The organism is Compostibacter hankyongensis, assembly GCF_039541075.1.
Classification (GTDB): Bacteria; Bacteroidota; Bacteroidia; order Chitinophagales; family Chitinophagaceae; genus Compostibacter; species Compostibacter hankyongensis.
This window is the reverse complement of the sequence record NZ_BAABFN010000002.1, coordinates 288,358-346,028: the sequence shown is the minus strand read 5'-3', so window position 1 is coordinate 346,028 and position 57,671 is coordinate 288,358. Positions and strand designations below refer to the sequence as shown.

The window sequence follows — 57,671 nt, the reverse complement described above, 5'->3', positions numbered from 1 at the left end:
CTATATTCGGAGCATCTGGAAAAAACGCAGCAGCAGGTGGAAGCGGCGGGAGGCCGGATACTGAAGCCCATCTACTCCTTCCCCGGCGGACGGCGCTTTCATTTTGCCGATCCGGACGGCAACGAGCTGGCAGTATGGAGCGAGTAGGAGGAAAGCAACCGCCGGATCCGCCGCCGGTTCCCGGCTACTTAACCGGCTGTTCCTTTTTGTGGATCTCCGAGGTGAAATGAAATGTTATCTCGGGATGATTCTGCCGTTCGGTGTTGAGAAACCATTCGGATTGAGCCAGGTAGACGAGGTGACCGTCCTTGTCCTCCACGACGTTGGCTTGCTTGAACCGGGTAAATGTGTCGATGCTCTGGGCGTCTCCCGTGATCCAGCAGGCTTTGTAGAAAGGCAGGGTATTGAAGACGCAGGCTGCTCCGTACTCGTGCAGCAGCCGGTACTGGATGACCTCGAACTGAAGATCGCCCACGCAGCCGATGATCTTCCGGTTCCCGCCGTGCTGGGTAAAAAGCTGGGCCACCCCTTCGTCGGTAAGCTGTCGAATCCCCTTTTCCAACTGCTTGGTTTTCATCGGGTCTTTGTTGATCAGCTCTTTAAAAAGTTCAGGTGAAAAGCTGGGAATACCGGTAAAGTAAAAGTCTTCTCCCTCGGTAAGCGTATCGCCGATCTTGAAATTCCCGGTGTCGAAAAGTCCGATCACATCGCCGGGATAGGCATCGTCTACCACGTTTTTTTCCCGGGCCAGGAAGCTGTAGGGATTGCTGAAGCGGACGTCTTTGTCCAGCCGCACATGGTGGTAAAAGGTATTTCTTTCGAAGCGGCCGGAACAGATCCGCAGAAAGGCGATCCGGTCGCGGTGCCGCGGGTCCAGGTTGGCATGGATCTTAAAGACGAAGCCGCTGAAACGGTCTTCGCCGGGCTCCACCGTACGGACGCTGGTGGGCCGGGCCTGGGGGCGGGGAGCTATCTCCACGAAGGTATCCAGGAGATCCTTCACCCCGAAATTATTGAGCGCGCTGCCAAAAAATACCGGCGCCATTTCCCCCTTCCGGTAAGGTCCTTCGCCAAAGGGATCATACACCCCTTCCAGCAATTCCACGTCGCTTCTCAGCTGGGCGGCATCACTTTCATTAAATAATGCATCAATCCGCTTATCTGCTATGGTTTCCAGCATGATAAGGTCTTCATCAGAGGCCTTTTGATTGGGATTGAAAAGGAGTACGCTTTTATTGAAAAGGTTATAAACCCCTTTAAAATCCCGGCCCATGTTCACCGGCCAGCTGAGGGGCTGTACGCTGATCCTCAGCTTGGCCTCCAGCTCGTCGAGCAGGTCAAAGGGATTTTTTCCGTCACGGTCCATCTTGTTGACAAAGATAATGACGGGGGTATCGCGCATCCGGCATACCTCCATGAGCCTTTCGGTCTGCTCTTCCACACCTTTTACCGCATCTACCACCAGCACTACGCTGTCCACGGCGGTGAGGGTGCGATAGGTATCCTCGGCAAAATCCTTATGGCCCGGAGTATCCAGCAGGTTGATGAGCGTATCCCGGTACTCAAAGGTCATCACCGAAGTGGCCACGGATATACCGCGCTGCCGCTCTATCTCCATGAAGTCGGAGGTGGCGTGCTTCTTGATCTTATTGGATTTCACCGCTCCGGCCGTCTGGATGGCCCCCCCGAAGAGCAGGAATTTCTCGGTGAGGGTAGTCTTCCCCGCATCCGGATGGGAGATGATGGCAAAGGTGCGGCGACGGCTGATTTCGTTAGCGTACTTCACTTGGGTATGGCGGTTAAATGCTTCGGCGCAGACCGCGGCGGCAGGGCCGGCGGTTGCGGCTGAAAATTGCCGCAAAGGTAGTCTAAAAATCAACTTTTTCCCGTAGGTTTGTCGCATGTTTACCACATTAAAGATATTGTGGAATAGTCTGCTGATCGCCCTGCAGGAGCTGAAAGGCAACAAGCTGCGTACCTTTCTTTCGCTGCTGGGGGTCACCATCGGCATTTTCTGCATCATTTCCGTGCTTACGCTTACCAAGAGCCTGGAGCGGAACATACGCGATCAGATGTCGTCCCTGGGAAGCAATGTGGTATACGTAGGGAAATGGCCCTGGGCCGGCGGAGGAGGAGAATGGTGGAAATACTGGAACCGCCCTTCGGCCAAATTCACCGAGTTCAAAGCTGTACAGCAGCGGCTGACCAATGCCGGCGCCTGCGCCTATGAGTACAAGTCGGGCGGGAAAACCGTGGAATACGGCAACGACTATATGAGCGGCGTTACCATGGAGGCCATTACCTATGATTTTGCCGACATCCAACAGCTGAAGATCGCCAGCGGGCGCTTTTTCACCCAGAACGAGACCAACGGCAACGGGCAGGTGCTGATCGTGGGCGCCAATATCTGGGACGGGCTCTTCGGCACACCGGAGCAGACCATCGGCAAAACGGTGAGCTTTGAAGGAAGGAAATTTACGATCGTGGGCGCCATGCAGCGGTACGGCGATAACATGGTCGGTGCCTTCGACTACGACAACAGCGTGCTGGTGCCCTACCTGGCCGCCCGTCAGATCGTGGATGACCGCGGTCCGTGGGTCGATCCCGCCATTATGGTAAAGGCCAATCAGAACGTGAGCGTGGGCGCGCTGAAAGACGAGCTCAGGGGTGTGCTGCGGTCGGTACGGAAGCTCCGGCCCACGGAAGACGACAACTTCGCGCTGAACGAGCTGAGCATGGTCAACGATGGCATGAACCAGATGTTCGGTAGCCTGAACCTCGGGGGCGGGGCCATCGGCATACTGGCCCTGATCGTAGGCGCCTTCGGCATCGCCAATATCATGTTCGTCACCGTAAAGGAGCGCACCAATATCATCGGCCTGAAAAAAGCCATCGGCGCCAAAAGGAATGTGATCATGGCCGAATTTTTACTGGAGTCCATCCTGCTCTGCCTGATCGGGGGCGCGATGGGGATGGGGCTGGTATACCTGATCACCAAGCTGATCACTTCATCCGTAAGCTTTAATATATATATGAGCGCGGGCATCGTGGCTGCCGGCATTGCCACCTCGGTGATCACCGGTATCCTTGCCGGCTTTATACCGGCCTATTCGGCTGCCCGGCTCGATCCGGTGGTTGCCATCCGGAGCTGATCCTGTTTTTCCATGACGAATATACTTGCCATTGAGTCTTCCTGTGATGAAACGAGCGCTGCGGTATTGCAGGACGGGAAGATACTGTCCAACTTCATTGCCAACCAGCAGGTACACGAGCAATATGGCGGGGTGGTACCCGAGCTGGCCTCGCGCGCGCATCTGCAGAACATCGTGCCCGTCGTGGACGCTGCCCTCAGGAAGGCGGGCCTGACCAAGGCCGAGCTGGATGCCATTGCCTTCACCCAGTCGCCCGGCCTGATCGGCTCGCTGCTGGTGGGCTGCAGCTTCGCCAAGGCCATGGCGCTGGCGCTGGATATCCCGCTTATTGCCGTACATCATATGCAGGCGCATGTGCTGGCCAACTTTATCGAGGAGCCCCGCCCGGCATTTCCTTTTCTTTGTCTTACCGTTTCGGGCGGTCATACCCAGATCGTGCTGTGCGAAGATTTCCTGAAGATGACGGTTATCGGGGAAACGCAGGACGATGCGGCAGGCGAGGCTTTCGACAAAACGGCCAAGCTGCTGGGGCTGCCTTATCCCGGCGGGCCGCTGATCGACCGCTATGCCCGGGAGGGCGATCCTGAACGGTTTTCCTTTCCCGAACCCCGGATCCCAGGCCTCAACTTCAGCTTCAGCGGGTTAAAGACAGCCATCCTGTACTTTATCCGGGACGAGACCGCGAAAGATCCGGATTTTGTCGCCAAGAATCTTCCCGACATCTGCGCCTCGGTGCAGCACCGCATCATCACCATCCTCATGAACAAGCTGGTAAAGGCGGCACAGCAAACCGGCGTAACCCATGTAGGGATCGCCGGGGGGGTAAGCGCCAACAGCGGGTTGCGGGCCGCGCTGGAAACCTATAGCAAGCGATATGGCTGGCAGCATTATATCCCGAAATTCGAATACTGCACGGACAATGCGGCCATGATCGCCATCACCGCCTATCATAAATTCAAAGCCGGGCAGTTCAGCCCCCTCAGCGTGAGCGCCGGCGCCCGGGCAACCTGGTCATGAGCAATACCTATTTCCAGTTCAAGCAATTCCGCATAGGGCAGGAGCATTGTGCGATGAAGGTCTGTACGGACGCCTGTATCCAGGGAGCCTATACTGCCGCCGCCCTGCAAAAGGCAACCCTGCCGGTGGGTCGCGCGCTGGATATCGGTACCGGCACCGGCCTGCTGAGTCTGATGCTGGCCCAGCAGCTTCCCGGCGCGATTTTCGATGCCATCGAGCTGGATGAAGCTGCCAGCCGGCAGGCGCAGGAAAATGCCCGGCATTCTCCCTGGCCCGACAGGATTAACGTCCGGCACGGGGACGCCCGTACGTTTTTATACCCGCAGCCTTACGACCTGATCATCTGCAATCCGCCCTTTTACGGGCAGGATCTGAAAAGCGGGGATGAGCGCATCAACCGGGCCCGGCATGCGGTGGAGCTGGACTTTTCCGGATTGCTGGCCATAGCGGACCGCTGGCTGAAAAAAGAAGGCCTCCTGGGGATCATGTTGCCCGGCCACCGTTTTGCCGCATTCGCCACCCTTGCAGCCGGCCGGGGACTTTTCCCGGAAAGGCTGCTGCAGGTAAGACAGACGCCCCGGCATGATTTCTTCCGCAGCATAGCGCTTTTTTCCTGCCAGCCGCGGGAAAACCTTATGGAAGAGCTGACCATCATGAACGGGAATGCCTATACGCCGGAGTGCGCGGCGTTGCTGCAGCCTTACTACCTCTATTTATGAAAGGCCCGCATAAGCGGACAGGTACCGGAAAGCAGGCGTCAGCCTGCCGGCTTTTACGAGGGTACCCTGCCGGATCATTTTACCTTCTCCCTGCAGCAGGTCGTCAAACACGTACTTGATCAGCTGTTCGCCAAAATAACGCGAAGCGTCGCGCGGCAGCTCGTTGGGCAGGTTGCCCACACACATCATATCCACGGTGCCCGGGAGAAAGGGAGCGGTCTTTTGCCGGGTAAAGCGATCGACACCATATACCGGATCTGCAAGCATTGCGTCGCCAAGATTACAGGGAACAGATCCTTCCCGGTCGTTGGTAACATCGGCGATGACTTTTATGCGGAAGCCGGTCTGCTGCATATCTTCCCAGGTAAAAAGAGGAGCCATACGCCCCTCCCAATAGATGCCGTTGACCAGGATATCTGCCGCTGTAGTAAAAGGAAGAAAATGGCAAGTATATCGATCCGGATGACGGTGAAAATCCTCCCGGCTGTATAGCCCGTCCGTGCGTCTGTAAAGCTTTTCCCCTTTCAGCTGCGTATATACGGGATAATTATAGTCCGATATCAGAAACTCTTCCGGCGGCACATCCTTGATGCCCAGCATGCCCATTACTTCGAGCGCGCCGGCGGCCACACGGCCCGATCCGGTCAGCACGATCTTCAGCGGGGGTAGCTTCATCCCGAAATAGGTCTCGGAGAGCGCTCGCAGGTCGTGACACTGCCGGGCCGGCTGCAGGACATAAGCCCCTGTTTTTTTTCCGTAGGCCAGCAGCCCGTTATGCGCACCGACCACGCCGGCAAAAAATCCAAACCCGAGTATACGGTGCCCGTCGTCATGCACCAGACATTCGTAGTCGATGAGCGTGATCTTTTTGGCCAGCAGCGCCTGCATCAGCGCCCGGTTCTGCGGCTGCTGCTTCCGGGTATGGGAAAAGAAAAGATAGGTTTTGCCGGGAACAAGCTGTTCCGCCGGCACCTCCTTGATGCCGATCAGGATATCGCAGTCCGTAATATCTTCCTGCAGCGAGATCCCCGCCTGCCGGTATTCCCCATCGCGGTAGCAGCGGGAAGGAGAGGGCTGTACCGTCAGCCGTACCCGCGGGTAGTGCTGTTGTATCCAGGCACATTGCCGCGGGGTAAAAGCTACCCGGTTATCTTCGGGGATTTTTCCCTCCCGGATCAATGCTATCTTGACAGGATGGTTCATTACTGCAAATATACGGGTAGCGCGGGGAAGAGCGGCCGATACCGTCCAGGCAAGCCATATACGCAACAGGTACACGCTATTGGAATTACGGAAAGAATGGGTATTTTTGCGACCCGTCCGCAGGGCCATGATCCCGGAAACCGGTCATACATTTGAACCGCATCCGGATCGCCCGCGGCTCCGGAAAATCCCGATTTTGCCCGGATGGCGGAACTGGTAGACGCGCCAGACTCAAAATCTGGTTCCCGCAAGGGAGTGGGGGTTCGATTCCCCCTCCGGGCACTTTGATTATCAGTAGCCATGAAGACGGTACGAAAATTCAGTTCTGCGGTCTGATGCAGCTGAGCGTTGAGCAGCAAACAGACCTGTTTGACCGCCTGATTATCGCCCAAGCCCCAACGAAGATCTCACCCCCCTTTTCCCGATCGAACATTTAAGCACCCTGTAGTGAATATCTATGGAAACCAGAAAATCCTCAAAAAATTTGGCGGATTCAAGATATTAATCGTAATATTGCAATAAATGAGTGAACAATGGGCGCGACCAAAACAGATCTATTTACCAAGAAACAAAATGAGCTGGCAAAAATGGCCAAGGCTATTGCGCATCCTGCCCGCATCGCTATCCTGCAGCAGCTCATCAAAACCAATGCCTGCATCTGTGGTAATCTGGTTAATGAGCTGGGATTGGCACAGCCTACTATCTCCCAGCATCTTAAGGAGCTAAAGCTGGCAGGTATCATTCAGGGAACGGTGGAAGGAACAAGCGTTTGCTATTGCATCGACCCGAAGGTCTGGCAAAAATACCAGCAGTTTTTCAACGATTTCTTTGTAGCAGTAAATGAACTTGCTGAAGGGGGGTGCTGTTGATTTTTTTTATTTTATATAATCGTATTATTGCAATGAATAAATGAAGCAATTAAAATGGATAATATTAAATACAAAGTTCTTTTCGTGTGCGTACACAACAGCGCCCGGAGCCAGATGGCCGAAGCCTTTTTAAACGAAATGGGTAAAGAACAATTTGAAGCGGATAGCGCCGGGATAGCGCCGGGCGTGCTCAATCTCAACGTCGTCGCAGCAATGGCAGAGACAGGAATAGACATCAGTGACAAACAGACAAAAGCTGCCTTTGACCTGATAGAACAGGGCAAACACTACGACGCCGTAATAACAGTATGCGATACAGCAAGCGCGGAAAAATGTCCCGTCTTCCCCGGCAAAATCAAACGCATAGCCTGGTCGTTCCCCGACCCTTCCGCCTTTGGCGGTACGAACGAACAGATAATGGAGCAAACCCGGCAGGTTCGGGACGCCATACGGCAAAAAGTAGCGGATTTCATACAGGAAACCGATACAGTACAATTTTGGAAATAATACTATCCCATCATCTCAAATTGATATAATCATGAATAACGAACAGGAGTTAAAAGAGCTGGTAAAACAAAAATACGGGGAAATTGCCGCCCAGGATAAAGACACAAACCAGGCATCCTGCTGCGGGTCGGGCTGTTGCTCTACAGAGGTTTACAATATAATGAGCGAAGATTACAGCAAACTGGAAGGTTATAACCCTGACGCCGACCTGGGTTTAGGCTGCGGCTTACCGACGCAATTTGCTCAAATTAAAGCGGGAGACACCGTCATTGACCTGGGTTCCGGTGCAGGAAACGATTGCTTTGTCGCCCGCAGGGAAACGGGCGAATCCGGCAAGGTAATCGGTATAGATTTTACCCCCCAAATGATTGAAAAGGCCAGGGCTAATGTAGAAAAGCTGGGCTATAACAACGTGGAGTTCAGGCAGGGAGATATAGAAAGCATGCCCGTGGCCGGCAATATGGCGGATGTCGTAGTAAGCAACTGCGTGCTGAACCTTGTTCCCAATAAGGACACAGTATTCAGTGAAATATACCGGGTGCTGAAGCCGGGTGGTCATTTCAGCATATCGGACATCGTACTGGAAGGCGAGTTGCCGGCCGCATTAAGACAGGCAGCCGAAATGTACGCGGGATGTGTAGCCGGAGCCATTCAAAAAGAGGAATATCTCGGGTTGATAGCAAAAAACGGATTTTCAAATATCACCCTTCAAAAGGAAAAGGCTGTCGAAATACCCGACGATATACTGGCTGCTTATCTGTCTGCGGAACAGATTAATCAATTTAAAGCTACGGGAGGCGGTATTCAAAGCATCACCGTGTATGCAGAAAAAGCGGGAAAAGCAGCCTGCTGCGGCCCGGATTGCTGTCATTAATTTCTGATTTTTCCTGTCTGCAACCCGGCGCTTGAGCTTGGGAATATAGCTTTTGGCCGGTTTACGCCGCAGGTATAGCTTTTAAAACCGAATAGCTTACGGGAAAGCGATCCTGTATGCCACAATCCGGATCAAACACCTTATTTTAGCCGCGGCGCTATGAAACAGACCTCTTTACATAACAAAGCACTTACGGTTAAAAATAAGATCGCTGCGGAGCAGCATATCAAAGTTGAGAAATTCCGCCAGGGAACCCGTGTGACGGAGCCGCATAAGCATAAAAACTATTTTGAGATCGTTTACCTGGCAGAAGGCAGCGGACAGCATACCATTGATACCCGCGAATATGACATTAAGCCGCCTGTCGTTTTTTTTATCAGGAAGGAACAGGTTCACCATTGGAAGATTCTCAGTGAACCGGATGGATATGTAATGATATTGAAAAAATCGTTTATCGACAGGAGCCTCGACGGCGAGCTAAAACTGCTACTGATCAAGATAAGCGTCCATAACTGCCTGTACCTTAGTGACAGTGCAACCATTACTCAATTATTCGGATTGCTCGCCGAGGAATATAAAACGGGCCATGAAAACGCTTTCCCCATTACCGAAGGCCTCCTGAAAGCGTTGCTGGCAAAGATATTGGAGACCGCCAAGCCTGCCGGCAATGACAAGCCAGCCAAGTCTGACCTGTACCAGCAGTTTCATGAATTATTAAGCCGCGACAAGATCATAAAAAACAAAGTAGCGCATTACGCCGGCCTGCTGAGCACTACACCCCAGAACCTGAATGCCGCCTGCCGGAAAGCAGTTAACCAGCCGGCCGCGCAGGTGCTTTCGGATTTCATTGTCAGCGAAGCCAAAAGGCTGCTATTATATACCGACAGCACCGTCTCTGAAATTTCATTTCATCTGGCTTTTAAAGACCCTTCCCATTTTGTAAAGTACTTTAAGCGGTTTACGGGGGTCACCCCTCAGTCTTTCCGGTCTGTGATATAAAAGACCGGGGGAATTTGATTGAGCTTTCTGAGCCAAAAAAAGAAGCCTGACAAAAACCGGTTCATCTGCAAGGTTTCCGGAAGGGGATTATTTTCAATATTACCATAAAAAGTACTGTTTATACCAAACTTTATACCGGCCAGTAATTTTCTTTGCAGGAAAATTTTCGGTATATGAGCCGGACAACAGGCCGTCGGGGACGTTACATCTTTTTCATTTCTTTTTTATTGATCATTCCATCTGCGTTACTGGCCCAGCATGCCGGTGTTCGCGGCCTGGTCAGGGATAAGCTGACCGGCTTGCCCATGCGTTATGTAAGCATTGCGCTATACAGGACAGGGGATTCAAGCCTGGTAAACGGGACGATCACCGATTCAACCGGTAAATTTGAGCTCGGCAGATTAAAGGCGGGCGACTTTTATCTGACGGTCCAGTTTGTAGGGTACCGGCAAAAGACCATTCCTTCCTTCGTGCTTTCGGAAAGCCGCAATACAGACCTTGGCGATATTACAATTATCCCCGACCAGAGAATGCTCGACGAGCTAAAGGTATCCGGAAAAAAGGTAGAAAATTATAATAAGATCGATAAGCAGGTATATGAAGCCGGTCAGTTTGAGGCTGCAAAAGGCGGCTCGGCGCTGGATGTGCTGAAAAACCTGCCGTCGGTCTCTGTAAACGGGGAAGGCCGGATCATGATGAGGGGCTCCACCGGTTTTCTGGTATTGATCAACGGCAAGCCGGTATTAACGGATGCGCAATCGGCATTGAGCCAGCTTCCCGCAAACGCCGTTGCCGATATTGAGCTGATCACGGCGCCATCCGCCAAATATGATCCCGATGGCAAATCGGGCATTATCAACATCATCACAAAAAAAGGCGCTGCCGATGGCCTTACTTTTGTTGCGAACGTTCAGGGCGGATTACCCAGCACTACGGATTACGGGAACTTAAAAAAACCTGTCCGCTTCGGAGGGGATGCGGCCTTCAATTACAAGAAAGGGAAATGGAATATCGCCGCCGGGGCCGATTATACCAGAAATGACGTGGAAGGCTACCGGGTAGGGGATGTATACACCATTAACAGTACAAAAGGTTACACCACTCACTTTCCCTCTGAGGGCGAAAGGAGCTTTGACAAATATAACTATGCCGGGAGGGTATCCATAGGTTTCACTCCTGATGCCGGCAACGCTTTCTCGCTGGGTTTTTCCACCAGTAAGAAGTTCCAGGCCCGCTTGGCAGATATTTTCTATAAAAATACCAAAACCCGTACCGGCGCCGATACACCTTTTCAAAAAAGCCCTTACTACAATTCCAACCTGCAAACGAAAGAAGGTACTTTTACCTTAGGCAGTCTGGACTATACGCATACTTTTACAAACAGATCAACACTATCCGCTTCTGTGCTGTATGAATGGGATAACCTCTACGGAGATACCAAAAACAGGAACCTGAAGAATGCAAAGCCGGGCGCGGACACCATACAATATGTTTTTAATCCTTATAAGAAGCCGATCCACGGCTACAGGGCCAAACTGGATTATGCGCTCCCTATCGGTAAAGGGAAGCTGGAAAGCGGTTATCAGTTCAGATACGACACCGAAGACGGCGAGTTCGGCTACCAGGTCACGCCGGCGCCCGTGCCTCCCGATCCGGAAAGATTTGCCGGCACGGTACAGTCAAAGAACCAGATCAATGCCGCCTATAGCCAATACAGCGGACAAGCGGGACAGCTGGAATATGTCGGGGGGCTGCGTTATGAATATGCCGCCAGGACGGTCCGGCTATCCTACGACCCGGCTCCTCATCATTTGTATCTATCGAATTTGTTTCCTTCCGCCAGCCTGCTCTATACATTGGGCCGGGGCTGGAAAGCCAAGGCCGGCTATAGCAGAAGGATACAACGCACCGATAATTACCAGCTGAACCCCATCCCGGAGCGGGAACATTCGGAAACGCTGGAACAGGGTGATCCGGACCTGCTGCCGGAATTTGTGGACCTGTGGGAGGCCGGTATCATCAAGAGTTTCAGTCTGGGATCCTTTTTTGCAACGCTATACCACCAGGATATAAAGAATCCCATCCAGCGGGTCAACAGCGTCTATGCCGATACCATCCTGAACCGGGTCTATACCAATGCGGAAAGAGCGCGTTTAACCGGGATCGAGTTGGAAACAGATATTCGGATCACAAAATGGTGGGATCTTTATGCAGGTGCGAATATCTATCAGTATAAGATCAGGGGAGATCTTAAGATACTGGATGAAACATTCGATGTGAAGAATTCGGATTGGGTTTACGCTGTCAATGCCAACACCAATTTCCAATTAGGCCCCACCTGGAGCATCCAGGGAAATGTAAACTATCTGTCTACGCGCCCTACCGCTCAAGGAAAAGATTCCAGGTTCCTGAGCCCGAATACATCGGTAAAAAAGACCTTTATGGATGGCAAGATCGCCGTAATGCTGCAGTGGCAAAATATGGACATGGGCTTTCTCGGCTCCAACGAACAGCGCATTACCACGAGCGGCCCCGATTTTTATACCACCACCAACTATATTTATGAAACCGACGTTTTCATGATCAATATCAGCTTTAACCTGAATAAGCTGGGCAGCAAGGTGCAGCTTCCCAAAAGTGAATTCGGAGAAAAGGAATTTTAAACACGACGGTAGACGGATTACCCAAAATACAAGATACAAAAGGGATTAGCACATCAATTTACGAAAACTCGAAGGGGTCATCTTTTTAATACGGAAGAATTGCTTGTTGAAATTGGCAAGCGTATTGAATCCGCTCTCATAACAGATATCGAGAACGGTACGCTTTGTGTCCGCCAGCAGCTTACAGGCATGCCCTATCCGGACCTCATTCAGAAAATTAATGTATGTCTTCTTGGTGCTTTTCTTAAAATAATTGCAAAATGCAGGGACGCTCATGTGGGCTATCCGTGCTATTTCCTCCAGCGTAGTGGGCTTTGCAAAAGATTCTATCGTATACTGGAAAACCTTTTCGATACGCTCTTTATCCCTGTGATTATATTGTTTTACTTCCTGGGTGGACAACGGTACAAATTCCCGCGTCTGCGCCATGATCTGCAGACACTGGCATAATTTCACGATTCTGTCCATACCGGATGCACCCTCAAGATCGTGTATCAGCCGCCCCATCAGCAGCTTACTTTGCCCCGTTATCTGCAATCCCTGTATGGAAGTTTCGAATAATTTTCTGATATCCCTGTTTTCCGGCAGGTCCATAAAGCCCTCTCCCCAGAAATCTTCCCTGAACTGAACCACCACAGCGCCGGTGACGAGTTTCTTATGTCTTTTCTGGAAAGTATGGGGCAGGTTGGCGCCCAGAAAAAACACATCCCCGGTTTTAAACTCGCCTATATAATTGCCGATAAAAGCCATTCCGGCCCCTTCCATGAAAAAAATAAGCTCGTACTCGATATGCTGGTGCCAGGATACTTCAAAATCAGGCGTACGGTAGGTACGGGCCACAAATGAAATTTCTTCCGTAAGGGGGAGCTTCTGCACGAAAGGCTTCATCTTACTATATTTATTTTTTTACCGTCCTAAATATAGCTTCTTTATTAAAATAGTTTATGTTTTCAATAAAAAAGTAGTAGACAACGGCTCCTCCGGGAAGGTAGATTTGCAAAAGATAACCAATCCTCTCCGTTATGTACAAGAACTTGACTCATCTCATCCGGCATATCGCCAGAACATCTTTGCTGCTTATCCTTATCCTTTACGAGGAACCGGCTTCTGCACAGCAGGGGCGACATATCCGCGGAACAGTAACCGCCGCTGACGGAGCAACGCCGCTTACCGGCGTAACGGTGGTGATACAGGGTACGCAGACCGGGGCTACCACGGGCGCGGACGGTACGTATGCTATCAGCGGGCACGTGGGAGATACATTGGTCTTCAGTTATGTAGGTTATGCTCCCCGGAAAGTGGCCGTCGGCGCCCTGTCCGGGGTGAATGTGGCGCTGAAAGAAGCGGAGACCTCGCTGAACCAGCTGGTGGTAATGGCCTACGGCACGCAGAAAAGGGCCACAGTGACCGGAGCAATCGCCACTATAGGCGGGGATGAGATCAAGACCATCTCCACGCCCGACCTGGTCACCGGGCTCGCAGGAAAGCTGCCGGGATTGCGGGTGACTCAACGAAACAGCGAGCCCGGCTCATACGGTACTTCTTTCGATATTCGCGGCTTCGGCGCCCCGTTGGTGGTCATAGATGGTATCGTAGCGTCCGGAAATGACTTCGTCAGACTTGACCCAAATGATATCGCGGACATTACCGTGCTCAAGGATGCATCAGCCGCAGTGTACGGCATCAAGGCTGCGAACGGCGTCGTTCTGGTCACTACGAAAAAGGGAGGCACCGGAAAGCCGCAGATCACCTATTCCGGCTCTTATGAATTTCAACAAGTGACCAATATACCCGAGGTGGGCAACGCCTACCAGTTCGCCGTGCTGACCACGGAGAACGAGATAAACGGCGGAAGGGCGCCAGGTGAGACGACCTTCTCAAAGGAAGATATTCAGAAGTTCAAAGACGGCACCTATCCGAGCACGGATTGGTACGGTGCGGTAGCCCGTGATTATGCGCCGCTGCAGCACCACAATCTAAGCGTTACGGGGGGCAATGAGCATATCCGTTATTTCACCGCTCTAAGCATGCTGAATGAAAAAGGCTTATGGAAAAGCGGCGACCTCAATTATAAGAAATACGGCGTTCGTGCGAGCGTCACAGGCAAGATAACAGAAGACCTCGAAGCTCAGATCAACATGAATGGCATGCTGGAAGAAAAAAACGAACCCGGTGAAACGGCATGGAATATATTCAAGTTTGTATGGATGAATATACCCACCTACGGTATATACGCCAACGATAATCCCGCTTATCTCCAGGACATGACCTATCCCTGGAACCCGGTAGCCATGTCTACCGCCAGCATAGGCGGATATACCCGGACAAAGACCAAAACATTTGACGGCAGCTTTGTCCTGGACTATACGGTGCCCTTTCTCAAAGGCTTAAAAGCAAAGGCCGTTTACGGCTTCTATAGCCAGGATTACTACCAGCGGGCATGGAGGAAGGCCTATTCGACCTACGACTATGATAAGTCTACCGATACTTATATACCGAAAGGCACCCAGAACAGTCCCTCCAATCTCACCGAAAACTACACGCCCTACCAGCGGAGCTCCCTTACGGGCCAGCTGACCTATGAACGGCAGTTCCTCAAAAAACATGATATAAAGGCGTCCCTGGTTTTCGAAGAAAGACATGAAAAGAACGATAACATGTGGGCCAAAAAGGAATTCTCCATCGATGTGGATCAGTTCTTTGCCGGAAACGCCCAGAACTCCCAGGTGAATTCGGGGGGATTGATCGAGAACGACAATCAGAATGTGATCGGGAAATTCAATTATGACTACCTGTCGAGATACCTTCTCGAGTTCGGCTTCAATTACGGCGGATCGTCCAAATTCCCTGCCGGAAAAAGATGGGGATTCTTCCCTTATGTTTCGGCCGGATGGCGTCTATCGGAAGAGCCGTTCTTTAAGAGCGCCCTGCCCCTTATCACCAACCTGAAGATCAGGGGATCATGGGGGCAGATGGGAGACGACAATGCCTCTACCTTCCAGTTCCTGACCGGATATGATTATCCGGGCGGCAATTATATTTTCGAGGATAAAGTCATTTCCGGACTGGGCTTCCGCGGCATGCCGAATCCCTATATTACCTGGTACACGGTCACCACCAAGGACCTGGGGATAGACCTGGAAATAAACAGTGGCCTGATCACGGCTCAGTTTGACATCTTCCGGAGAGACCGGTCCGGGCTGCTGGGCACCCGGCTGCTCACCATTCCCGGCACCGTGGGCGCATCCCTTCCTCAGGAAAACCTCAACGCCGACATGAGACGGGGATTCGAGCTGGTACTGGGGCATGCCAGACGCAAAGGAACTTTTCAGTATAATATCTCCGGCAATGTGACCTATACACGGGGAAAGCTCACGTCAATTGAAAGGGCCCCCGACGGGAACTCCTACCTGAACTGGCGGAACAATCCGCTCAACCGCTGGGATAATATCAACTGGGGATACGATTATATCGGGCAGTTCCGGTCTTACGACGATATCTATTCCTCTCCGATACAGGACGGCAAAGGCAATACCACCCTCAGACCCGGCGATCTGAAATACAAGGATGTGAACAAAGACGGCATCATTGACGACCAGGACGTCGTGCCGATCGGGCGTTCCTATATCCCGGATATCAACTTCGGGCTGAACATCGCCATGACCTTCCGCGGCTTTGACCTGAGCATCTTTTTCCAGGGAGCGGCGAACTACAATTATGAATATATTGAGCAGCTAAGGGCCCCTTTGCCCTGGGGGCGCAACAGCCTCACCCAGTTCATGGACAGGTGGCATCATGAGGACATTTTCGATGCCGGGAGCCCCTGGATACCCGGGAAGTTTCCCGCCACCAATTACCCACCCTCAGACGGCCTGAACTCCCAGTTCTGGCGGCCGTCAGCCTCTTATGCAAGGCTTAAAAGCGTGGAGCTGGGCTATACTTTTTCCCCAGGTATGCTAAAAAGGGCGCATATCCAGCATATCAGGGTCTATCTCAGCGGATTCAATCTCTATACGCTGACCAAGCTGAAATACATAGACCCCGAACATGACCCGGGTACCTACAATTACCTGTATCCTATCACCCGGAACTACGACATCGGGGTAAGCATCACGCTCTAAATCGAAGATGACTATGAAAAATATATCAGGTTCCCTGATCGCAATATTGCTGGTCATTGGGATATGCTCCTGTAACGATAAAAGACTGGATATCCCGCCACTGAATATCCTCACCGCCGACCAGGTATTCAAGAGCGAATCGGCCGTTACCGCTTATATGGCCAGCCTGTACAACGCGCTGCCCATGGAGGACTTCAACTTCTATCCGGTCAGCAATGCGTTATCCAATAATACGGATGAAGCCATCACCAGCTTCGGGGACGAACGCAACGGTATAGGCGACGGCACCTGGACGCCGTGGTGGGGATACAATAATATCAGGAATGTAAACGATCTCCTGGCCAAGCTGCCCGGCTCGGCTGTAAGCGACCCTGTCCGGAAATCCCTGACGGGAGAAGCTTACTTCATACGGGCCTATTATTATTTCGCGATGGTAAAACGTTACGGCGGGGTACCGATCATCAGGGAAGTGCAGCAGTTTACCGGCAACAACCTGGCTGACCTTCAGGTAAAGCGGGATAAGGAACAGGACGTATATGATTTCATTGCCAGCGATCTGGACAGCGCAGCGCTTTTGCTGGATGAGGTCAATACAAAAGGCAGGGTTACAAAATATGCGGCCCTCACGCTGAAGTCGCGCGCAATGCTGTACGCCGCTTCTTCTGCAGCATACGGACAGGTGATGCTGGGCGGCGTGCTGGGTATTCCCCCTCAGGAAGCCGGTAAATACTGGCAGGAGGCGTACGACGCCGCAAAAGCGGTGATGGCATCCGGTAAATTTACGCTGTACAACAAAAACTCCGACAAAACGGCCAATTTTTCCGCCCTCTTTCTCGACGAAGATAACCCGGAGATCATCCTTGCCCGGTATTTTTCCTACCCGGATAAAACACACGGTTATGACTGCTGGTATCTTCCGTTCGGCGTAAGGGGGCCCGATGGATACAGCTCCCGGATGTGCCCTACGCTGGAATCCGTAGAACAGTTTGAGTATATCGACGGCTCACCGGGAAAGCTCAGGCTCACCGACGATGCAGGCAAGCCGGTCTACTATTCCGATCCGGCCGATCTGTTCAGGGACAAAGACCCCCGCTGCCTGGCCACGGTTATCGTACCTTTCAGCAGCTGGCAGGGATCGGTCATCGACGTACAGGCAGGTATTTACGACCAAGGCGTCAAATGGGAAGCGGGAGATTACAGCGCAATGTATAACGTGCATACGCATAAACCGGACAATGCAAACGGCACGCTGCATATCGCCGGCCTCAGCGGACTGGGAGGAAATGAAAAGACACAGACCGGTTTTTATATCCGGAAATACCTCGACCCGTCACTGGACCGGTCGAGGGCTACCTATTCGGGATCGGACCAGGAGTGGATCGACCTCCGCTACGGGGAAGTGCTGCTGAATTATGCAGAAGCCGCAATTGAGCTGGGCAGAACTGCGGATGCCGAAACCGCCGTAAACGAGATCCGTGAACGGGCCGGTATCCGCTTACTGGATGCTGCAGAAGTAACCCTGGAGAGGGTGAGACATGAGCGGCTGGTAGAGCTGGCCTTTGAGAACCAGCGCTGGTGGGATTACCGCAGATGGCACCTGTCCGACCGCCTGTTCAACAACACCCGGTTTCACCAGCTGAAACCGTATTATGATGTAGAGCAAAAAGCTTACCGGTTCGAAACAGGTATTGCAGGCCGGTTCCCGAAGACGTTCGAACCGCGTGTCTACCACGAGCGGATCGATCCTGCCGAGCTCGCAAAGAATCCGAACCTGATCCAGAACCCCAACTACTGACATGCCAAGCCATAAAGCCATGATATCGAGATTCACCTGGATGGCTATAGCGGCGGTTTCCGCCCTTGCATCCTGCTCAAAAATTGACAATTATCCCGCTCCCGACGGGGGCATCTACGGGAAGCTCACGGATAAGATTACGCACGAAGGCCTTCAGACGGAGCAGCCGGGCGGATTCACCATAAAATTGTTCGAAAAAGGGGGGAGCCTCAATTCACCGATCTCATTTTCTGGAAAGCCGGACGGGACCTATGAAAACGCCCATATCTTCAAAAATGACTATAAGGTGCTCCCCACGGAAGGCGCTTTTTTCACTATAGATACTGTAGATGCTCAGGTTGGGAGTCATACCGAGCTCAATTTTGAAGTTGACCCGTTCCTGGCCGTTACAGACGTCACGGTGACGCCCGCTTCGGGAAAGGTGACGACGGCTTATAAAATTGTCCGCGACCGGGCGTCTGACAAGATCGTCGAAAGGAAGACCCTGGTCTCTAAGGCCCCTACGGTGAACAATGTAGTATTCGATCTTAAGGCGGAGACCGAGCTGTCCGGCATACCCGACGAAACGATCCTGGCAGGGCAGCATACCGATACGGTCAGCGGATTGATTTCGGGAGATACCTATTATGTCAGAATAGCCGTTCGTACCGACAATGCGTTAAAGAAGTATAATTACAGTAAAATTTTCAAGATAGCGATACCCTGACCGCATACCGGAAACAGGTACCATGCACAACCGACGGAATGAAAAACAGTATAAACAAAAAGGTATGAGCATAAAAATGAGCGCAATGCCCGGGATATGCCTGCTCCTGGCTATGCTGGCCCCGGCGGCTTACGGCAAAACCCTGCATGTCTCGGTCAAAGGCAATGATGCCAACCCCGGTACGCCGGAGCTGCCGCTGCGGACCATACAGCACGCGGCGGAGCTGGCCCGCGCCGGCGATACGGTCATGGTGCACGAAGGAATTTACCGGGAGTACGTCAACCCTCCGAGGGGAGGAGCGTCTGATGCGAAACGTATCGTTTATGAAGCGGCTCCCGGGGAAAAGGCGGTCATCAAAGGCTCGGAGTTGATCAAGGGCTGGACAAGGGTGAAAAACGAGGTATGGCGGGTGAAAATACCGAATTCATTTTTTGGTGGTTTTAACCCGTATAAAGACCTTATCCACGGCGACTGGTTCGACCGGAGGGGCCGGGATCATCATTCCGGTGCGGTGTACCTTAACGGCGATTGGCTGACGGAAGCCGCCGCTCTCGATGAAGTGCTGGCCCCCGGCGGGAAAAGCGATTCGCTATGGTTCGGCAGGGTAGATGGCGACAGCACCACAATATGGGCTCGGTTCGGCGGGGCAGACCCCAACAGACAGACGGTTGAGATCAATGTGCGCCGCACCGTATTCTATCCCGAAAAGACGGGGATCGATTATATCACGGTCCGCGGCTTCACCCTCGAAGATGCGGCTACGCCCTGGGCGCCGCCTACCGCACAGCAGATCGGCCTCATCGGGCCCAACTGGAGCAAAGGATGGGTCATCGAGGATAATGTAGTCCGGTATTCGATGTGCTCGGGAATCTCTCTCGGCAAATACGGCGACAGGTGGGATAACACTTCGGCCAATTCGGCGGGAGGATATGTAGAGACCGTACAACGTGCGCTCAAGGACGGATGGACCCCGGAGCAGGTCGGCCATCATGTGGTAAAAAACAATCTGATTGCTCATTGCGAACAGGCGGGCATCGTCGGCAGCCTGGGCGCCATATTCAGCACCGTTTCGGGAAATACGATACACGACATCTGCAGCAGGCGCTGGCTTGCCGGAGCAGAGCAGGCGGGTATAAAATTCCATGCGGCGGTGGATGTAAGCATTACGGGGAACCATATCTACCGGACCTGCCTGGGTATCTGGCTGGATTGGATGGCGCAGGGCACCTATGTTTCCGGGAACCTGCTGAACGACAATGGCGGGGATATGTTTGTAGAGGTGGATCACGGCCCTTTTACGGTAGTGAACAACCTGTTTCTCTCCCGGGCGACCGTCACCATCCGGTCCCAGGGAGGCGCTTACCTGCATAATCTGTTCGCCGGCGCCGTCCGTGTAATGTCCTATGACGCAAGACAGACTCCGTTTCTCAAGCGCCATTCTACCGGTATAGCAGGTTTTCACGACAATCCGCTGGGCGACAACTGCTTTTATAACAACATCTTTTCCGGCCATACCGATCTGCGTATATACGATACGGTAGCATTGTCTTCGAAGATGGACGGGAATGTTTTTCTGCATGGCGCCCGGCCTTCGGATAAGGAAGCCCGTCCGGTGGTCGGGCAGAATTTTGATCCCGGGATCAGGTTGATTAAGAGCCAGGAAGGCTTTGCGCTGCAGGCCAGGTTCGATAAAGGCTGGATGAGCGGTCAAAAACGGAAGCTGGTCACTGCCGCACTCCTGGGGAAAACAGTCATCTCGGGTCTTCCCTATGAGGCGCCGGACGGGCAGCCGATCCGGATCGACACCGATTACTATGGCAAGCCAAGGAATAAGGACAATCCCGCGCCCGGGCCATTTGAAGATTTCAGAGCCGGGGAAAATTTATTCGACGTTTACCGGAAGAAGTAAAATTGAACGACAAGGGAAATATGGACCAGGGACAAGTCATACAACGACAATTTTCGCCTGTGCACACCGCAGGAACCGAGGCACATTCTTCCGGAGCAGGTGGCGGATATGTGCTCAGGATATCGGTGGTGGCGGCGCTGGGCGGGTTGCTGTTCGGGTACGATACGGCTATTATTTCAGGAGCCATCCCCTTTATCAGGCCATACTTCCACCTGGATGAATACAGCCTGGGATGGGCAGTGAGCTCCATCCTCATCGGCTGCGGCGCAGGCGCCGCTGCCGCAGGGATAGCGGCGGACCGTTTCGGGCGGCGTATTACGCTCATGTTGTGCGCACTGTTGTTTGCGCTGTCCGGGATCGGCGCCGGATTATCCACCGGTCTTTCGTTGTTCATTGTATTTCGTATGGCAGGCGGCATCGGCGTGGGAGCAGCCGCGATCGTATCCCCGCTTTATATAGCCGAAACAGCGCCGCCGGACAGAAGAGGGCGGCTGGTGGCATTATATCAGCTGGCTATTGTAGCCGGCATTTTATTGGCCTACCTCTCTAATTTCATACTTGCCGGTATAGGAGACAGCAGCTGGCGTTGGATGTTCGCCTCCCAGGCGCTGCCCTCCGTGCTGTTCGGGCTGATGCTGCTGCTTGTCCCGGAGACGCCCCGCTGGCTGGTAAAAAAAGGGCGGCTGGTGGAAGCCCGCCGTATCCTTTCCAAAACCATGGATCCTGCCTCATGCGAAAGTACACTCGGGGCCATACAGGACAGCTTCCGGAACGAGGGACGCGCCGTATGGTCAGAGCTGTGCTCTAAAAAATATCTTCCGGTAGTAACCCTGGGTATTTTTATAGCCGTTTTCCAGCAGATAACCGGGATCAACGTGGTGCTTTATTATGCGCCGGTCCTCTTTAAGGATACCGGCATGGACGATTCGGCCTCCTTGTTGCAAACAGTAGGTATAGGACTGGTAAATGTAGCCGCTACCGTGATCTCCATTACGCTGGTGGACCGCATCGGCAGGAAGCTGCTGCTGAAGACGGGAAGCGGACTGATGGGGCTATCCCTGGCTGCCATGGCCCTTTGTTTCCGCTACCATTATTTTCAGCATTATGTGATCCTGTGCGCTATGTTGGTATATGTAGGCGCATTCGGCGCCACCTGGGGAGCGGTGGCATGGGTGTATTTATCGGAGATCTTCCCTAACCGGATCCGCGGGCTGGCCATGTCTGTCGCCACGCTCGCTTTATGGCTTGCCGATTTTATCGTCACCTATACTTTTCCGGTCATGCAGGCCCGGGCAGGAAATGCATTGACATTCTCCGCTTATGCCGTTTTTTGCGGCGCAGCGCTTATTTACGTGCTGGTCAAAATACCCGAGACCAGGGGAAAATCCCTGGAAGAAATGGAAACGCTATTTCTCAAATAAAAACAGACGGATCATGAATCTACAGGACGCGCAGATAACCGGCGGGAAAATAACGGATGCACACATTGACTTTTACCGTGAATACGGCTACCTGGTGGCAAAGGACCTCATATCCCGGGAAGAGATTGCCGAGCTGAAACGGGAAACAGTGGAGATATTCAGAGGAAAACGCGGGAAACTGGAGGGGATTGTGGAGGTAACCGATGGTGAGACGGACGAAGAGGTCCTGAAGAAATACGTAGCCATCCATTTCCCCCATAAGATATCACCGGTCATACACCGGTATCTGTCGCACAAAGGCATAACAGGGATATTGACAAAAATCATCAGTCCCAACGTGAAATGTATGCAGTCCATGCTTTTTGTAAAAGGCCCCGGTAAGTCGGGGCAGGCCTGGCACCAGGACGAGTATTATATCCCTACCCGCGACCGATCGCTTACGGGAGCCTGGATTGCCATTGACGATGCCACCGTTGAGAACGGCGGTCTCTGGATCATACCCGGCTCTAACAGGGAAGGGTATATACGCAGGCGCGAGCCCAATGACAACAGGGAATATGCAGATGTGGATACGGTAAATGTTTCGGATTATACACCTGAGAAGATGATCCCTGTAGAAGTCGGCAGCGGCACCGTGGTTTTCTTTAACGGCTATACCTTTCATAGCTCCTTAAAGAACAAAAGCACAGACAACTTCCGGATGGCCCTCGTCAATCACTACATGAGCGCGGAATCCATGTTGCCCTGGGACCAGGACGGAAAGCTTCCTCCTACGGAGGATTTAAGAGATATCGTAATGGTGGCGGGAGATGATCCTTATTCATATAAGGGAACCCTGGATATGAATAAGCCTTACCTGCGGCCGGATGTGCTGAAAATAAAAACCTCTTAGCGGATGTCTTTCGTGACCAACCTCTGCTACACTTCCCGTGCTCCGGACAAACGGATGATATTTTTGCCGATAGCGGTTTTTTCCGGATCCGAGCGGGTCAGGCGCAGCGCCGTATGAAAATGCTGCAGGGCCTTTTCGTTATCGATCTCTTCATACAGGTGTCCCAGCAGCAGATGATACAGGTGATGATCTTTCAGGTCCAGCTGCGCAGCCGCCACGAGGGCCTCTTCTTTCCCGTTTGCCCTGGAAAGAGCGTAGGTGCGGTTGAGGGCGGCTATCGGCGAATATTCCATCTGCAAGAGCTGGTTATATAATTGGAGGATGTTTTCCCATTTTTCGGGCGTATCGTCTTTATGCGTATGCCAATAGGCAATGGCCGCCTCCAGGTGATACCGGGACAACCGGCTGCCCTGCGAGGCCAGGTTCAGATAGTATTCGCCCTTCTTGATGAGCTCATGATCCCACAGCGTGATGTCCTGGTCCTCATACAAAATGATCTCTCCGTCCCGGTCGGTTCTTGCCTCGAAACGAGAAGCATGAAAGCACATCAGGGCAAGGAGGGCGCTGACAGCGGGGTTTCCGGTATGCTTATTTTGCAGGAGCAGCAGCGTCAGCCGCATCGCTTCGGCACAAAGGTCCTTGCGGAGGAGGGTGTTCCGAGAAGCCGAATAATAGCCTTCATTAAACAGCAGGTACAGGGTGGTCAGCACGGTGTCCAGCCTGCTACTGACTTCAGGCTGCGTAGGCTGGGCTATCTTCACGTTTTCGGCCCGCAGTTTCTCCTTCGCCCGCTTCAGCCGTTTGTAGACGGTTTCCTTATGGGTCAGAAAGGCGTCGGCGATCTCTTCCGCACCAAAGCCGCAAAGCAGGTTTAAGGCCAGGGCGATCTGCGCCTCGGTGGAAACGGAAGGATGGCAAACGGCAAACATCATGGCCAGCTGGCTGTCTTCGATGTTCCGGTCAGACAGGTCGATGGAAATATCCTCCGATAAGGGAGCATCGTTTTTTATATCTACCGCGATCTTCTGCGCAAACAGCTTATCGCGTCTCAGATGATCCCTCGTCTTGTTTTTGGCCACCGTGTACAGCCATGCTGCAGGATTGGCGGGCAGTCCTTTCATGCCCCACAGCTCAGCCGCTGTCAGAAAGGTATCGCTGACGATATCCTCCGCGGTCTCGATATGCTCGATGCCAAAAAGAGAACAGAGTACCGAAACGATCTTCCGGTACTCCGTTCTGAAAAGATGCGGTAAAAGCTCATTTTCTTCCATGCGTTCCTGTAAATACCATCATAAATAACAAAGGTATTTACTTTTTACAGGACGCCGATCTCTCTCACCTCCACGTTGCCGCCAAGGGTGAGCGCAGGGCAGTCTTTGGCCAGCTCGGCGGCTTCCTCGAGGGTATCGGCTTTTACCAGCGTATAGCCGCCGATGGATTCCTTGATGTCTGCATAAGGACCGTCGGTAACCACCTTACCGGGTCTTACCACCTTCCCGTCGGGTACCAGCCGGTTTCCGCGATCGACCAGCTTGTTCTGGGCGGCTATACCGCCGACCCAGTCCATCCACCGTTTGGTGAGCGCCTGCATTTCCTCTGGGGAGCCTTTGGGGATGTTGGCGTTGTCGTTCCTGAATATGAACAGAAATTCTTTCATGTCATTCGGTTTTTAATGTTTATCAAATGTAGTTTTTTTGACGTATTCATCAGGCAAACTGCCCTACCTCGTAGCCGCCCGGCACCGTGCGGAAAGCGATGTTGATGCGGTTATAGGTATTGATGGCCGTTATGCCCAGGGTGAGATCGATCAGCTCCTCTTCGGAGAACTGCTTTTTTGCCTCAAGATACACCTCATCCGGCACATCGCAGCGGTTTACCGCTTCGGCCCAGGCCAGCGCGGCCCGTTCCCGGTCTGTGTAATACGGCGTATCGCGCCAGGCGCTCAGGCCATAGAGCCGTTGTTCGGATTCACCCCTTGCCCGCAGATCCTTGGAGTGCATATCCAGACAGAAGGCGCAGCCGTTGATCTGCGATATCCTGAAATGAACCAGGTCCAGCAGATCCTCCCCAAGGGGAGACTTCCGCAGATAGCCGCCGATGCCGTAGAGGGTTTCCATCGCCTTTTTTCCTTTTTCAAGGACATTGATTCTCTGTTCCATTTTTGTGTACATTTTAGTGATTTAAATGTAATGTCATATCCATGACGATCGGCAGGGACAAAAATGGACAGAAATCAGAAAAATATTTTTGAACCCGGGGAAGACGGGTCGCCGCTCACATAATTTCCTGTAGCTGTTTCTTTATTTCCAGTAAATTACAGCTGCCATTGAAAAGCCCCCGTAAAGCTTATAACAGGATAGAGGGACTCATCCGGCAGCTATCTTCACCCGTTTAAACGGTTGTCAAAAACCAGTATTATGAAAGCATGCCTGCTTCCCCTTCTTTGCCTGCTGATCGCGGCAGGCGCCTGTCGCCATCCTTCCACCGGCGAACAAAGCGGCTCCGGTACGCCAAAGGGCAGTACAGGTCCTGTAAGCGATAGCGACCGGTTGGTATTCCGCCTCGAAAAAGTGGCCGATGGCCTGGATGGGCCTGTGGCGTTGGAAAACGCACATGACGGCTCCGGAAGGTTATTTGTCGGGGAACAGGCCGGCAGGATCCGGATCATCCGTAACAGGAAAGTGCTGAATACACCCTTCCTCGACATACGGGCATCGCTGGTAAAAATGGAAAACAAATACATGGACGTAGGGTTGCTGGGCTTTGCGTTCCATCCCGATTTCAGGCACAACGGCCGTTTTTTCGTCCACTACAGCGCCCCCTCCGGAAAGAAAGGCTTTGACAATAAGTCCATAGTGGCTGAATTTCATGTATCAGCCGGCGATCCGGACAAAGCCGAGCCCGTGGGAAGGATCATCCTTGAAGTAGATCAGCCCGAAGAAAATCATAACGGGGGGAACATCGTGTTCGGCCCCGACGGATACCTTTATATGGGATTCGGAGACGGCGGCGGACAGGGAGACAAGCACGGTCCAACCGGCAACGGACAGAACCTCAACCAGCTCCTCGGGAAGATCATACGGATCGACGTGGATCATGGATACCCTTACCGGGTGCCGGATGACAATCCCTTTTTAGGAAAAAAAGCCCGCCCGGAGATATGGGCTTATGGCATGCGCATGCCCTGGCGTATTTCCTTTGATACAAAAACAGGGGAACTCTTTTGCGGGGATGTGGGCCAGGATACCTACGAGGAAGTGGATATCATCCGCAAAGGTGGTAATTACGGCTGGCACGCTATGGAAGGGTTTCATATCTACGATACGGCTTCTTATAAAAAGGGAAGCCGTTTCCTCCTGCCGATCGCCGAATATAAACATACCGTGGGCGTCAGCATTACGGGCGGGTACGTTTACCGCGGCAGCCGTTACCCTGCCATGCAGGGCAAATATATCTTTGCCGATTGGGCCTTTAAAGTGTTTTACCTGGAAAAAAAGGATAACCGCTGGGTCATGCATAACTGCCGGTTTGAAGGAAAGCCCGACAATGTCTTTCCCTTCCGCATCAACAGTTTTGGCGAGGATGAGGGCGGTGAAATCTATATGGTTACCCAGAACGAGGTAGGGGCCTTAAGTCCTACCGGGGTGATCTACCGGGTTACCGCAACAGCGCAGCGTTAGACCCGGCCGAGTTTTCTCAACAATTCTTTTAACTCCGGCTTACAACTGCCGCATTGTGTGCCGGCGCCGGTCTGCCGGCCCAGGGCTTCTATGCTTTTACACCCGTTGCGGATGGCGGCCGCGAGGTTATCCTCGCCGACCTGCCGGCAGCTGCAGATCAGCCGGCCCTGCACGGGGGGACGGGCATTCCCCGGCCGGAGCAGCTGCTCCCGTTTGTCGGCCAGCTCCGTTCCCTGCTCCACCAGCTCGCGGTATTCTTTTATCCCTTCCTGGTCTCCGATAAACAGCACACCCGACAGCCGGTCGCCCCGGATCACGCACTTTTTGTAGCTGCGCCGGCGGCGGTCCAGGAAAACCACTTCCTCGCCGTCTTCTTCCGGTCGCAGGCAGACGTTCCCGATAACGGTAACGGGCATATCCGCTATCTGCCAGCTATAAGCGGGCACTGCACCGTCGTAGGCGGCCGACAGATTGCCGTGCATACAGCGCGCCAGGCATTCGGCCTGTCGTTCCGCGACAGCCGGCAGATAAGGAAAAACGCCTTCGTACTCGGTACCTTCCCCGAGGGCATAGATATCCGGATCGCTGGTTTGTAAAAAGGGATTGATGCGGATACCGGTTTGGGTATCCAGCCCGGTTTGCTGCGCAAGACCGGTATCGGGCTCATCGCCGGAGAATCCGGCCAGTGCATGGCAGCGAAGCACGGCGCCGCTCTGCAGGGTAAGCAGCCGCTCGTTGCCGTCGCACCGGAATGCGAGAACGTGTTCGCCATAATGCAGGCGGATACCCAGCTCCGTCAATACGTCTTCGAGCAGAGAAGCGGCGATGTCGTCCAGCAGATCGCCAAGTAGCGTTTTTTTCTTTACCAGGATGTGCACCTCCAGGCCTTTTTGCCGCAGGATGGCGGCAAACTCCAGCAAGGCGGGATTACCGCCGGTAAAGACCACGGTGTTACCGGGACGGAGCTGCCGCAGCAGCGCATCCGCATGTGTTTTATACTGGAGAAAAAAAACGGGCTCCCCGGGGCGGGCAGCATCAAAGGGCAGCTTGCAGCCTGCCGCAAGTATCAAGGTGTCGTAAGACAGACAGTTACCGGCATCATCGGTAACGGTTTTATTTTTCCGGTCCACCGACCGCAGGGCACGGTTGCGGACCAACGATATTTCCGGCAGCTCTTCCAGACCTTCCTGCGGGGACTGCGGCCAATCCTGCCGGCCCTGCAGATACGCGGCCACGCGGGAAGGATCGGGGCAGGCCGCTTCCGCAGGACAGAACCAGGTTATCGTGTCTCCGGTGTTGAGCCGGCGGTATTTTTCCAGGAAGGCGGCCGCCCCGCTGCCGCTGCCGGCCAGGATGATGTGCTGCGGCGGCTTTTGATAAAGCGCTACCTCCACAGCCGAAAACTTAAAGTCGGGTTCTTTGGATACAGGGTCCACCAGGTTAGGGGTGAGGTTGTTGGCCCGGGCAAGGCTGCTGCCCGCCAGCTTGCCCCAATGCATGGGCAGGAAAACAACGCCTTTTTTTATACGGTCGGTCAGCTGCGCCGTCACCTGCACGCAGCCCCGGGCATTTGAAACCACAACGGGATCGCCGTCCCTGATATTCCTTTTTGCAGCATCAGCGGGATGCATCTCAAGAAAGGGGTGGGGAATGTGCTGCTTTAGCTTGTTTACCTTTCCGCTGCGGGTCATGGTATGCCACTGGTCCCTGATCCGGCCCGTGGTGAGCACCAGGGGGCAGGCTTCCGTAACCGGCTCGGAAAGATTTTCGTCGGGAACGGCATGGATCCTTGCTTTTCCTCCGGGATGATAAAACCGGTAATCAGTAAACAGCCGCGGCGTGCCCGGGTCTGCCTCTCCGGGTACGGGCCATTGAAAGCTGCTTTTTTTTAACCGCTCATGACTCAGTCCGCTGATGTCGATACGCGTATCACGGGTCAGACCTGCATGCTCGCTGTAGATATCCGCAACGCTGTCATAGGAAAAATGTTTTTCCCATCCCATGGCCTGCGCAAAGCGCAGGAGTATCTCCGTATCGGGGAGGGCCTCGCCGGGCGGGTCCGCCACGCGGGAAAGATAGCTGATCCGCCGTTCGGAATTGGTCATGGTGCCTTCTTTTTCCAGCCAGGTAGCCGCCGGCAGCACGAGATGGGCATGACTGACGGTATCTGCGCGGGACGACATATCCTGCACTACCACAAAAGCGGCTTCCTGCATAGCGGCCTCCGCCAGGCTGAGGTCCGGGATGCTGACCATCGGATTGGTGCCGATGATCCAGATGGCTTTCATCCTGCCCGCTTTCAGGGCGGTGAACATCTCGGTGGCGGTCAGCCCGGGTGTTCCCGGCAGGGAAGACACGCCCCAATAACGGGCAACCTCCTGCCGGTGCGCGGGATTGCTCATGTCGCGATGAGCCGGCAGCAGCGTGGCCATCCCCCCGGCTTCCCTTCCACCCATGGCATTGGGCTGGCCGGTAAGCGAGAAGGGGCCGGAGCCAGGTTTCCCTATTTTACCGGTAATGAGCGAAAGATTGATCAGGGCAAGATTCTTTCCGACGCCTACCACGCTTTGATTGAGGCCCATGGCCCAGAGGGAGATAAAGCCCCCGGAGAAGCCGATATACTTTACAGCCTTGTAGATATCGGTGAATCTGATGCCGCAGATGGCCGCCGCTTCCTGCAGGCTCCGCTGCATGACGTGCTCCTTCAGCTCCGCAAATCCTTCGGTATGCTCCCGGATAAACGGCTCGTCCACAAAGCCGTTTTCGATCAGCCCACGGGCCAGGGCGTGGTATAAGACGATATCGGTGCCCGGCATGATCTGCAGGTGCAGATCGGCGACGGCAGCGGTTTGTGTACGTCGCGGATCCACCACGATGAGCTTGACGGCGTGGTTCTTTTCCTTATGCGCTTCTATTCTCCGGAAAAGGATAGGATGACACCAGGCGGGGTTAGCGCCAGCAATCAGGAAGGTGTCCGCCAGCTCGATATCTTCATAGCATCCCGGTACGCTGTCTTCTCCCAGCGCCATCTTATAAGCGGATACGGCACTGCTCATGCAAAGCCGGGAATTGGTATCGATATTGTTGCTGCCGATAAACCCTTTTACCAGCTTGTTGACCAGATAATACTCTTCGGTAAGACACTGCCCGGACACATAAAAGCCTACCGCGTCCGGTCCGTGTTCCGCGATGATCTCCCGGAATGTCCCGGCGGCGGTATGCATGGCCTGCTCCCAGCTGATGCGGGAAAAGGGCGCTGCCCGGTCATTCCGGTACTGCGGATAGAGCAGCCGGTCGCTCCGGTCCATGGCGGTATAATGCAGGTTCATTCCTTTGGAGCAGAGCATTCCCCTGTTCACGGGATAAGCGGGATCGCCCTCCACGGAAAGCTTTCCGCTCTTATCCCTGTGCACCCGTATGCCGCAACCTACCCCGCAGTAACAGCAGGTGGTACGGTAGCTACCTTCTTCTCCGGATACCGCCTTCATATCGCTCTTTTAAAAAATAACCGCGCTTGTCTGTCAAAACCAGTGATGCCAGGGATAAAAGGCCACTTCCTCCTGCTGCTCCAGCGTTTCCCGGCCGGCAGGATGCAGGGCCAGGCCGTCCGCATGGGCCGCAGCGATGCCGTCCCCGCTTCCATTATAAGCTACCGGATGAACCCGGGTATGTTTATCCACCCCGTGCAGGACAACGGGAAAATATTCGTCAAATGCCGTCCGCTTCCTGCGGGGTATGTTCATCGGAAAATAATACGGCCGCAGCGGGGGCATGCCCAGACAGCTGCGGATAAAAGGCTCAATGAACACCTTAAAAGCCGTCTGCACAGCCACCGGGTTGCCGGGCAGTGCAAAGACGATGTTCTTAGCCGGAGTAACACCTACCCACAGGGGATTGCCGGGCTTTATCCTGACCCGGTGGAAAAGCGGCTGTATGTCCAGCGCTTCCAGCACGCCCGGCACATAATCTGCCGCTCCCCGGGAGACGCCGCCGCTGATGATCAGGATATCGGCTTGCATTCCTTTCCGGAAAGCCCGCTTTAAAGCTGCGGGATCATCGGGTACCGGATCGTGTACGGGGGTATGGATGGCATAGGACTGCAGCAGGCCGCGCAGGGCATAGCTGTTTGAATCCCGGATATGATGGGGCGGCCCGTTTTTTCTCACCGGCTGCACTTCGTTGCCTGTAGAATAGATCGCCACGGAAGGAAGCCGGGATACGGCAACGCCTGTATGTCCCGTCATGGCCAGCGCCGCCTGCCGGGGAGCGGTGATGCTGGTGCCCTTCAGCAACAGGACGTCCTGTGCCCGGATATCCTCGCCCCGGAATGCGATGTTTTGTCCGCCGCGGACAGGGGCGACAGAAAAGGTCACCCGGCTGCCGGCCGACGCCGCATCTTCCACCCTGACCACGGTATCGGCATCCGCAGGCACGGGTGCTCCGGTGGTGATACCTATGCATTCGCCCGGCTGCAGACGAGGCTCAAAGTGGTCGCCTGCACGGAGCTCGTATACCAATTTCAGGCTGTTGCTGTCTTTCAGGTCGCCGGACCGCAGGGCATAACCATCCATAGCGGAGCGGTTGAAGGGCGGATAGTCCCGGTCGGCCAGGATATCTTCAGCCAGCACCCTGTACAGGGTATGCTCCAGGGGGATGATCGCTGTGCCCGGGTACCTGCTGTGCTGCAGGATGAGGTTAAGCGCTTCACGGATCGTATGCATAAAAGTTTTTTTAATGACCGCCGCCTTTCAGCATTTTACGGGCATGAAATACCGCAGGTAATACGGCCCGGAGCGATTCGCGTGCGCCGGCCGAGCTGCCGGGCAGGGTTATCACAAGCGTTTGTCCGATCGAGCCGGCCACCGCTCTGGACATCATGGCCATAGGGGTGCGCTGCTGTCCGTAATGCCGCATGGCTTCCGTAATACCGTCCGCATCTCTTTCCAGCATCTCCTTTACCGCATCCACCGTATGATCGCGGGGTCCGAGCCCCGTACCGCCCGTGGTAAAGACAAAGGCGATATCCTGCTCCACCCAGGCAGCGATCTGCTGCCGGATCAGCATCTTATCGTCCGGTACGATTTTATAGGCGGCCACTTCGGCTCCGGCATCCGCCAGTAACGCAGAGATGATCTTACCGGACTTATCTTCCCGTTTTCCCGCAGCGGTGGAATCGGAACATACCAGTATGGCGCAGCGCGGGGAACCACCCTGTTCCGCTCGCGCCGGGTTTTCCAGCAGCCGTATCCTGCCGATCTCCAGCTGCCCGTCCATCACCCTCAGCGCGTCGTACAGCACCAGCGCCGCAATGCTGACCGCTGTCAGCACCTCCGTTTCCGGGCCACGGCGGCCGATGCTTTTTCCCGAAGCCCGGATGGACAGTATGCCGGCGCCGTTCTTTACTTCTTCCTCGAACCCGATCTCCAGGGCATCCAGCCCGGCAGGATGGCAATCCGGGATAAGCCGGTCGGCGTTCTTCGCCGCCAGCAGGGCCGCCGAACGGGCCATGCCCAGGAGATTGTCTTTCAGCAGGATTCCCTCCTTCATCTGCCGGATCGTTGACGTTGAGCAACGCAGCTCCCCGGAAGCAGCTGCGCTCCGTAAGGACTCGGTTTCGGCACTGATGTCGCGCATCTTTTTTGTTTTATCCTTTATGCTCAAGGGCGGTTTCATCCACCGGGACTGTATCTTTCAGCAACAAATCCCCACGGGCTGCCGGGCTTTCCGCAGCCAATGCAAGGACCGCAACGGATCGGTCCAGGCCGGTTTGCGGGGCCTTTCCGAAACGGGTCAGCAGGATGATGAGGGACACCGCCAGGATAATCATGCCTATGCAGGTAAAGGCCTGTGCATAGGAGATACTTTCCGAGCGGAAGAGAAAGCCGAACAGCATGCCGCCGCAGTTGCCCCCTGCGCCCACGATGCCGCTGACCAGGCCCATATTTTCCTCGCGGATAAACGGAACGATACCATAGGTAGCTCCGTTGGCCATTTTGAGAAAAAGGGCAAAAGACAACATCAAGATAACAGCCGTTACCAGCGTGCCGGCATGGGCAAACAGGATCAGTCCTGTTCCTTCGAGCAACAGCATACCCCCCAACAGGCGGCCTTTCCCTTTCATGCCGGAGCGGGCGCCGGCCTTATCCGAGGCCACGCCTCCCAGCGCCCGGGCAAACAGGTTCATGGCGCCGAAAGCCCCGGCCCAGAAACCGGCAGCCGACTGGGTAAGACCAAAAGTATCTACAAAATGAAGGGCGGCTACATTATCGAAGGTGATCTCCATACCAAAGCACATGGCATAAGCAAGGGTCAGCGCCCAGAGCCGCCAGTCGCGCAGCACGGACCAGTCTGTACGGTGCTTCCCGCCTGTTTTGTGACGAGGAGGATAATTCCCTTCCGGCGTATCTTTTGTATACCGGTAATACAGCCAGGCCACGATCCACATCATCACTGCCGGAAGGATCATGGCATAACGCCAGGCTTCCGGCCGGGTATAACCCATCCCGACGATGGCGGCAAAGATCAACGGCATCACCATATTGGTAACGCCTCCGCCCAGGTTGCCCCAGCCTCCGGTGATGGCATTGGCCCGGCCCTTTATGCCGGGGGCAAACATCAGCGAGGTATGAAACTGTGTGATCACAAACGACGCTCCGATGATGCCGATGGCGCCGCGGAAAAGCAGGAAGGAAGTATAATCGCGGGCCAGCCCGACGAGGCATACCGGCAGGGAACCCAGCAGCAGCAGACGTATGGCCGTCCTTCTCGGGCCCCATTTATCACAGAGCTGCCCGATGAGCAGCCGGGCAAGGATGGTAGTAGACACCGACACGATCACCAGCGTACCGACCTGGTTTTTGGTAAGATGCATTTCCTCCCGTATGGAAGGCATCAGCGGAGCAAGACCGAACCAGCCGAAAAAACAAACAAAAAACATCAGCCATGTGATATGGAACGTACGCATCTGAACCCCTTTCAGGCTGAAGATGTTGAGCTTACCGAGCGGTCTGTCATGGGTAATCATAGCGGTATTTTTTTCGTATCCGGTTATATAATCACAAACGATTTATCCCTAAAAGCGGTAACCTATTCCAACTCCCGTTTTCCATTTCCCGTTGGAAGCAGCTGTCTTCGCATTATAATAAAGCGGAAGCTGCAGTGCAAAATGGCGACAGGAAAAAGTAAGCCCTGCGCCTAAGGTAGGGGTGACGGAAGCATTCTTCGGCTGATCTTTCGCCACTTCATCTTCTTTGATCCGCAGCGACGGCAGCATGCCCAGCATAAAAGCCACCGACTTTACGGTCAGGCGCATGCCGGGACCGGTACAGTTGACAAAAGCGCCTTTATCCACGTAGCCTGCGATGAGGGCGCCGTCAAACACTACCGGTTTTATTTTTGCCGTACCCGCATCATTCTCTGCCGGGGGCCCGGTCTGGGCAGACAGCCGGGCACTGATCAGAAAACATACTGTCAGGGCCAGGAAGAAAACAACGCCGTATCGCTTTATATAAGAAGTGTTCATGCTATAGCTTTTTCAAGTGATGGATTGATATTTCAGCTTTCGCTTCTACGGCCTAAAAAGATATTCACTCCACGCCGATATGTACATAGCCGTCCTCGATCTTTACAGGATAGGTTTTGATCCGGTATAAGCCGGGATCGGAAAGGCAATCGCCCGTTTGGAGGGAAAACGATTTTTTGTGAAAGGGGCAGGCCACCTTCGGCTCTCCCGAAGCGTCGCCGGTGAGTCCCCGGGACAGGCTCATCTGTTGTCTGTGGGGGCAAAGGTTTTGCGTGGCGAACCATTGCTGCCGGCCGGTAAAATAAAAAACGGCGATCTGATCCTGTCCGTACCGGATACAGGCGCCTCCGTTTGCAGGTACATCCTCTACGCGGCAGGCTTTGAACCAGCCGGCGCTCTTTCCGGCCGGCTTCTTCTCAAGCGTTGTTTTTTTTCTCATAAACAGGGTTTTTACTTTTCCCGCCCGGCGTTATTTTCCGGCATACAGACAGAAAATAGCGTGCGGGCATCTCTTGCCGGCCAGGGGCTCAGACCCATGCGGCCGGAAACTTTTGCTTACGTTCTTCTTTAAATTCCACGGTAGGATCGGGTTCATCCGAGTTCACAAAATGAGTGAACTGTCTGCGCAGCTCAGGATTCTCCACCACGGCCTTCCATTCGCAGTAGTAGTGGTCCAGCGTCTGCTGCATCTCTTCTTCCAGCGTTCCGCAGATAGCCAGCTCGTCGTATACAACCACTTTCTTCAGATACTCGATCCCGCCTTCCAGCTTGTTCAGCCAGGTGGCGGTACGGGTCAGCGGCTCCGCCGTTTTGATATAGTACATCAGCAGGCGGTCGATATAGCGCACCACGGTTTCCTTATCGATATCGGTGGCCAGCAGCACCGCATGCTGCGGCTTGGCGCCGCCGTTGCCGCAGACAAAAAGGTTCCATCCCTTCTCGGTGGCGATGACGCCGATATCCTTGGACTGCGCTTCGGCGCATTCCCGTACACAGCCGGATACCGCCATCTTGATCTTATGCGGGGAGCGCAGGCCCTTGTAACGCTCTTCCAGCTCGATGGCAAACCCTACCGAATCATGCAATCCGTAGCGGCACCAGGTGGACCCTACGCAGCTTTTTACCGTGCGGACGGACTTGCCATAGGCATGCCCGCTTTCGAAGCCGGCCGCGGTCAGCTCCTCCCATATTTCGGGGAGCTGATGGACATGCGCGCCGAACATATCGATACGCTGTCCACCGGTGATCTTGCAGTAGAGATTGTATTTCTTGGCGATCTGCCCGATCATGATCAGCTTATCCGGTGTGATCTCCCCGCCGGGCACGCGGGGCACCACGGAATAGGTACCGCCTTTCTGGATGTTGGCCAGGTACCTGTCATTGGTATCCTGTATAGTGGCCTGCTTGATGACCAGATCGTTCCATGCGCTGGCCAGTATCGAAGCGATCACCGGCTTGCAGGTTTCACAGCCGCTGCCCGACCCAAAAGCTTCGAGGGCTTCGTCAAAGGTCTTGATCGCCTTTATCTTGACCAGGTCAAACAGCTCCTGCCGGCTGTAGGAGAAATGCTCGCATACCGTGGATCTTACTGTTTTGCCCTGGGCTTTCAGCGATTCCTGGATCAGGTCTTTTACCATAGGGATGCAGCCGCCGCAGCCGGTACCGGCCCGGGTGCACTTTTTCATCCCTTCCACGTCAGTGACGCCCTGGCTGGCCACGGCTCCGCAGATAACGCCTTTGGACACGCTTTCGCAGGAGCAGACCAGCGCCGTATCCGGCAGGGCCAGCACCCCGGCCTGCTTGTTTCCGCCGCCGCCTTCAAAAAGGATGCTTTCGAGATCCCGGGGAAGGGAAAGCTCGTTGAGATAGGTCTGCAGCAGCATGTTGTAAGACCGCGTATCGCCGACAAGAATACCCCCCAGCAGCTTTTTACCGTCTTCTGAAACGTTGATGCGTTTGTACACTTCCCGCATCCGGTCTTCGAAGATGACAGGGCTGTGCGCCGTATTCATGCCGAAGGGGTCGCCGAAGCTGGCCACGTCAATGCCGATCAGCTTCAGCTTGGTGGACATGTCGAAGGGACTGAACGATTTATCCGCACCCGTCAGTCGCGAGGCGGCCACCTCCGCCATCTCATAACCCGGGGCCACCAGTCCGTAGATCATACCTTCATAGAGGGCGCATTCTCCGATGGCATAAATACAGGGATCGGAGGTCTGCATCTGTTCGTTGACCAGGATGCCGCCGCGGGGACCGGTTTTCAGTCCGCACTGCCGGGCCAGCTGATCACGGGGACGGATACCTGCGGATACCACCACCATGTCGGTTTCCAGCTGGGTATTGTCCGCAAATTCTATCCATTCCACCTTTTCCTTTCCGCGGATCGCGGAAGTTTCTTTCTTCAGGTGGATGCGGATACCCAGGTGCTCCAGCTTGGATTGCAGGAAAAAGGCTCCCGTTTCGTCCAGCTGCCGGGGCATCAGCCGCGGCGAATGCTCGACGACATGGGTTTCCAGGTCGAGGTCCAGCATGGCTTTGGCGGCTTCCAGTCCCAGCAGCCCTCCGCCGATCACAGCGGCTTTTTTGGCTTTGAAAGCATAGGCGGTGATGAGCTCCAGATCTTCGAGGGTACGGTATACAAAAACCCCGAAGTGATCCGAACCGACGATGGGAGGAACAAAGGGAGAGGAGCCGGTGGCAAAGATTAGGTAATCATAGGAACAGGAGATACCCGAGGAAGATGTTACAATTTTTTTAAATTTATCTATTTCCACCACCGGGTCATCGAGATGCAAGCGGATATGCTGTGCTTCGTACCAGCCGGCTTCGGAGAGATAAAGCGCTTCCACGGACTTTCCGGCAAAGTACTCGCTGAGGTGCACGCGGTCGTATGCACGATGCGGCTCTTCTCCGAATACGGTGATTTCAAATTCGTTATGGCGATCTTTTTCTTTTAATTTTTCACAAAATTTATGACCGACCATACCATTGCCGATGACCACCAGCTTTTTACGGTAACTTCCCGGGGCAGTATTCACAATCATAAGTTATAATTATTTATAATGAATACAAAATTCATGTTTTTCACTCAAAAATCACTTAATTTTTAAAATTATATCACAATATTAAAAACAATATTCAATATTACTGTCAAAATTCATTAAAATAACAAACATTTAATTTGTAATAATGTAATTAAAAACCCTTTCTCCTTTCCGTCAAAATCGTCTATCATACTTATCTGTAAAGGATTGACCTTCTTATGATCTGAAAAAACGACAGAAAAGACTAAAAATGACAATACAAATTATATTTATATTTAACTCGTATTGCTCCTTAGGAAAGATGCCCGCGGAAAAAATAAAAACGCCTATTTTACATTACCTTATTTTCAACCCGCCCCCATGAAGAGAAGCACCCTGCTTATTTGCTTAAGATCCCGCATCGGGTCCGGGATAAAACTCCCTCTTATGAAGAAAAGTCTCCTGCTTGCTTGCTCTTTTTTTCTGCTCCGCCATGCCACCGCGCAGCAGCCGCAACCACAGGGCGATCTGAAGGAGCTGCTGGCCGGACCCTCCTCTCCCGATCAGCACGCCGCATGGCTGGCCGGCATGAAGGAGTGGAGAGCTGCGGAAAAAGATAACCTGCACTATGATCCCTCCGCCTACGAAAACAAAGCTTTTGCCTGGGTGCAAAGAACCTTTATCTATGCCCAGATGATGGCGCACGATCGCTATTTCTATGATCCCGCGGCCCGCCGGTACACGGTTGACCGTTATCTCGACGACCTGAAAAAACGGTATGGGGGCATCGACGCCGTACTCATCTGGCCCACCTATCCCAATATCGGCATCGACAACCGCAACCAGTACGACCTGGTGGCAGATATGCCCGGGGGCAAAACCGCCGTAAGGCAGATGATCCGCGATTTCAGAAAACGCGGCGTAAGGGTTTTCTTTCCCATCATGTACTGGGACCACGGTACCCGGAAGATCGGCCTGTCCATGCCCGTTGCCCTTATCCGGGAGATGAAAGACCTCGGCGCAGACGGCATGAACGGCGATACCATGCACGGCATACCGGAGGCCTTCCGGCACGCCTGGGACAGCCTCGGCTACCCCGTGGCCTTTCAGCCGGAGCTCAACCTGCAGGAGCTGAAGATGATCAGCTGGAACCAGCTTAGCTGGGGCTACTACTGGCCTTATACCTATACGCCGGGAGTGAGCCTTTACAAATGGTTTGAGCCCCGCCACCAGATAAACGTCACCAACCGCTGGGCTACCGACAAAACCGACGACCTGCAATATGCCTTTTTCAACGGCGTCGGCTACAACGCCTGGGAGAATATCTGGGGCATCTGGAACCAGGTTCCCGACCGCTATGCCGAGGCCATCCGCCGTATCGGCATGCTCTACCGCGCCTTTCCCGGCATATGGAGCAGCGCCGATTGGGAGCCGCATATTCCGGTCCTGCAAAAAGGCATCTTTGCCTCCGCCTTTCCCGCAGGAGACCGTACTGTCTATACCCTGGTGAACCGCGACAGCCTTTCCAGGCAAGGCGGGCAACTGCAGCTGCCTTATGAGAAAGACCGGCTGTACTTCGATCTGTGGAACGGCACTTCCCTTACCCCCCAAAGAAAGGACGACCGGATCGTGCTCAGCTTTCCCGTGGAAGGCCACGGCTTCGGCGCTGTGCTGTCCATCCGGACCGGCGGCGCCGATGCTGCGTTAAACCGGCTTTTGACCGCCATACACGCCCGGGCGCAGCAACCGCTGCACCGCTTGCCGGATACCTGGAAACCGCTGCCCCAGCAGATCGTGAAGATGAAGAAGACCGCAGCTCCTGCCGGCACACCCGAAGGCATGATCCGCATACCTGCCGCACAGCAATACCGCTTCAGCTCGAAAGGCATCATGATAGAAGGCAATGAGCTGCCGGAAGCCGTGGGCATCCAGCATCCCTGGGAAACGCACCCTGCCCGCTCACAAACCCATACATTGTCCGTCCCTTCTTTTTATATAGACAAATACCCGGTAACCAATAAACAGTTCAAAGCCTTTATGAACGCTACCGGCTATCACCCGGCGGATGATCATAATTTCCTTAAAGACTGGAAAAACGGCACCTATCCCGCAGGCTGGGCGGACAAGCCCGTCACCTGGGTCTCCCTGGACGACGCCCGCGCCTACGCCGCCTGGGCCGGCAAACGGCTGCCCCACGAATGGGAGTGGCAGTATGCGGCGCAGGGCACCGACAACCGGCGGTATCCCTGGGGTAACGTCAAAGACACTACGCGGATACCGCCCCCGGCTCACGGTCGCGATATGCGTCCCCCGACGGCAGTGGATGCTTATCCTGCAGGCGCCAGTCCCTTCGGCGTCATGGACATGACCGGCAATGTCTGGCAATGGACCGATGAATATACCGACGAACACACCCGGGCCGCCGTACTGAAAGGAGGCGGCTATTACCGCTCCGCCGGGTCCAACTGGTATTTCCCAACCGCGTCAGCGCTGAGCCAATACGGCAAGTATCTGCTTATGGCGCCGTCCATAGACCGTTCCGGCTGCATCGGCTTCCGTTGTGTAATGGACGAATAGCGCCCGGACGGTTTTCCCGAAATCCCTTATTTTTAATCACAAAAGAGCGTCAGATGGATAAACAGCGGTTGCAGTTCAATAAAAATGAGGATACCATGCGTCTCAGCATCCGGGGAATGGAGCAGAAGCTGCAGGAGATCGCATGGGGCGGAGGCCGGAAAAACATGGAGAAGATAAAAAAACAGCAAAAGCTGCCGCCGCGGGAACGCATCCAGTACCTGCTGGATAAAAATCTGCCCTTTACCGAGATCGGCGCTTTTGCCGGCTACGGGATGTATGAAGAAGAAGGCGGCTGTCCCGCCGGCGGCACCATCGCCGGCATCGGCTATGTCAGCGGGCGGCAATGTGTGATCATTGCCAATGATATGACGGTCAAGGCCGGGGCCTGGTTTCCCATCACCGGCAAAAAAAACCTGCGTATGCAGGAGATCGCCATGGAAAACCGGTTGCCCGTCATCTACCTGGTAGACAGCGCGGGCGTATACCTGCCCCTGCAGGATGAAATATTTCCGGACAAGGAACATTTCGGGAGGATCTTTTACAACAACGCGCGCATGAGCGCTATGGGCATCACCCAGATTGCGGCGGTCATGGGCAGCTGCGTGGCCGGAGGCGCTTACCTGCCCGTCATGAGCGATGAAACGCTGATGGTGGAAGGCAACGGCTCCATCTTTCTCGCCGGTCCGTATCTGGTAAAGGCCGCTATCGGAGAAAACGTAGATGCGGAAACGTTAGGAGGTGCGGAAACGCACAGCGCCATATCCGGCACCGCCGACTACCGGTTTAAAACGGAAAAGGCCTGCCTGGACCATGTCCGTAAACTGATCGCGAAGCTGGGCGAACCCGAGCAGGCGGGCTTTAACCGGGTCAGTCCCCGTCCGCCCAAAAAGAAGCCGTCGGATATCTATGGCATCCTCCCCGAAGATATCTCCCGGCCTTACGATATGCAGGAGATCATCGACCGGCTGACCGACAGCTCGGAGTTCGAGCCTTTCAAGGCCGAATACGGCGGCACCCTGCTCTGCGGGTATGCGCGGATCGACGGCTGGGCTGTGGGCATCGTTGCCAACCAGCGCAGGACCGTAAAAAGCGGGAAAGGGGAATTACAGCTGGGCGGCGTTATTTATAACGACAGCGCCGACAAAGCCGCCCGTTTTATCATGAACTGCAACCAGAAAAAAATACCCCTGGTATTTCTGCAGGATGTCACCGGCTTCATGGTAGGCTCCCGCTCCGAGCATGCCGGCATCATCCGCGACGGGGCCAAGATGGTCAATGCCGTAGCCAATTCCGTAGTGCCCAAGATCACCATCATCATCGGCAATTCCTACGGAGCCGGCAACTATGCCATGTGCGGTAAGGCATACGATCCACGCTTTATCTATGCCTGGCCTTCCGCAAAGATCGCCGTAATGGGCGGGGAGCAGGCAGCAAAAACCCTTCTGCAGATCCAGGTGGCCGCGCTGCAAAAAGAGGGGGAAACAATCAGCGAAGCGGAGGAAAACAGGTTGCTGCATACCATCACCGAACGCTACCGGCAGCAGACCACGCCCTACTATGCCGCGGCGCGGCTCTGGGTGGATGCCATCATCGACCCGCTCGATACCCGGCGCGTCATCTCCGAAGGTCTCACCGCCGCCAACCATGCCCCCGTGACCGCAACGTTCAACCCCGGCGTCATTCAGGTTTAAGGTTCAAAGTCTAAGGCTCCATTCCAGACGATCAAACTTTAGATTTTAAACCTGAAATTTTTGATTTTAAATTTCGAGAAACCGAAAACTGCAAACCAAAAACCAGAACCCTCAAACCCGAAATCGGAAATCGGAAATCACCGAACAATGACCAACCAACTCACCATATACACCGATGGCGCCTCCCGCGGCAACCCCGGACCCGGCGGATACGGCGCCATCCTGATGTGGGGCGGACACCGCAAGGAGCTATCGGCGGGATACCGCCGCACCACCAACAACCGCATGGAACTCATGGCCGTGATCGCAGCGCTCGAGGCCCTGACCAAAACCGGTCTTCATATCCTGGTCTATACCGACAGCAACTATGTGGCCAAAGCCGTAGAGGAAGGCTGGGTATTCAACTGGGTAAAAAAAGACTTCAAGGACAAAAAAAACAAGGATCTCTGGCTGCGATTCCTGACGCTTTACAAACAACATCATATTCGTTTCCGCTGGGTGAAGGGACATGCCGACAATCCCCTCAACAACCGCTGTGATCAGCTGGCCACCGCTGCGGCGGACAGCGGGCCGCTGCTGACCGACGAAGGATATGAACGGGAAGCCGCAGGAGCGGCTCAGTAAGCGATGATCACGCGCCGATCCCGTATCGAATAGTGTCCGGCCCCGATCAGGCGGTCGAGCACGGCCTCGAGCCGTTCGTGGCTGAACGTACCGTTAAAGGGGGGAGGCGCCCCGGGTGTCTTTTTTACCTCGATCTCCACCCCGTACCAGTCTTCCAGCCGTTTTATGCCCTCTCCGAAAGGGGTGGCGGAAAACACAAGCGCACCCTTTCTCCAGCTCAGCAGCTCCGTGGTATCATACGTCTCTTTTTCCATCAGGTCGATATCCCGGTTGATCAGGATCATATCGCCGCCCTCCAGCAGCTCGGCCTCATCAAACTCCGAGGGATATCCCTTCTGCACCTTCAGCTTACCCCGCAGCAGCTCAAGACGCTGTCCCGCATCTTCGCGGTGCGCCGCTATGCGGAAAGCGGTGCCCAGCACCGTGACTACAAGCATTCCGGTACGGACGATAAACGGCTTGCGTTCTTCCGCTGCCACCTCAAAAAAAGCATCCCCGTCGAGCTCCACTACCCGGCGCTCTGCATTGAAATCCGCAGGGATCATCAGCCGGCTATCCGAATTGAGGATCACACGGGTGCTGTCCGGCAGCCACACCGTCTTCCTTTCCCCGAACCGGCTGCTCAAACGGGTATAGGACTTATCCCATTCGTCTGAAAGCTCATCTTTGTGAGAAACGAGCATACGGACGCCATAGAAACCTGCGATCAAAATAAACAAAGTGACAATGGTGATGACGAGCGGCTTGCGCATGATGCGGAAAGGATCGGTGAATAAATACAATAAAAATAGTAATTCTTTTAAGAAAGCTGCTGCGCCCCGCCGCAACCGCGGATAAAATAATACCGGGAATGGGTAAATGAACAGAAAAGCAATCTCCGGAAACGTTTATTTTTACCTGGAATTCCATTATTTTAACCATCCTTTATTGCCCTGAGCTATATCCGCAACGACATGGGCAACAAGGCAGCCGTGGTCAACCCAGAGGAAGTCAGACAGGTCAGGGCCTTGGCCGGCAAAAAAACCGGCAGCTGGACCATCGCCCAACTTGAAAAATAAAAATGCCAACCGGCAATACACCCAGAAGCCGGCCCTAAAAATGAAAAGCAAGCTTATCCATACCGGTCTGTTCATCCTGCTTATCGTCAGCAGCGTATGCAGCGCGGCTGCCCAGTCCGTCTATGTGGCGCCGGATGGGAATGATAAAAACCCGGGAACAAAGACGCAACCCCTGGCTACCCTGCAGGCTGCCTGCGACCGGGCGCGGGATATCCGAGGTCAAAAGCCGGCAGCCGGCTCCATAGAGATCCTCGTTGCCCCCGGCACCTATTTCCTGAAAAAACCGCTCCTGATCACGGCTGCGCATTCGGGGACCGCCGCTTCCCCGCTGCTGATAAAAGGAGAAGGACCGGAGCCGTCTGTCATCTCGGGAGGAGTAACGCTGCCCCCTTTTGAGCAAGTCTCCGAAAAGCTCTGGAAGATCCATATCCCCGACCTGTCTCTCTATGGCGGAACCATTCAACAGCTGTTTGTAAACGGCAAAAGAGCCGTACGGGCAAGAACGCCCAATGAAGGAGCGTACTTCAAAACCGGGGCCGTTTCCGAAACCCCGGACCAAGCCGGGAGCGGGACGGCGACACAGCGTATAGATCTCACCCCCGAACAATCCAAAGCGCTGGAAGGGGTAAACGCGGCCGGACTGAAAAATACCATCCTATCCGTCTACCATGCCTGGGATATGACGCGTAAATATATTCAGCGGTATGCTCCGCAGGATACGGCCTTGTTCATCACGGGACATCCGATGCATCCCTGGAACAAGCTGGATAATAATTCGCAGTTTATTTTCGAAAACGCAAAGGCCTTCCTGGATGCGCCCGGGGAATGGTTCCTGGATCCTGCCGGCACCCTGTATTATATCCCGAGGGCAGGAGAGAAGATGAGCGACAGCAGGGCCACCGTTCCCATCCTGGAAACGCTGCTGGTCATCCGCGGCGATGAAAAAAGAAAAGCGGAGCATATCCGTTTTGAAAACCTGTCTTTCCGTTTTACCCGTTACGTCATGGACCGGAACGGAAATGAGCCGGCCCAGGCGGCATCGCCAACCGGCGCCACGGTCATCGCGGATTATGCCTCAGACATCCGGCTCGACCGCTGTGAGATCGCCCATACAGGCAACAATGCCATCTGGTTCAGAACGGCCTGCAGGGACAGCCGGATAACCCATTGTTATCTTCACGAGCTGGGCATCGGAGGGGTGAAGATTGGGGAGATCAAGCTATCGAAAGCGCCGGAACGGCTTACCCGGAACATCACGGTAGACAATAACATCATCCGTTCCGGAGGATATGAGTTTCCCACCGGCGTGGGCGTGCTCATTTTTAACGCCGGCGATAACACGATCTCGCATAATGAAATCGCCGATTTTCGCTATTCCGGCATATCGGTAGGCTGGGTATGGGGCTACACCTACAGCCCCTCCAAACGGAACAGGATCGTCTATAATCATATCCATCACCTGGGCTGGGGGCTGCTCAGCGATATGGGCGGTGTATATACCCTCGGGCCTTCGGAAGGCACCACCGTCAGCAACAATGTGATCCATCATGTATATGCCTATGGATACGGCGGCTGGGGATTGTATACGGATGAAGGATCCACCGGCGTTGTCATGGAGAATAATCTGGTCTACCAATGTAAAAGCTCCGCCTTCCATCAGCATTACGGAAAGGACAACATCATCCGGAATAATATTTTCGCCCTGAATATCCGGGCTCAGCTGGAGGCTACCCGTGTGGAGGATCACCGGTCTTTTTCCTTTACCAACAATATTGTTTATTTTAACCAGGGTGTGCTGATCGGAAAACCGGGATGGATAAAAGCGCATTTTTTTGCAAACCACAACTGTTACTGGGATACGCGGACCCGGGATATCCTTTTCGGGCAACAGCATTTTGCAGCCTGGCAGGATTCCACGGGAAAGGACCGGCAATCGGTCATCGCGGATCCGGAATTCGCAAATCCGGCGGAGTATGATTTTCATATCAGGGACCGCGCCCTGATTTCAAAGATCGGCTTTAAACCTTTCGACTATACGCAGGCCGGCGTATACGGAGATGCTTCCTGGAAAAAGCTGGCCCTGTTCGACAGACAATCGGCGGAAAAGTTTGACGAGATGATCCGGACCCGCGAACGGGAGCAAAGATCCGGCGCCCCCTAATACCCTCAACTCTTAATTTATCCTTTTACCCTTTACCTTTTACCCTTTGCCCTTTACCTTTTACCTTTTACCCTTTGCCCTTTACCCTTTGCCCTTTGCCCTTTGCCCTTTACCTTTTACCTTTTACCTTTTACCCTTTGCCTTTTACCTTTTGCCTTTTGCCTTTTACCGCTGAACGACCAACAACCCAAAACATGTCTTATCAAAAACGATTGCTGCTGGCGCTTTTACCGCTGTTTCTGCTATCCGTCGCTCCGGGGCCGGGACCTGCGCAGCAGAACAGCTATACCCTCTGGTACCGGCAGCCCGCAAAAAGCTGGAATGAGGCCTTACCCATCGGGAACGGACGCCTGGGAGCGATGATCTTTGGCATACCCGCGCAGGAAAAGCTGCAGCTGAATGAAGAAACGGTATGGGCCGGCGGTCCCAACAACAACGTGAACGCCGCTACAAAAAACGTCATACCCGAGCTGAGGAAGCTGCTTTTTGAAAAAAAATATGTGGAAGCGCAAAAGCTGGCAAATGAAAAAATGAGAAGCAGCACCAATGACGGGATGCCTTATCAGCCCGTCGGAGACCTGCTGATCACCTTCCCCGGCCATGCACATTTCAGCGACTACACCCGGACGCTGGATATCTCGAAGGCCGTGGCCACCGTGACTTACACCGCAGGAGGCGTACATTATAAAAGGGAAATTTTTTCTTCTTTCCCCGACCAGGTCATCGCGGTGCGCCTGACGGCCGATAAACCCGGCAGCATCACCTGCAGCGTAGGCATGGACAGCCCGCAGCGGCACCGGATACGCCGCGAGGGTAATGAGCTCGTGCTTTCCGGAACCTCCGGCGACCATGAAGGCGAGCAGGGAAAAGTGCAGTTTGATACCCGGGTAAAGGTCGTTGCCGCGGGAGGCGCCGCGTCGGTGACCGATAGCGTCATATTGCTGAAAGCCGTGGATACCGCTACCGTTTACCTGTCAGTCGGCACCAACTTCAAAAGCTATAACGACCTCGGCGGCAATGCCGCGCAAAAGGCGTCCGCTTATCTGGATGCCGCCTTAGAGAAGGATTATGACCGGCTCCTCCGTGATCATATGGCAGCCTACAACCGGTACTTCGGCCGGGTAAAGCTGGACCTGGGCGCTACCGCCGCGATGAACAACCCGACGGACAAAAGGATCGAAGATTTTTCTCGCGGAGACGATCCCCAGCTGGCGGCGCTGTATTTCCAGTTTGGCCGGTACCTGCTGATATGCAGCTCACAGCCAGGCGGCCAGCCGCCTACCCTTCAGGGCATCTGGAATAACAAGGTGGATCCGCCCTGGGACAGCAAGTATACGATCAACATCAACACCGAAATGAACTACTGGCCCGCAGAAGTCACCCAGCTTCCCGAGCTGACCGAACCGCTGACCCATATGCTGGAAGAGCTGTCTGTCACCGGGCAGCAGAGCGCCCGCACGCTGTACGGGGCCAGGGGCTGGATGGCGCATCACAACACCGATATATGGCGCATCACAGGACAGGTGGACCGGGCCTTTTCCGGTCTCTGGCCTTCCGGCGGCGCCTGGCTCTGCCAGCGTCTCTGGCAGCATTACCTGTTTACCGGGGACCGGGCTTACCTGCAGAAAATCTATCCCGTATTAAAAGGTGCAGCGGTCTATTTCGCCGATGCGCTGCAGGAAGAACCGGAGCACCACTGGCTGGTGGTAACGCCCTCTATTTCCCCCGAACATGAATACCTGAAGAAAGACGGGGTATCCGTTTCCGTTACGGCAGGCTGCACTATGGATAATCAGCTGGTCGCCGACCTCTTCTCGGAAGTCATTACGGCGTCTGCACTTTTAAACCGCGATACACGACTCGCCGATACGCTCCGGCAGAAAAAAGACCGGCTGCCGCCCATGCAGATCGGGCAGTACAGCCAGCTGCAGGAATGGCTGTATGACTGGGATAATCCCGACGACAAGCACCGGCATGTTTCGCATCTCTATGGCTTGTATCCCTCCGCCCAGATATCCCCGTACCGGACGCCCCGGCTTTTTGAAGCGGCAAAAAACTCGCTCGTCTACCGCGGGGATGTTTCCACCGGCTGGTCCATGGGCTGGAAGATCAATCTCTGGGCGCGGCTGCTGGACGGCAATCATGCCTACAAGCTGATCCGCGATCAGCTGAGCCCGGCGCTGGGAGCCGGCGGAAAAGAACAAGGCGGCACCTATCCCAATATGTTTGACGCCCATCCTCCCTTCCAGATCGACGGCAACTTCGGCTATACCGCCGGGGTGGCGGAGATGCTGCTGCAAAGCCAGGACGGCGCGCTGCATATCCTTCCCGCCCTGCCGGACGCCTGGGCGAACGGCAGCGTAGAGGGGCTGATGGCAAGAGGAGGGTTCAAAACCGATATCGCCTGGAAAAACGGCAAGATCAGCCGCCTGACGATCCATTCCGCACTGGGTGGCAACTGCAGGATCAGGACCTATCAGCCGCTGCAGGGCATAGCGGGTCTCAGGCTCCGTTCCGCAAAAGGAAAAAATCCCAATCCTTTTTACCGGACGCCGGAGGTGAAAGCCCCGCTGGCTTCCGCCAAAGCCCGGCTGCAAGCGCCGCAGCTGCGGAAGACCTATGTCTATGACTTTGATACGAAACCGGGCAGGCAGTATGTGCTCACCGGTCTCTAAATCGCATATAAAAACAGATCATGCACAGGCATGCTGATCGCATGCCGCCGGAATACATCGATCTTATCTTAAAAACAACGTCGATATGAAACGTTTTTTGTGGGGAGCTATCTTTCTTCTGCTGACAGGCGGACAAACCCGTGCACAATCAAACGCGCCGGCTCCTTTCGGACCGCTTCCCTCGGCCCGGCAGCTGCAGTGGCAGCAAATGGGCTACTACATGTTTGTCCACTTCAACATGAACACCTTTACCGGCAAAGAATGGGGAGAAGGCAGCGAATCGCCGGAGCTGTTCAATCCCACTGCCCTGGATTGCCGGCAATGGGCGCGCATTGCCAAGGCCGCCGGCATGAAAGGTATCATCCTCACGGCCAAGCACCACGACGGCTTTTGCCTCTGGCCCTCAAAATATACCGAACACTCCGTAAAAAATTCGCCCTGGAAAAACGGCAGGGGAGATGTGCTGCGGGAGCTGCGGAAAGCCTGTGACGAATACGGTCTTAAAATGGGCATTTATCTTTCGCCCTGGGATCGTAACAATGCCGCTTACGGCCGGCCTGAATACCTGGCCTATTTCCGCAACCAGCTGCGCGAAGTGCTCACGCAGTACGGCGACATCTTCGAAGTATGGTTCGACGGGGCCAACGGCGGCACCGGCTATTACGGCGGGGCCAATGAAAAAAGAGAGATCGACCGGCGGACCTATTATCACTGGGACAGCACCTGGAACCTGGTGCGCAAGCTGCAGCCCGGCGCGGTGATGTTCAGCGACGGGGGACCGGATATCCGTTGGGTAGGCAACGAAAAAGGATTCGCCGGCGAGACCGACTGGTCAATACTCCGGCGGGACGAGGTTTACCCGGGCTGGCCCAATGCAAAAGAGCTGACCACCGGGCATGAAAACGGCACCCACTGGGTGCCTGCCGAAGCAGACGTCTCCATCCGGCCCGGATGGTATTATCATGCTGAAGAAGACGGCAAGGTAAAAACCCTGGACCAGCTGCTGGATATCTATTACCAGTCCGTCGGCAGAAACGCCGCCATGCTGCTGAACGTACCGGCCGACCGGCGGGGTCTGATTGCCGCGCCGGATTCCGCACGGCTGATGGAGCTGGCGGCACGCCTGAAAAAGGACTTCGCGCGCGACCTGGCCGCAGGGCGGAAGGTTACCGCCAGCGAAGTGCGGCTAAATGATCCCCGGTTCTCGGGCAGCAAGGTCAATGACGGCAACCCCGATACCTACTGGACCACCAATGATTTTACCCGTACCGGTTCGCTGACGGTGGACCTGGGCAGAACAGAAAGCATAAACCGGCTGCTGGTCCAGGAGTATATCCGTCTCGGACAGCGCGTACAGGCCTTCAGGGTAGAAGCCTGGAAGGACGGGGCCTGGAAGACCATCGCCGAAGAAACGACAATCGGCTACAAACGGATATTACGGTTCCCGGCGGTGAGCACCAACCGTATCCGCTTTTCCGTTACAAAATCAAAGGCCTGTCCGGTCATTTCCAACCTGTCGCTTTATGATGCACCGGAGGATTAGCCCTCCCTTCTTCCTTCCTTTACCGGATTTATCCGGCCGTCCGCCGGAAAGCCTTTTTCCGTCAGGGCTGCTGAAAATACTTTTGTCAAAAAGATATTTTTATGCAACCCGTACAGACTTATACCCGTAAAGATCACGCCCTGGCGATCTGGACCGTCTTCATGACGCTTGTAGCAGGATTGATACTGCTGCTTTCCTCTAACTTTATCGGAGGCGTATATACAGCGGTAGGAGGCTTTTTGAAATAAGCCTCTGTGAAAGCAGCTCTGCTCAGTAATATTTATGCTTCGTAAGCCAGATATTCCGTACGATCAGGGTAAGGTATAGCTTGGTATAGCTTTCATTGATCAACCCCGAACCCATCGTACCTTTTTGCCCTACTTCGAGGCCTACGCCGAGACTGAGATTGCCCGGCCGGTTATACAGGCCGGCGCCCAGCGAAAGACTAAGGTCACTGATCTGCTTCTGGTCTATCTGGAGATAGGAGCGGTTATAATTTACTCCTCCCTCGAACAGGAGGCGTTGCTGCAACAGTCTCCGGTAAGGGACATCCTTCCCTCCGGGGAACCACTGCAATCCCAGCCCGTAGCTGACGCTGTTCACCAGGCTCACATTATTGCTCTTTACGGAAAGATCATTCCACTTTTCAAAGATATAGTCGAAATCCACTGTCAGCATATCGTCAAAGGTGAAGGCAATACCGGCGCGGTACTGATCAGGCAGGGTAAAATAATCGTCTTTCATGGTTTCATCGGAGAGCGTGTCGCCACCGCTGACAATGCTCAGCGTATAACTTGCCCGGAGGTCGCGCCGGCCCTGGTACTGCAGCCCTACAGACATATCCAGCCGGTCGGTGATCGGAGTAAAATATTGCAGACCATAGCTGAAATCCAGGTTCCGGAGGAAGGTCTGCTGCGTGCTGGTCAGCAGCGGGTTGGAAATATCATAGGCGATCTTTTCCATTTGATTCAGGGATCCGAATATATAGTTCATCTGTACACCCAGGGACAGATGATTCCCTATCTTTATGCCGTTGCCCCAGTAAAAAGCATGAAGCCCTCCATTGCCTTCGTAGATACTGTTGATGCTTTTGGATGTCCCGGTCACCGCCTTATCATCCACAATCTGGTAGCTCATGGTACTGACAGGTATCAGTCCCACGCTGGTGCCCCACCATTTGTTCACCTTGATCCCTATTGCAAACCTGCTGACGTTGAAATCGCTGCTTTGACCCGTGGAAGACCCGCTCTGCAGGGTGGCGACGAGCCCGGTGGCCGACAGCTCCCCCAATGAAAGATGCGGCTGCAGGGCGCTGTAAGCAGCCGGATTGGCATTGTTCAGAAAACTGCCGCTTCGCACGGCGCTTACCCCATATCCCATTCCCGACAGCATGCCCTGGGTGTTGTAATTAAACTCTCCCACGCCAAGCGCCGAATAAGGGAAACTGGGCAATACCTGCGCCTGTCCCTGTTGGGCAACAGCAAGCAGGAGGAAGACCGGCAAAAGAGCTCCCTGCATATAGTTGTATCTGCGCATATCTGGATTTTTCTCGTCCATCTACTTGGTGTCATATGTGACAAGCTGCACACTCAGGGTAATTCCCGAACTTTTTGCCGACTGATTATCGATCACCAGCTTCCGGAAAGTGGTATTATAATCCGGCAGCGGCGGCAACAGCAGAAGACTCGTTTTATCATAATCACTCTTCACCTGCATTTCACTGATCAGGTAGGAGGAGAGGTCATAGGTATAGGAGGTATTATGGTAGGAATAATCCGTTATGAGATTACCGTAGGCTACTCCTCCGGACCCTATCACCGTATCGAGGACATGATAATAGTCCTGGGTAATGCAGAGGGCCACAGCAGGCGGCAGCGGAATATCGGATGTATAGGTGCCTGCTTCGGGATGCAGGGTAAGCCCCGCGCTCAGGATATCCACATACCTCCCGAGGTGCTGCAGGTTCCGGAGATAGGGAAAGCTGATGCGGATGGCCATATTGCTCATCGGCTGCAGCACGCTCCGGTAACCGGTGACATCGGCATTCATGGCCTTTTGGTCGCTTCCAAGACTGCCGAACAGGGTACCGCTCCGGTCTGTGCTGATGTGATTGAACTGAAGTACGGGGTCCGCTATGCTAAAGTCGGTATGCAGCGAAGTTTTGACATCCGTAGCAAGATGGTAATGCAATCGCATGAACCCTGAAGAGTCGCCGGCATGGAAGCCCAGCAGCGCTTTGCCGCCTGTGCTCTCCAGCATGAGTCCCTTCAGATAATAGTTGGCGAAGAGGTTGTCCGTCGACAGGTTATCGGGGTTGTCGATGATAGCGGAGAGCAGCGTACGGCCCAGCAGATCGGAAAGCCGGATGGATATGGAATCCGTTCGGCCGGGATAGATCCTGCCGGTCCAGCTGCCCAGCGCCGCGGATCCGCGGGAAAAGCGGGTAGTATTGTATTCGGCCCCTGTTTCGCCGGGATCGATAAGCTCGGACAAAGGATATATGGCAATGGGCACTTCCCGGGTGGTATCTCCCAGAAAATACCGGTTGGGTCTCAGCATAAAACACAGGGAGTCATATACCGCAGAGGCAGGGATCGACCGATCGTCAGGCGCCCCCAGCTGCAGGTAGGAGGAAGCCGATACGGTTCCGTAAACGGGATCCTGATAAGATCCAAGCAGAATGGTCGCCGTGCTGCTGGTGGGAATAGAATCCAGGTACACCGTCTCCATCTTTACAGTCATGGTGTCCACTTCCAGCACGTTGGCATGCCCCTGGAAGAAAGAACTGCCGATATCGGATTCCACATTTTTACAGGCCGATATCCAGAGACATACACTCAGGATCAGCGGAACGATGTATCGCGGGTATTGGAAAGCGCTCATGGTAACAGGTATTTGGATCGCCGGTTTAGGAAATGAATACAGACTTTGGCTGCCATCCCCTACGGCGGCGTAAATTACAAACCGCCTGTACCGGGCAGACCCGAATATGTATGAAAACGGAAATTGTCTCGACCAAACATTCCGGAACGCCGGTTTGTCTGGTAATCGAATCTTTTTTGAAGCCTATCGATAAATTATTCCCTTTGGTCTATTAATTTCTTTGTGTCTTTCCCACCGGACTATTTTTGGCGAAAATCAGCATCATTCAAACTGTGATATGAAATACAGGACAATCTGCGTATGGTTAATCCCATTTATGGCCGGGATCGCCGGATGTTCAAAGAACAGCGATTCGGACTCAACCCTTGGTAACTGGATAAAAAGATCCGATTTTGACGGCTATGCCCGCAATGATGCGGCTTCCTTTGTCGTCAATGGTAAGGCGTATGTCGGGACAGGATTCGACGGGAAGAACCGGCTGAAGGACTGCTGGGAATACAACCCCGATCAAAATGCCTGGACGCAGAAAGCAGATTTCCCGGGAGAGGCCAGGAACGGTGCGGTAGGGTTTTCAGCAGATAACCGGGGATACATCGCTACCGGCTATAACGGCGTGGATTATCTGAAAGACTGTTGGCAGTATGACCCGGAAAAGAATGTCTGGGCCAGGGTAAGCGATTTCGGAGGCACAGCCCGCCATGCAGCCGTGGCCTTCGGCATAGGCAGCAAGGGTTACATCACCTGCGGATACGACGGCAGATACCTGAAGGATTTCTGGGAGTACGACCCTGCATCGGACAAGTGGACCCAGAAGGCCAGCATGGGAGGCAGCAAAAGGATGTATGCCACCGCCTTTGTCATCAAGGACATGGCGTACATATTCGGCGGCGTCAATAACGGGAGCCTCGTAAATGATTTCTGGGCTTATGATCCCGCTCAGGACAAATGGACCCAGAAACGTGATATTACCAATACGAGCGACGATTCCTATGACGACGACTACACCACTATCGTGCGGGGGCGGGCCGCTGCATTCGTTATAGACGACACCGCTTATATTGCCACCGGGGAAACCCCTTCTCTTATCTCCAACGTATGGGAGTATGATCCGAAAACAGATCTCTGGATCGAACGGACCGCTTTCCAGGGTACGCCACGGGTGGGCGCTACCGGCTTCGCCGTCAAGAACAGAGGATTTATCGCCGTGGGGGGCACGGACGGCACAACCCAGTACGATGATCTTTGGGAATTCCAGCCTTACGTAGAAGACGACAGCAACGACTAATGCGCTGCCGGAAGATCATAAAGGTTGCCTGCAGCATATTGCTCATCCTGGGCCTGGCTGCGGTCGCCATGCTGCTTTACCGGAATAACGCTGACCCGCTTGTGGAGGCGGTACCTGTACGCATATCCGATGGATGGGGATACAGCATACGCGTCAACCACCGTCTTTTCATCTACCAGGACCGCATTCCCGGTCTGCCGGGCAGACAACCTTTCCCCGACCGGGAAAAGGCGATGCGCGTGGGGAATATGGTAAGAGATCGGATCCGGCAGGGGAAATCACCGACGATAACCCGTGCGGATCTGGAACGCCATGGCGTCTCCGCCGGTCATTAGCGCTGGCGGCAACACAGCACGTAACGGTCAGGAAAACGGGGTACCGGACTGGCCCGAGTTACGGACAAGCGCTTCTATAGTGCTGCGGTAGCTGCCTCCTACCGGTAGTTCGGTTGTGCCGATGAAGATACTGTTCTTGCGGATCGCGGTGATCTGCATTATCGAAATGATATAGGACTTATGGATGCGGATAAACCCTGCCGCGGGAAGCTGATCCTCGATGGTCTTCATATTCATCAGCGTAACGACAGGCCTTGAAGTGCTTTGCAGGTGAATCTTGATATAGTCTTTGAGCCCTTCTATCCAAACGATATCGGAGATAACTACCTTCACCAGGCTGTAATCGGCGTTCACAAAAAAATAGCCTGCATCCGGAGAAGGCTGCCGGTTTTCCTGAACCAGATCCAGCCGGCGATATTCCCAGGCCTTGTTACAGGCTTTGATAAAGCGTTGCAGCGGCACCGGTTTTACCAGATAATCGATCACATCAAGGTTGAATCCCTCAAGAGCATATTTTTCGTAAGCTGTAACAAGGATGATCATGGGCCGGTGCCGCATGCTCTCGATGAACTGCAGGCCGGTTATACCCGGCATCATGATGTCGAGGAACAGCAGATCAACGGTCTGCTGCTGCAGCTCCTTTATGGCCTCAGGCACATTCCTGCAACGCGCTTTCAGCTCGAGGTAAGGGACATTGCGGATATAATCCTCAAGGAGATCGAGGGCCAGCTGCTCGTCGTCTATGGCAATACATTTAAGCATCAGTGCAGATTTATCCGGAGCGAGACCAGGAATTTATCCTCCTTCCGGCCGATCTCAAGATGATAGCGGTCGCCGTAAAGCAAATTTAGCCTTCTTCTGACATTGGCCAAGCCGATACCGGAAGTTTTATCCTTCGCATCCTCCGGAGTTTCCTGGTATTTATTGCGGACAGAAAAATAAAGCACATCCCCTTCCACCTGCAGGCGGATATCCACTTCCGCATCCCCGGCAAGGGTGCCGCCGTGCTTAAAAGCATTCTCCACGAAAGGGATCAATAGCATGGGCTCTATGGTATAATGCTCATGAACGGGTTGCAGATCCACATGAACCCGCATCGTACCCATGAAGCGCTGCCGCTGTATATCGATATAGCTCTGCAGGTATTCGATCTCCTTGGAAAGCGGCACTTTGTCCTCCCTGACTTCATAGATCATGTAGCGCATCAGGGAAGACAGCTTGAGCAGGGAGGGTTCCAGCTGATCCGAGCCTTTCCTGGCCAGGGACACCATATTGTTCAGTACGTTGAACATGAAATGTGGGCTGATCTGGGTGCGGAGATGCGACAATTCCGTTTTCAGGTTTACGTTTTCCTGTTCCTTGGCCTTACGCTCGCTCGCAATACGGTCCACGATCATCCGGAATGCCGTGCTGGACAGCAGGATCAGGGCGTAGGGGAGCAGCGCGGCCCGGGGTATGATGAGAAAGAGACGGGCAAAAAATCCTCTTTCAAAGGGCGGGCCCAAATGAGGCGCCTGAAGAGCCCTTATGCGATCCCGTACATCGCCGGCATGACCCCGGACGCCGACATGATCCCGGAAAAAAACGACATCGGAATAGAAGGGCATTCCTCTGGGGCGAAGCAGCCACATGAACAGCTGATGGTTGACCAGCACATATGCCAGCAATACCAGCAGCTGTAAGAGAAGATACTGCCCAATCCTTCTTTTCCGGATAGCGCGGGGGAGCAGCAGATAGGCATTCAGATAGAAAAGGCCAATCAGCAGCAGATCGTTCAGGGCATGATACAGGTTGAACCTGGGCGGACGGAAGCCGACCATCGAGGTCACACCGTTGTCAAACGAGGTCACTCTGGTGTCAAACGGCGGATTCAGGAGTAGCGGCAGGGAAAAGAACAGCACCCAGACCGCGATATGGATCAGGATTCCCCATCTTTTATCTATATACAGCCCTGACTTCATCTGACTGCATTGTTCTTCGGGATCTGCTGTTCGGCTTCCAGAGCCATCAGCGACTCAAACGCCTTCTCATAGCTGGCATTGGTTTGCGCCAGCCGGGTGGTCACGTCCTGGTATTCCTGTTCCAGCTGCAGGAACTTCTCCTTTTCCGCGTATATTTCAGGATTGCCGAGGGCGGCTTCCAACGCTGCCTTACGGCTGTTAAGGCTGTTCAGCTTTTCCTCCAGCTCGGCAAAACGCTTCTGCTGTTTCTGCACCTCTTTTTTCACCGTTTTATTGATGGCATTCCGGGGAGCGGCGATCTCCTCCGCAACAGCAGGAGCAGACGAGGCTACCGCTTCTTCGGGAACCGGGACCGGGGCCTTGCTGTCGACTGCTTCCGCAACCGGAATAGCCGGCTGCGGCTGGGCCGCCTTCAGGGCCATCCGCTTTTTCCAGTCCTCCCATTCGTCGTAAGTGCCGGCAAATTCTTTGATCTCTCCCTCGCTGATCTCCCAGATCTTGTTGGCGGTACGGCTGACAAAATACCGGTCGTGCGATACGAGGATATAGCTGCCGCTGTATTGCCCCAAAGCTTCAATCAGCATTTCCACAGAATTGATATCCAGGTGGTTGGTCGGTTCATCAAGGAGCAGGAAATTGGCTTTGCTGATGATGGTCTTGGCCAGGGCTACCCGCGCTTTCTCTCCGCCGGAAAGAATCTTGATCTTTTTGAAAACATCATCGCCGGAGAAGAGGAAGCAACCCAGCAGCGTCCGGAGCTCCTGCTCCGTTTTGCCGCTGCCGCAGCTTTTCAGCTCATCGAGTATCCCGTTTTCGAGGTGCAGCGCTTCCAGCTGGTGCTGGGCGTAGAAGCTGGGCTCCACGTTGTGTCCCCAGTTGCGCGTACCTTCAAAGGGCTCGGTGCCGGCAACGATGCGCAGCAGGGTAGACTTCCCTTTGCCGTTGGCTCCGATCAGGGCTATCTTGTCTCCCCGGTAAATGGCCGCGTTGCCCTGCCGGAGCACGGAGATATCGCCAAAGCTTTTGCTGACATCCTGCAACGTGCAGAGCATCTTGCCGGGGGTTTTGTCTACGGTAAAATTAATATGAATGCGGCCGGGTCCGCTATCCACCTCCTCGATGCGGTCCAGCCGCTCCAGCCGCTTCAGGGCGCTTTGCGCCTGGGCGGCCTTGGTGGCTTTGGCGCGGAAACGTTCCACAAAACGTTCCTGCTGCCGGATATATTCCTGCTGGTTTTCGTAGGCGCGGCGCTGTTGTTCCTGGCGCAGCTCTTTTTCCTGCTGGTAAAAAGTATAATTCCCCCCGTAATGATGCAGCTGCTGCTGGTATAGCTCCACGATACGGGTAACCATGCGGTCCAGGAAATACCGGTCGTGCGATACGATCACCACGGTACCGTCGTAATGCTGCAGGTACCGCTCCAGCCATTCTATGGAGGGCAGGTCGAGGTGGTTGGTGGGCTCATCGAGCATCAGCAGGTCGGGCTTCTGCAGCATCATCTTCGCCAGCAGCACCCGCATGCGCCACCCTCCCGAGAACTCGCGGTAAGGCCGCTGCAGGTCGGCCGTGGAAAAGCCAAGCCCTTCCAGCATGGCCGCCGTCTTGTGATGCATGTCATAGCCGTCCAGCAGCTCAAAAGCATGCAGCTTGTCGCTATAGGTATGCAGGAGGGCTTCGTTCTCGTCCTGCTCCAGCTGCCGCGTGATCTGCTCCAGCTCCTTTTCCAGCCGCAGGGCCTCTTCAAAGGCGGTCATGGCCACCTGCAGGATCGAGTCGTCGCTTTCAAAGCTCAGCAGGTCCTGGTTG

At 54.2% G+C, this 57,671-nt stretch carries 44 protein-coding genes and 1 tRNA gene (2 of these 45 only partly in view); 26 read left to right on the top strand and 19 right to left on the bottom strand.

The window, feature by feature from the left end; translation table 11 throughout:
* On the top strand, positions 1 to 147 hold the 3' portion of the coding sequence (locus ABD851_RS06280; RefSeq protein ID WP_344977161.1) for a VOC family protein. Its footprint begins 210 nt before the window's first position; 147 of the gene's 357 nt are visible here — the last part of the coding sequence; its start codon lies off the left edge, out of view; its stop codon occupies positions 145 to 147.
* Between the two features lie 37 nt (positions 148 to 184).
* Here ABD851_RS06280 and ABD851_RS06275 read toward each other — a convergent pair whose 3' ends face one another.
* Positions 185 to 1,786 (bottom strand): peptide chain release factor 3, encoded by a 1,602-nt coding sequence (locus tag ABD851_RS06275; protein WP_344977158.1) that lies wholly within the window; start codon positions 1,784 to 1,786, stop codon positions 185 to 187.
* A gap of 115 nt (positions 1,787 to 1,901) precedes the next feature.
* On the opposite strand from ABD851_RS06275, the gene ABD851_RS06270 reads away from it, so the two are divergent.
* From ABD851_RS06270 to ABD851_RS06260, 3 genes are read left to right on the top strand one after another with little or no spacing between them, the layout of a single operon-like run.
* Positions 1,902 to 3,152, top strand: coding sequence for an ABC transporter permease (locus ABD851_RS06270; RefSeq protein WP_344977155.1), 1,251 nt, complete (start codon positions 1,902 to 1,904; stop codon positions 3,150 to 3,152).
* Between the two features lie 12 nt (positions 3,153 to 3,164).
* Positions 3,165 to 4,169 (top strand): tRNA (adenosine(37)-N6)-threonylcarbamoyltransferase complex transferase subunit TsaD, encoded by a 1,005-nt coding sequence (gene tsaD, locus ABD851_RS06265; protein WP_344977152.1) that lies wholly within the window; start codon positions 3,165 to 3,167, stop codon positions 4,167 to 4,169.
* Positions 4,166 to 4,888 (top strand): tRNA1(Val) (adenine(37)-N6)-methyltransferase, encoded by a 723-nt coding sequence (locus tag ABD851_RS06260; protein WP_344977149.1) that lies wholly within the window; start codon positions 4,166 to 4,168, stop codon positions 4,886 to 4,888. The genes tsaD and ABD851_RS06260 overlap by 4 nt, the downstream gene beginning before the upstream one ends.
* Here the strand turns inward: ABD851_RS06260 and ABD851_RS06255 are convergent.
* Positions 4,883 to 6,166 (bottom strand): NAD(P)-dependent oxidoreductase, encoded by a 1,284-nt coding sequence (locus ABD851_RS06255; protein ID WP_344977146.1) that lies wholly within the window; start codon positions 6,164 to 6,166, stop codon positions 4,883 to 4,885. The genes ABD851_RS06260 and ABD851_RS06255 overlap by 6 nt on opposite strands.
* Before the next feature lie 123 nt (positions 6,167 to 6,289).
* On the opposite strand from ABD851_RS06255, the gene ABD851_RS06250 reads away from it, so the two are divergent.
* The 6 genes from ABD851_RS06250 to ABD851_RS06225 all read left to right on the top strand — a co-directional run bounded on the left by ABD851_RS06250 (position 6,290) and on the right by ABD851_RS06225 (position 12,003).
* Positions 6,290 to 6,373 (top strand) — tRNA-Leu (locus ABD851_RS06250).
* A 251-nt stretch (positions 6,374 to 6,624) separates the two neighbouring features.
* Positions 6,625 to 6,960 (top strand): ArsR/SmtB family transcription factor, encoded by a 336-nt coding sequence (locus ABD851_RS06245; protein WP_344977142.1) that lies wholly within the window; start codon positions 6,625 to 6,627, stop codon positions 6,958 to 6,960.
* 54 nt (positions 6,961 to 7,014) lie between these two features.
* Positions 7,015 to 7,467: an arsenate reductase ArsC gene (locus tag ABD851_RS06240; RefSeq protein WP_344977139.1), complete on the top strand. Its 453-nt coding sequence runs from the start codon at positions 7,015 to 7,017 to the stop codon at positions 7,465 to 7,467.
* Between the two features lie 31 nt (positions 7,468 to 7,498).
* The gene (locus tag ABD851_RS06235) at positions 7,499 to 8,341 is read left to right on the top strand and encodes an arsenite methyltransferase (RefSeq protein ID WP_344977136.1); all 843 of its coding nucleotides are present in this window, start codon (positions 7,499 to 7,501) and stop codon (positions 8,339 to 8,341) included.
* A gap of 159 nt (positions 8,342 to 8,500) precedes the next feature.
* Positions 8,501 to 9,340, top strand: a complete 840-nt coding sequence (locus ABD851_RS06230) for a helix-turn-helix domain-containing protein (protein ID WP_344977133.1) — start codon at positions 8,501 to 8,503, stop codon at positions 9,338 to 9,340.
* A gap of 173 nt (positions 9,341 to 9,513) precedes the next feature.
* The gene (locus ABD851_RS06225; RefSeq protein WP_344977130.1) at positions 9,514 to 12,003 is read left to right on the top strand and encodes a TonB-dependent receptor domain-containing protein; all 2,490 of its coding nucleotides are present in this window, start codon (positions 9,514 to 9,516) and stop codon (positions 12,001 to 12,003) included.
* Between the two features lie 45 nt (positions 12,004 to 12,048).
* Here the strand turns inward: ABD851_RS06225 and ABD851_RS06220 are convergent, their stop codons facing one another.
* The gene (locus ABD851_RS06220) at positions 12,049 to 12,891 is read right to left on the bottom strand and encodes an AraC family transcriptional regulator (RefSeq protein WP_344977127.1); all 843 of its coding nucleotides are present in this window, start codon (positions 12,889 to 12,891) and stop codon (positions 12,049 to 12,051) included.
* 134 nt (positions 12,892 to 13,025) lie between these two features.
* On the opposite strand from ABD851_RS06220, the gene ABD851_RS06215 reads away from it, so the two are divergent.
* The 6 genes from ABD851_RS06215 (at position 13,026) to ABD851_RS06190 (ending at position 22,847) form a co-directional block, all read left to right on the top strand.
* Positions 13,026 to 16,124, top strand: coding sequence for a SusC/RagA family TonB-linked outer membrane protein (locus tag ABD851_RS06215; RefSeq protein WP_344977124.1), 3,099 nt, complete (start codon positions 13,026 to 13,028; stop codon positions 16,122 to 16,124).
* A gap of 13 nt (positions 16,125 to 16,137) precedes the next feature.
* Positions 16,138 to 17,919 (top strand): RagB/SusD family nutrient uptake outer membrane protein, encoded by a 1,782-nt coding sequence (locus ABD851_RS06210; RefSeq protein WP_344977121.1) that lies wholly within the window; start codon positions 16,138 to 16,140, stop codon positions 17,917 to 17,919.
* A 19-nt stretch (positions 17,920 to 17,938) separates the two neighbouring features.
* Positions 17,939 to 18,625, top strand: coding sequence for a DUF3823 domain-containing protein (locus tag ABD851_RS06205; protein ID WP_344977118.1), 687 nt, complete (start codon positions 17,939 to 17,941; stop codon positions 18,623 to 18,625).
* Positions 18,626 to 18,689: 64 nt separating this feature from the next.
* On the top strand, positions 18,690 to 20,534 hold the full coding sequence (locus ABD851_RS06200; protein WP_344977115.1) for a right-handed parallel beta-helix repeat-containing protein: 1,845 nt from the start codon (positions 18,690 to 18,692) through the stop codon (positions 20,532 to 20,534).
* A 59-nt stretch (positions 20,535 to 20,593) separates the two neighbouring features.
* Positions 20,594 to 21,955 carry a sugar porter family MFS transporter gene (locus ABD851_RS06195; protein WP_344977112.1) on the top strand — a complete coding sequence of 454 codons (1,362 nt, stop codon included), beginning with the start codon at positions 20,594 to 20,596 and terminating at the stop codon, positions 21,953 to 21,955.
* Between the two features lie 13 nt (positions 21,956 to 21,968).
* Complete coding sequence (locus ABD851_RS06190) at positions 21,969 to 22,847, top strand: phytanoyl-CoA dioxygenase family protein (RefSeq protein WP_344977109.1); 879 nt, start codon at positions 21,969 to 21,971, stop codon at positions 22,845 to 22,847.
* A gap of 26 nt (positions 22,848 to 22,873) precedes the next feature.
* Here ABD851_RS06190 and ABD851_RS06185 read toward each other — a convergent pair whose 3' ends face one another.
* Genes ABD851_RS06185 through ABD851_RS06175 form a run of 3 tightly spaced genes read right to left on the bottom strand, consistent with a single transcriptional unit; the run spans position 22,874 to position 25,006 of the window.
* Complete coding sequence (locus tag ABD851_RS06185; RefSeq protein ID WP_344977106.1) at positions 22,874 to 24,118, bottom strand: RNA polymerase sigma factor; 1,245 nt, start codon at positions 24,116 to 24,118, stop codon at positions 22,874 to 22,876.
* Positions 24,119 to 24,162: 44 nt separating this feature from the next.
* The gene (locus ABD851_RS06180; protein ID WP_344977103.1) at positions 24,163 to 24,504 is read right to left on the bottom strand and encodes a YciI family protein; all 342 of its coding nucleotides are present in this window, start codon (positions 24,502 to 24,504) and stop codon (positions 24,163 to 24,165) included.
* A gap of 49 nt (positions 24,505 to 24,553) precedes the next feature.
* Positions 24,554 to 25,006: a carboxymuconolactone decarboxylase family protein gene (locus ABD851_RS06175; RefSeq protein ID WP_344977100.1), complete on the bottom strand. Its 453-nt coding sequence runs from the start codon at positions 25,004 to 25,006 to the stop codon at positions 24,554 to 24,556.
* A 258-nt stretch (positions 25,007 to 25,264) separates the two neighbouring features.
* Here ABD851_RS06175 and ABD851_RS06170 point away from each other — a divergent pair, with 258 nt between their 5' ends.
* Positions 25,265 to 26,527 (top strand): PQQ-dependent sugar dehydrogenase, encoded by a 1,263-nt coding sequence (locus ABD851_RS06170; RefSeq protein ID WP_344977097.1) that lies wholly within the window; start codon positions 25,265 to 25,267, stop codon positions 26,525 to 26,527.
* On the opposite strand, the gene ABD851_RS06165 is transcribed toward ABD851_RS06170, so the two are convergent.
* The 7 genes from ABD851_RS06165 to nirB form a co-directional block, all read right to left on the bottom strand.
* Complete coding sequence (locus tag ABD851_RS06165; RefSeq protein ID WP_344977094.1) at positions 26,524 to 30,015, bottom strand: molybdopterin-dependent oxidoreductase; 3,492 nt, start codon at positions 30,013 to 30,015, stop codon at positions 26,524 to 26,526. The two genes, ABD851_RS06170 and ABD851_RS06165, sit on opposite strands and share 4 nt — an antisense overlap.
* A gap of 33 nt (positions 30,016 to 30,048) precedes the next feature.
* Positions 30,049 to 31,248, bottom strand: a complete 1,200-nt coding sequence (locus ABD851_RS06160; protein WP_344977091.1) for a molybdopterin molybdotransferase MoeA — start codon at positions 31,246 to 31,248, stop codon at positions 30,049 to 30,051.
* 10 nt (positions 31,249 to 31,258) lie between these two features.
* Complete coding sequence (moaCB, locus tag ABD851_RS06155; protein ID WP_344977088.1) at positions 31,259 to 32,161, bottom strand: bifunctional molybdenum cofactor biosynthesis protein MoaC/MoaB; 903 nt, start codon at positions 32,159 to 32,161, stop codon at positions 31,259 to 31,261.
* 10 nt (positions 32,162 to 32,171) lie between these two features.
* The gene (locus ABD851_RS06150; RefSeq protein ID WP_344977086.1) at positions 32,172 to 33,551 is read right to left on the bottom strand and encodes an MFS transporter; all 1,380 of its coding nucleotides are present in this window, start codon (positions 33,549 to 33,551) and stop codon (positions 32,172 to 32,174) included.
* 48 nt (positions 33,552 to 33,599) lie between these two features.
* On the bottom strand, positions 33,600 to 34,049 hold the full coding sequence (locus tag ABD851_RS06145) for a hypothetical protein (protein ID WP_344977083.1): 450 nt from the start codon (positions 34,047 to 34,049) through the stop codon (positions 33,600 to 33,602).
* A gap of 64 nt (positions 34,050 to 34,113) precedes the next feature.
* The gene (nirD, locus tag ABD851_RS06140) at positions 34,114 to 34,488 is read right to left on the bottom strand and encodes a nitrite reductase small subunit NirD (RefSeq protein WP_344977080.1); all 375 of its coding nucleotides are present in this window, start codon (positions 34,486 to 34,488) and stop codon (positions 34,114 to 34,116) included.
* An 88-nt stretch (positions 34,489 to 34,576) separates the two neighbouring features.
* The gene (gene nirB, locus ABD851_RS06135; RefSeq protein WP_344977077.1) at positions 34,577 to 37,087 is read right to left on the bottom strand and encodes a nitrite reductase large subunit NirB; all 2,511 of its coding nucleotides are present in this window, start codon (positions 37,085 to 37,087) and stop codon (positions 34,577 to 34,579) included.
* 432 nt (positions 37,088 to 37,519) lie between these two features.
* Here nirB and ABD851_RS06130 point away from each other — a divergent pair, with 432 nt between their 5' ends.
* The 3 genes from ABD851_RS06130 (at position 37,520) to rnhA (ending at position 41,964) form a co-directional block, all read left to right on the top strand.
* A complete protein-coding gene (locus tag ABD851_RS06130; RefSeq protein ID WP_344977074.1) occupies positions 37,520 to 39,649 on the top strand; it encodes a formylglycine-generating enzyme family protein in 2,130 nt (709 codons plus the stop codon).
* 53 nt (positions 39,650 to 39,702) lie between these two features.
* Complete coding sequence (locus tag ABD851_RS06125) at positions 39,703 to 41,340, top strand: acyl-CoA carboxylase subunit beta (protein WP_344977071.1); 1,638 nt, start codon at positions 39,703 to 39,705, stop codon at positions 41,338 to 41,340.
* Between the two features lie 147 nt (positions 41,341 to 41,487).
* On the top strand, positions 41,488 to 41,964 hold the full coding sequence (gene rnhA, locus ABD851_RS06120) for a ribonuclease HI (RefSeq protein ID WP_344977068.1): 477 nt from the start codon (positions 41,488 to 41,490) through the stop codon (positions 41,962 to 41,964).
* On the opposite strand, the gene ABD851_RS06115 is transcribed toward rnhA, so the two are convergent.
* A complete protein-coding gene (locus ABD851_RS06115) occupies positions 41,958 to 42,716 on the bottom strand; it encodes a FecR family protein (protein WP_344977066.1) in 759 nt (252 codons plus the stop codon). The two genes, rnhA and ABD851_RS06115, sit on opposite strands and share 7 nt — an antisense overlap.
* Before the next feature lie 346 nt (positions 42,717 to 43,062).
* On the opposite strand from ABD851_RS06115, the gene ABD851_RS06110 reads away from it, so the two are divergent.
* The 4 genes from ABD851_RS06110 (at position 43,063) to ABD851_RS06095 (ending at position 49,649) form a co-directional block, all read left to right on the top strand.
* The gene (locus tag ABD851_RS06110) at positions 43,063 to 45,183 is read left to right on the top strand and encodes a right-handed parallel beta-helix repeat-containing protein (RefSeq protein ID WP_344977064.1); all 2,121 of its coding nucleotides are present in this window, start codon (positions 43,063 to 43,065) and stop codon (positions 45,181 to 45,183) included.
* Between the two features lie 194 nt (positions 45,184 to 45,377).
* Positions 45,378 to 47,858 (top strand): glycoside hydrolase family 95 protein, encoded by a 2,481-nt coding sequence (locus tag ABD851_RS06105; RefSeq protein ID WP_344977062.1) that lies wholly within the window; start codon positions 45,378 to 45,380, stop codon positions 47,856 to 47,858.
* 85 nt (positions 47,859 to 47,943) lie between these two features.
* Positions 47,944 to 49,401, top strand: a complete 1,458-nt coding sequence (locus ABD851_RS06100) for an alpha-L-fucosidase (RefSeq protein WP_344977059.1) — start codon at positions 47,944 to 47,946, stop codon at positions 49,399 to 49,401.
* 101 nt (positions 49,402 to 49,502) lie between these two features.
* Positions 49,503 to 49,649, top strand: a complete 147-nt coding sequence (locus tag ABD851_RS06095; RefSeq protein ID WP_344977056.1) for a hypothetical protein — start codon at positions 49,503 to 49,505, stop codon at positions 49,647 to 49,649.
* A gap of 22 nt (positions 49,650 to 49,671) precedes the next feature.
* On the opposite strand, the gene bamG is transcribed toward ABD851_RS06095, so the two are convergent.
* On the bottom strand, positions 49,672 to 50,937 hold the full coding sequence (gene bamG, locus ABD851_RS06090; RefSeq protein WP_344977054.1) for a BamG family beta-barrel-assembly machinery protein: 1,266 nt from the start codon (positions 50,935 to 50,937) through the stop codon (positions 49,672 to 49,674).
* A gap of 21 nt (positions 50,938 to 50,958) precedes the next feature.
* Positions 50,959 to 52,284 (bottom strand): DUF4270 family protein, encoded by a 1,326-nt coding sequence (locus ABD851_RS06085; RefSeq protein WP_344977051.1) that lies wholly within the window; start codon positions 52,282 to 52,284, stop codon positions 50,959 to 50,961.
* 316 nt (positions 52,285 to 52,600) lie between these two features.
* Between ABD851_RS06085 and ABD851_RS06080 the strand changes: the two genes are divergently transcribed.
* Complete coding sequence (locus ABD851_RS06080; RefSeq protein WP_344977048.1) at positions 52,601 to 53,569, top strand: Kelch repeat-containing protein; 969 nt, start codon at positions 52,601 to 52,603, stop codon at positions 53,567 to 53,569.
* Positions 53,569 to 53,904 carry a DUF4907 domain-containing protein gene (locus ABD851_RS06075; protein WP_344977045.1) on the top strand — a complete coding sequence of 112 codons (336 nt, stop codon included), beginning with the start codon at positions 53,569 to 53,571 and terminating at the stop codon, positions 53,902 to 53,904. Before ABD851_RS06080 ends, ABD851_RS06075 begins: the two co-directional genes overlap by 1 nt.
* 27 nt (positions 53,905 to 53,931) lie before the next feature.
* Here ABD851_RS06075 and ABD851_RS06070 read toward each other — a convergent pair whose 3' ends face one another.
* The 3 genes in view from ABD851_RS06070 to ABD851_RS06060 are tightly spaced (each overlapping or abutting the next) and all read right to left on the bottom strand, a layout consistent with a single transcriptional unit that may run on beyond the window.
* Complete coding sequence (locus ABD851_RS06070; RefSeq protein ID WP_344977042.1) at positions 53,932 to 54,666, bottom strand: LytR/AlgR family response regulator transcription factor; 735 nt, start codon at positions 54,664 to 54,666, stop codon at positions 53,932 to 53,934.
* On the bottom strand, positions 54,666 to 55,865 hold the full coding sequence (locus tag ABD851_RS06065) for a sensor histidine kinase (protein WP_344977039.1): 1,200 nt from the start codon (positions 55,863 to 55,865) through the stop codon (positions 54,666 to 54,668). The genes ABD851_RS06070 and ABD851_RS06065 overlap by 1 nt, the downstream gene beginning before the upstream one ends.
* On the bottom strand, positions 55,862 to 57,671 hold the 3' portion of the coding sequence (locus tag ABD851_RS06060) for an ABC-F family ATP-binding cassette domain-containing protein (RefSeq protein WP_344977036.1). The gene runs 209 nt beyond the window's last position; the window shows 1,810 of its 2,019 coding nt (coding positions 210-2,019); its start codon lies beyond the right edge, outside the window; the stop codon is at positions 55,862 to 55,864. Before ABD851_RS06060 ends, ABD851_RS06065 begins: the two co-directional genes overlap by 4 nt.

What these genes read in the sequence shown, in the direction of transcription:
- ABD851_RS06270 (WP_344977155.1), top strand. Translation starts at nt 1,902, where the DNA reads ATGTTTACCACATTAAAGATATTGTGGAATAGTCTGCTGATCGCCCTG.
- tsaD (WP_344977152.1), top strand. Translation starts at nt 3,165, where the DNA reads ATGACGAATATACTTGCCATTGAGTCTTCCTGTGATGAAACGAGCGCT.
- ABD851_RS06260 (WP_344977149.1), top strand. Translation starts at nt 4,166, where the DNA reads ATGAGCAATACCTATTTCCAGTTCAAGCAATTCCGCATAGGGCAGGAG.
- ABD851_RS06245 (WP_344977142.1), top strand. Translation starts at nt 6,625, where the DNA reads ATGGGCGCGACCAAAACAGATCTATTTACCAAGAAACAAAATGAGCTG.
- ABD851_RS06240 (WP_344977139.1), top strand. Translation starts at nt 7,015, where the DNA reads ATGGATAATATTAAATACAAAGTTCTTTTCGTGTGCGTACACAACAGC.
- ABD851_RS06235 (WP_344977136.1), top strand. Translation starts at nt 7,499, where the DNA reads ATGAATAACGAACAGGAGTTAAAAGAGCTGGTAAAACAAAAATACGGG.
- ABD851_RS06230 (WP_344977133.1), top strand. Translation starts at nt 8,501, where the DNA reads ATGAAACAGACCTCTTTACATAACAAAGCACTTACGGTTAAAAATAAG.
- ABD851_RS06225 (WP_344977130.1), top strand. Translation starts at nt 9,514, where the DNA reads ATGAGCCGGACAACAGGCCGTCGGGGACGTTACATCTTTTTCATTTCT.
- ABD851_RS06220 (WP_344977127.1), bottom strand. Translation starts at nt 12,891, where the DNA reads ATGAAGCCTTTCGTGCAGAAGCTCCCCCTTACGGAAGAAATTTCATTT.
- ABD851_RS06215 (WP_344977124.1), top strand. Translation starts at nt 13,026, where the DNA reads ATGTACAAGAACTTGACTCATCTCATCCGGCATATCGCCAGAACATCT.
- ABD851_RS06210 (WP_344977121.1), top strand. Translation starts at nt 16,138, where the DNA reads ATGAAAAATATATCAGGTTCCCTGATCGCAATATTGCTGGTCATTGGG.
- ABD851_RS06205 (WP_344977118.1), top strand. Translation starts at nt 17,939, where the DNA reads ATGATATCGAGATTCACCTGGATGGCTATAGCGGCGGTTTCCGCCCTT.
- ABD851_RS06200 (WP_344977115.1), top strand. Translation starts at nt 18,690, where the DNA reads ATGAGCATAAAAATGAGCGCAATGCCCGGGATATGCCTGCTCCTGGCT.
- ABD851_RS06190 (WP_344977109.1), top strand. Translation starts at nt 21,969, where the DNA reads ATGAATCTACAGGACGCGCAGATAACCGGCGGGAAAATAACGGATGCA.
- ABD851_RS06185 (WP_344977106.1), bottom strand. Translation starts at nt 24,118, where the DNA reads ATGGAAGAAAATGAGCTTTTACCGCATCTTTTCAGAACGGAGTACCGG.
- ABD851_RS06180 (WP_344977103.1), bottom strand. Translation starts at nt 24,504, where the DNA reads ATGAAAGAATTTCTGTTCATATTCAGGAACGACAACGCCAACATCCCC.
- ABD851_RS06175 (WP_344977100.1), bottom strand. Translation starts at nt 25,006, where the DNA reads ATGGAACAGAGAATCAATGTCCTTGAAAAAGGAAAAAAGGCGATGGAA.
- ABD851_RS06170 (WP_344977097.1), top strand. Translation starts at nt 25,265, where the DNA reads ATGAAAGCATGCCTGCTTCCCCTTCTTTGCCTGCTGATCGCGGCAGGC.
- ABD851_RS06165 (WP_344977094.1), bottom strand. Translation starts at nt 30,015, where the DNA reads ATGAAGGCGGTATCCGGAGAAGAAGGTAGCTACCGTACCACCTGCTGT.
- ABD851_RS06160 (WP_344977091.1), bottom strand. Translation starts at nt 31,248, where the DNA reads ATGCATACGATCCGTGAAGCGCTTAACCTCATCCTGCAGCACAGCAGG.
- moaCB (WP_344977088.1), bottom strand. Translation starts at nt 32,161, where the DNA reads ATGCGCGACATCAGTGCCGAAACCGAGTCCTTACGGAGCGCAGCTGCT.
- ABD851_RS06150 (WP_344977086.1), bottom strand. Translation starts at nt 33,551, where the DNA reads ATGATTACCCATGACAGACCGCTCGGTAAGCTCAACATCTTCAGCCTG.
- ABD851_RS06145 (WP_344977083.1), bottom strand. Translation starts at nt 34,049, where the DNA reads ATGAACACTTCTTATATAAAGCGATACGGCGTTGTTTTCTTCCTGGCC.
- nirD (WP_344977080.1), bottom strand. Translation starts at nt 34,488, where the DNA reads ATGAGAAAAAAAACAACGCTTGAGAAGAAGCCGGCCGGAAAGAGCGCC.
- ABD851_RS06130 (WP_344977074.1), top strand. Translation starts at nt 37,520, where the DNA reads ATGAAGAAAAGTCTCCTGCTTGCTTGCTCTTTTTTTCTGCTCCGCCAT.
- ABD851_RS06125 (WP_344977071.1), top strand. Translation starts at nt 39,703, where the DNA reads ATGGATAAACAGCGGTTGCAGTTCAATAAAAATGAGGATACCATGCGT.
- rnhA (WP_344977068.1), top strand. Translation starts at nt 41,488, where the DNA reads ATGACCAACCAACTCACCATATACACCGATGGCGCCTCCCGCGGCAAC.
- ABD851_RS06115 (WP_344977066.1), bottom strand. Translation starts at nt 42,716, where the DNA reads ATGCGCAAGCCGCTCGTCATCACCATTGTCACTTTGTTTATTTTGATC.
- ABD851_RS06110 (WP_344977064.1), top strand. Translation starts at nt 43,063, where the DNA reads ATGAAAAGCAAGCTTATCCATACCGGTCTGTTCATCCTGCTTATCGTC.
- ABD851_RS06105 (WP_344977062.1), top strand. Translation starts at nt 45,378, where the DNA reads ATGTCTTATCAAAAACGATTGCTGCTGGCGCTTTTACCGCTGTTTCTG.
- ABD851_RS06100 (WP_344977059.1), top strand. Translation starts at nt 47,944, where the DNA reads ATGAAACGTTTTTTGTGGGGAGCTATCTTTCTTCTGCTGACAGGCGGA.
- ABD851_RS06095 (WP_344977056.1), top strand. Translation starts at nt 49,503, where the DNA reads ATGCAACCCGTACAGACTTATACCCGTAAAGATCACGCCCTGGCGATC.
- bamG (WP_344977054.1), bottom strand. Translation starts at nt 50,937, where the DNA reads ATGCGCAGATACAACTATATGCAGGGAGCTCTTTTGCCGGTCTTCCTC.
- ABD851_RS06085 (WP_344977051.1), bottom strand. Translation starts at nt 52,284, where the DNA reads ATGAGCGCTTTCCAATACCCGCGATACATCGTTCCGCTGATCCTGAGT.
- ABD851_RS06080 (WP_344977048.1), top strand. Translation starts at nt 52,601, where the DNA reads ATGGCCGGGATCGCCGGATGTTCAAAGAACAGCGATTCGGACTCAACC.
- ABD851_RS06075 (WP_344977045.1), top strand. Translation starts at nt 53,569, where the DNA reads ATGCGCTGCCGGAAGATCATAAAGGTTGCCTGCAGCATATTGCTCATC.
- ABD851_RS06070 (WP_344977042.1), bottom strand. Translation starts at nt 54,666, where the DNA reads ATGCTTAAATGTATTGCCATAGACGACGAGCAGCTGGCCCTCGATCTC.
- ABD851_RS06065 (WP_344977039.1), bottom strand. Translation starts at nt 55,865, where the DNA reads ATGAAGTCAGGGCTGTATATAGATAAAAGATGGGGAATCCTGATCCAT.